Annotated in this window: 55 protein-coding genes, 1 tRNA gene and 1 pseudogene (1 of these 57 only partly in view); 17 read left to right on the top strand and 40 right to left on the bottom strand. The window is 64.1% G+C overall.

The features are described 5' to 3' along the window. The 5 genes and pseudogenes from BLW40_RS01275 to BLW40_RS01255 all read right to left on the bottom strand — a co-directional run. Positions 1–832, bottom strand: the beginning of a protein-coding gene (locus BLW40_RS01275; protein WP_074764726.1) for an efflux RND transporter permease subunit. The gene continues 2,345 nt to the left of window position 1, outside the view; the window shows 832 of its 3,177 coding nt (coding positions 1–832); it begins with the start codon at positions 830–832; its stop codon lies beyond the left edge, outside the window. A 12-nt stretch (positions 833–844) separates the two neighbouring features. Then, positions 845–2,008 (bottom strand): efflux RND transporter periplasmic adaptor subunit, encoded by a 1,164-nt coding sequence (locus BLW40_RS01270; protein ID WP_083386564.1) that lies wholly within the window; start codon positions 2,006–2,008, stop codon positions 845–847. Then, positions 2,005–3,231: a TolC family protein gene (locus tag BLW40_RS01265; protein ID WP_074764724.1), complete on the bottom strand. Its 1,227-nt coding sequence runs from the start codon at positions 3,229–3,231 to the stop codon at positions 2,005–2,007. Before BLW40_RS01265 ends, BLW40_RS01270 begins: the two co-directional genes overlap by 4 nt. Before the next feature lie 285 nt (positions 3,232–3,516). Continuing rightward, positions 3,517–3,759: pseudogene (locus BLW40_RS01260) on the bottom strand (transposase domain-containing protein); the annotation flags it as partial. A 220-nt stretch (positions 3,760–3,979) separates the two neighbouring features. After that, positions 3,980–4,585, bottom strand: a complete 606-nt coding sequence (locus BLW40_RS01255; RefSeq protein ID WP_074764722.1) for a LysE family translocator — start codon at positions 4,583–4,585, stop codon at positions 3,980–3,982. 266 nt (positions 4,586–4,851) lie between these two features. Here BLW40_RS01255 and BLW40_RS01250 point away from each other — a divergent pair, with 266 nt between their 5' ends. Further along, a complete protein-coding gene (locus tag BLW40_RS01250; RefSeq protein WP_074764720.1) occupies positions 4,852–5,043 on the top strand; it encodes a hypothetical protein in 192 nt (63 codons plus the stop codon). 58 nt (positions 5,044–5,101) lie between these two features. On the opposite strand, the gene BLW40_RS01245 is transcribed toward BLW40_RS01250, so the two are convergent. The 3 genes from BLW40_RS01245 to BLW40_RS17760 all read right to left on the bottom strand — a co-directional run bounded on the left by BLW40_RS01245 (position 5,102) and on the right by BLW40_RS17760 (position 7,697). After that, positions 5,102–5,419 carry a hypothetical protein gene (locus BLW40_RS01245; protein WP_139305445.1) on the bottom strand — a complete coding sequence of 106 codons (318 nt, stop codon included), beginning with the start codon at positions 5,417–5,419 and terminating at the stop codon, positions 5,102–5,104. Between the two features lie 310 nt (positions 5,420–5,729). Next, a complete protein-coding gene (locus tag BLW40_RS01240; RefSeq protein ID WP_074764716.1) occupies positions 5,730–7,379 on the bottom strand; it encodes an NRAMP family divalent metal transporter in 1,650 nt (549 codons plus the stop codon). A 132-nt stretch (positions 7,380–7,511) separates the two neighbouring features. Next, on the bottom strand, positions 7,512–7,697 hold the full coding sequence (locus tag BLW40_RS17760) for a hypothetical protein (RefSeq protein WP_211656694.1): 186 nt from the start codon (positions 7,695–7,697) through the stop codon (positions 7,512–7,514). Positions 7,698–8,866: 1,169 nt separating this feature from the next. Here BLW40_RS17760 and BLW40_RS01235 point away from each other — a divergent pair. The 11 genes from BLW40_RS01235 (at position 8,867) to BLW40_RS01185 (ending at position 20,506) form a co-directional block, all read left to right on the top strand. Beyond that, positions 8,867–10,795, top strand: a complete 1,929-nt coding sequence (locus BLW40_RS01235) for a methyl-accepting chemotaxis protein (protein ID WP_074764714.1) — start codon at positions 8,867–8,869, stop codon at positions 10,793–10,795. A gap of 33 nt (positions 10,796–10,828) precedes the next feature. Next, on the top strand, positions 10,829–12,430 hold the full coding sequence (locus tag BLW40_RS01230; RefSeq protein ID WP_074764712.1) for a chemotaxis protein CheW: 1,602 nt from the start codon (positions 10,829–10,831) through the stop codon (positions 12,428–12,430). A gap of 24 nt (positions 12,431–12,454) precedes the next feature. Then, positions 12,455–13,573, top strand: coding sequence for a chemotaxis-specific protein-glutamate methyltransferase CheB (gene cheB, locus BLW40_RS01225; RefSeq protein ID WP_074764710.1), 1,119 nt, complete (start codon positions 12,455–12,457; stop codon positions 13,571–13,573). Beyond that, positions 13,554–14,177 carry a HEAT repeat domain-containing protein gene (locus BLW40_RS01220; RefSeq protein ID WP_074764708.1) on the top strand — a complete coding sequence of 208 codons (624 nt, stop codon included), beginning with the start codon at positions 13,554–13,556 and terminating at the stop codon, positions 14,175–14,177. Before cheB ends, BLW40_RS01220 begins: the two co-directional genes overlap by 20 nt. 2 nt (positions 14,178–14,179) lie before the next feature. Further along, on the top strand, positions 14,180–15,043 hold the full coding sequence (locus tag BLW40_RS01215) for a CheR family methyltransferase (protein WP_170834503.1): 864 nt from the start codon (positions 14,180–14,182) through the stop codon (positions 15,041–15,043). Between the two features lie 5 nt (positions 15,044–15,048). After that, positions 15,049–15,456: a response regulator gene (locus BLW40_RS01210; RefSeq protein WP_074764704.1), complete on the top strand. Its 408-nt coding sequence runs from the start codon at positions 15,049–15,051 to the stop codon at positions 15,454–15,456. Continuing rightward, positions 15,453–17,735, top strand: a complete 2,283-nt coding sequence (locus BLW40_RS01205) for a chemotaxis protein CheA (RefSeq protein WP_074764702.1) — start codon at positions 15,453–15,455, stop codon at positions 17,733–17,735. The genes BLW40_RS01210 and BLW40_RS01205 overlap by 4 nt, the downstream gene beginning before the upstream one ends. 1 nt (position 17,736) lies before the next feature. After that, a complete protein-coding gene (locus BLW40_RS01200; protein WP_074764700.1) occupies positions 17,737–17,982 on the top strand; it encodes a hypothetical protein in 246 nt (81 codons plus the stop codon). Positions 17,983–18,106: 124 nt separating this feature from the next. Continuing rightward, positions 18,107–18,481, top strand: coding sequence for a response regulator (locus tag BLW40_RS01195; protein ID WP_074764698.1), 375 nt, complete (start codon positions 18,107–18,109; stop codon positions 18,479–18,481). An 11-nt stretch (positions 18,482–18,492) separates the two neighbouring features. Then, a complete protein-coding gene (locus BLW40_RS01190; protein ID WP_074764696.1) occupies positions 18,493–19,188 on the top strand; it encodes a hypothetical protein in 696 nt (231 codons plus the stop codon). Positions 19,189–19,585: 397 nt separating this feature from the next. Next, positions 19,586–20,506, top strand: a complete 921-nt coding sequence (locus BLW40_RS01185) for a methyl-accepting chemotaxis protein (protein ID WP_244511012.1) — start codon at positions 19,586–19,588, stop codon at positions 20,504–20,506. A gap of 62 nt (positions 20,507–20,568) precedes the next feature. Here the strand turns inward: BLW40_RS01185 and BLW40_RS01180 are convergent. From BLW40_RS01180 to BLW40_RS01150, 7 genes are all read right to left on the bottom strand, one after another. Then, a tRNA-Ser gene (locus BLW40_RS01180) sits at positions 20,569–20,658 on the bottom strand. A gap of 242 nt (positions 20,659–20,900) precedes the next feature. Continuing rightward, positions 20,901–21,545: a ribulose-phosphate 3-epimerase gene (gene rpe, locus BLW40_RS01175; RefSeq protein WP_074764693.1), complete on the bottom strand. Its 645-nt coding sequence runs from the start codon at positions 21,543–21,545 to the stop codon at positions 20,901–20,903. An 81-nt stretch (positions 21,546–21,626) separates the two neighbouring features. Further along, positions 21,627–22,691, bottom strand: a complete 1,065-nt coding sequence (gene fba, locus BLW40_RS01170) for a class II fructose-bisphosphate aldolase (protein ID WP_074764692.1) — start codon at positions 22,689–22,691, stop codon at positions 21,627–21,629. 41 nt (positions 22,692–22,732) lie between these two features. Beyond that, entirely contained in the window at positions 22,733–24,703 is a 1,971-nt protein-coding gene (tkt, locus tag BLW40_RS01165) for a transketolase (RefSeq protein ID WP_074764691.1), read from the bottom strand. Positions 24,704–24,761: 58 nt separating this feature from the next. After that, positions 24,762–25,736, bottom strand: coding sequence for a class II fructose-bisphosphatase (gene glpX, locus BLW40_RS01160; protein ID WP_074764690.1), 975 nt, complete (start codon positions 25,734–25,736; stop codon positions 24,762–24,764). A 161-nt stretch (positions 25,737–25,897) separates the two neighbouring features. Next, positions 25,898–26,137, bottom strand: a complete 240-nt coding sequence (locus BLW40_RS01155) for an Lrp/AsnC ligand binding domain-containing protein (RefSeq protein ID WP_074764689.1) — start codon at positions 26,135–26,137, stop codon at positions 25,898–25,900. 55 nt (positions 26,138–26,192) lie between these two features. Next, positions 26,193–27,788 (bottom strand): DEAD/DEAH box helicase, encoded by a 1,596-nt coding sequence (locus BLW40_RS01150; protein WP_083386582.1) that lies wholly within the window; start codon positions 27,786–27,788, stop codon positions 26,193–26,195. A 193-nt stretch (positions 27,789–27,981) separates the two neighbouring features. Here BLW40_RS01150 and BLW40_RS01145 point away from each other — a divergent pair, with 193 nt between their 5' ends. Beyond that, positions 27,982–28,524, top strand: a complete 543-nt coding sequence (locus tag BLW40_RS01145) for a hydrolase (protein ID WP_074764686.1) — start codon at positions 27,982–27,984, stop codon at positions 28,522–28,524. Between the two features lie 15 nt (positions 28,525–28,539). Next, positions 28,540–29,241: an alpha/beta fold hydrolase gene (locus tag BLW40_RS01140; protein ID WP_074764684.1), complete on the top strand. Its 702-nt coding sequence runs from the start codon at positions 28,540–28,542 to the stop codon at positions 29,239–29,241. 13 nt (positions 29,242–29,254) lie between these two features. Here BLW40_RS01140 and BLW40_RS01135 read toward each other — a convergent pair whose 3' ends face one another. The 21 genes from BLW40_RS01135 to BLW40_RS01035 all read right to left on the bottom strand — a co-directional run bounded on the left by BLW40_RS01135 (position 29,255) and on the right by BLW40_RS01035 (position 48,686). Further along, positions 29,255–29,965, bottom strand: coding sequence for a DUF6901 family protein (locus BLW40_RS01135; protein ID WP_074764682.1), 711 nt, complete (start codon positions 29,963–29,965; stop codon positions 29,255–29,257). Positions 29,966–30,040: 75 nt separating this feature from the next. Beyond that, a complete protein-coding gene (gene metC, locus BLW40_RS01130) occupies positions 30,041–31,210 on the bottom strand; it encodes a cystathionine beta-lyase (RefSeq protein ID WP_074764680.1) in 1,170 nt (389 codons plus the stop codon). Positions 31,211–31,355: 145 nt separating this feature from the next. Beyond that, the gene (locus tag BLW40_RS01125) at positions 31,356–32,372 is read right to left on the bottom strand and encodes an ABC transporter substrate-binding protein (RefSeq protein WP_074764678.1); all 1,017 of its coding nucleotides are present in this window, start codon (positions 32,370–32,372) and stop codon (positions 31,356–31,358) included. 24 nt (positions 32,373–32,396) lie between these two features. Beyond that, complete coding sequence (locus BLW40_RS01120) at positions 32,397–33,560, bottom strand: UxaA family hydrolase (RefSeq protein WP_074764676.1); 1,164 nt, start codon at positions 33,558–33,560, stop codon at positions 32,397–32,399. Positions 33,561–33,564: 4 nt separating this feature from the next. After that, positions 33,565–33,852 carry a UxaA family hydrolase gene (locus tag BLW40_RS01115; protein ID WP_074764674.1) on the bottom strand — a complete coding sequence of 96 codons (288 nt, stop codon included), beginning with the start codon at positions 33,850–33,852 and terminating at the stop codon, positions 33,565–33,567. Then, the gene (locus tag BLW40_RS01110; protein ID WP_074765063.1) at positions 33,849–34,688 is read right to left on the bottom strand and encodes an ABC transporter permease; all 840 of its coding nucleotides are present in this window, start codon (positions 34,686–34,688) and stop codon (positions 33,849–33,851) included. The genes BLW40_RS01115 and BLW40_RS01110 overlap by 4 nt, the downstream gene beginning before the upstream one ends. 14 nt (positions 34,689–34,702) lie before the next feature. Beyond that, entirely contained in the window at positions 34,703–35,953 is a 1,251-nt protein-coding gene (locus tag BLW40_RS01105) for a hydroxyacid-oxoacid transhydrogenase (protein ID WP_074764672.1), read from the bottom strand. Between the two features lie 76 nt (positions 35,954–36,029). Then, on the bottom strand, positions 36,030–36,695 hold the full coding sequence (locus BLW40_RS01100; protein WP_074764670.1) for a fumarate hydratase C-terminal domain-containing protein: 666 nt from the start codon (positions 36,693–36,695) through the stop codon (positions 36,030–36,032). Continuing rightward, on the bottom strand, positions 36,692–37,624 hold the full coding sequence (locus BLW40_RS01095) for a fumarate hydratase (protein WP_074764668.1): 933 nt from the start codon (positions 37,622–37,624) through the stop codon (positions 36,692–36,694). Before BLW40_RS01095 ends, BLW40_RS01100 begins: the two co-directional genes overlap by 4 nt. Next, complete coding sequence (locus BLW40_RS01090; protein ID WP_074764666.1) at positions 37,621–39,354, bottom strand: L-aspartate oxidase; 1,734 nt, start codon at positions 39,352–39,354, stop codon at positions 37,621–37,623. Before BLW40_RS01090 ends, BLW40_RS01095 begins: the two co-directional genes overlap by 4 nt. Continuing rightward, positions 39,348–39,617: a succinate dehydrogenase/fumarate reductase transmembrane subunit gene (locus BLW40_RS17280; RefSeq protein ID WP_074764664.1), complete on the bottom strand. Its 270-nt coding sequence runs from the start codon at positions 39,615–39,617 to the stop codon at positions 39,348–39,350. Before BLW40_RS17280 ends, BLW40_RS01090 begins: the two co-directional genes overlap by 7 nt. Beyond that, on the bottom strand, positions 39,617–39,934 hold the full coding sequence (locus tag BLW40_RS01080; RefSeq protein ID WP_074764663.1) for a succinate dehydrogenase/fumarate reductase transmembrane subunit: 318 nt from the start codon (positions 39,932–39,934) through the stop codon (positions 39,617–39,619). The genes BLW40_RS17280 and BLW40_RS01080 overlap by 1 nt, the downstream gene beginning before the upstream one ends. Continuing rightward, positions 39,931–40,662, bottom strand: coding sequence for a succinate dehydrogenase/fumarate reductase iron-sulfur subunit (locus tag BLW40_RS01075; RefSeq protein WP_074764662.1), 732 nt, complete (start codon positions 40,660–40,662; stop codon positions 39,931–39,933). The genes BLW40_RS01080 and BLW40_RS01075 overlap by 4 nt, the downstream gene beginning before the upstream one ends. Further along, entirely contained in the window at positions 40,662–41,459 is a 798-nt protein-coding gene (locus tag BLW40_RS01070) for an ABC transporter ATP-binding protein (RefSeq protein ID WP_074764661.1), read from the bottom strand. Before BLW40_RS01070 ends, BLW40_RS01075 begins: the two co-directional genes overlap by 1 nt. Continuing rightward, on the bottom strand, positions 41,456–42,499 hold the full coding sequence (locus BLW40_RS01065) for an Ldh family oxidoreductase (protein WP_074764660.1): 1,044 nt from the start codon (positions 42,497–42,499) through the stop codon (positions 41,456–41,458). The genes BLW40_RS01070 and BLW40_RS01065 overlap by 4 nt, the downstream gene beginning before the upstream one ends. Positions 42,500–42,630: 131 nt before the next feature. Beyond that, positions 42,631–44,001: a nitrogenase component 1 gene (locus tag BLW40_RS01060; protein WP_074764659.1), complete on the bottom strand. Its 1,371-nt coding sequence runs from the start codon at positions 43,999–44,001 to the stop codon at positions 42,631–42,633. A gap of 18 nt (positions 44,002–44,019) precedes the next feature. Then, positions 44,020–45,540 carry a nitrogenase component 1 gene (locus BLW40_RS01055; protein ID WP_074764657.1) on the bottom strand — a complete coding sequence of 507 codons (1,521 nt, stop codon included), beginning with the start codon at positions 45,538–45,540 and terminating at the stop codon, positions 44,020–44,022. 17 nt (positions 45,541–45,557) lie between these two features. Further along, entirely contained in the window at positions 45,558–46,454 is an 897-nt protein-coding gene (nifH, locus tag BLW40_RS01050; protein ID WP_074764655.1) for a nitrogenase iron protein, read from the bottom strand. Between the two features lie 46 nt (positions 46,455–46,500). After that, on the bottom strand, positions 46,501–47,472 hold the full coding sequence (locus tag BLW40_RS01045) for a radical SAM protein (protein ID WP_083386561.1): 972 nt from the start codon (positions 47,470–47,472) through the stop codon (positions 46,501–46,503). An 11-nt stretch (positions 47,473–47,483) separates the two neighbouring features. Then, the gene (locus BLW40_RS01040; protein WP_074764653.1) at positions 47,484–47,879 is read right to left on the bottom strand and encodes a NifB/NifX family molybdenum-iron cluster-binding protein; all 396 of its coding nucleotides are present in this window, start codon (positions 47,877–47,879) and stop codon (positions 47,484–47,486) included. Between the two features lie 147 nt (positions 47,880–48,026). Beyond that, positions 48,027–48,686, bottom strand: a complete 660-nt coding sequence (locus tag BLW40_RS01035) for a DUF1847 domain-containing protein (RefSeq protein ID WP_074764651.1) — start codon at positions 48,684–48,686, stop codon at positions 48,027–48,029. Positions 48,687–48,817: 131 nt separating this feature from the next. Between BLW40_RS01035 and BLW40_RS01030 the strand changes: the two genes are divergently transcribed. Genes BLW40_RS01030 through BLW40_RS01020 form a run of 3 tightly spaced genes read left to right on the top strand, consistent with a single transcriptional unit; the run spans position 48,818 to position 51,651 of the window. After that, positions 48,818–49,807, top strand: coding sequence for a class I SAM-dependent methyltransferase (locus tag BLW40_RS01030; RefSeq protein ID WP_074764649.1), 990 nt, complete (start codon positions 48,818–48,820; stop codon positions 49,805–49,807). After that, a complete protein-coding gene (locus tag BLW40_RS01025) occupies positions 49,804–50,427 on the top strand; it encodes a dimethylsulfonioproprionate lyase family protein (RefSeq protein ID WP_170834502.1) in 624 nt (207 codons plus the stop codon). The genes BLW40_RS01030 and BLW40_RS01025 overlap by 4 nt, the downstream gene beginning before the upstream one ends. A 24-nt stretch (positions 50,428–50,451) precedes the next feature. Next, positions 50,452–51,651 (top strand): PLP-dependent transferase, encoded by a 1,200-nt coding sequence (locus BLW40_RS01020; RefSeq protein ID WP_074764645.1) that lies wholly within the window; start codon positions 50,452–50,454, stop codon positions 51,649–51,651. Here BLW40_RS01020 and BLW40_RS01015 read toward each other — a convergent pair. The 4 genes from BLW40_RS01015 to BLW40_RS01000 all read right to left on the bottom strand — a co-directional run bounded on the left by BLW40_RS01015 (position 51,648) and on the right by BLW40_RS01000 (position 55,430). Then, on the bottom strand, positions 51,648–52,391 hold the full coding sequence (locus tag BLW40_RS01015) for an enoyl-CoA hydratase/isomerase family protein (protein ID WP_074764643.1): 744 nt from the start codon (positions 52,389–52,391) through the stop codon (positions 51,648–51,650). The two genes, BLW40_RS01020 and BLW40_RS01015, sit on opposite strands and share 4 nt — an antisense overlap. 123 nt (positions 52,392–52,514) lie before the next feature. Further along, positions 52,515–53,879: a phenylacetate--CoA ligase family protein gene (locus BLW40_RS01010; protein ID WP_074764641.1), complete on the bottom strand. Its 1,365-nt coding sequence runs from the start codon at positions 53,877–53,879 to the stop codon at positions 52,515–52,517. 4 nt (positions 53,880–53,883) lie between these two features. Continuing rightward, positions 53,884–54,618 carry a CoA-transferase gene (locus tag BLW40_RS01005; RefSeq protein ID WP_074764638.1) on the bottom strand — a complete coding sequence of 245 codons (735 nt, stop codon included), beginning with the start codon at positions 54,616–54,618 and terminating at the stop codon, positions 53,884–53,886. Continuing rightward, entirely contained in the window at positions 54,615–55,430 is an 816-nt protein-coding gene (locus tag BLW40_RS01000) for a CoA transferase subunit A (protein WP_074764636.1), read from the bottom strand. Before BLW40_RS01000 ends, BLW40_RS01005 begins: the two co-directional genes overlap by 4 nt. Positions 55,431–55,507: the final 77 nt, after the last annotated feature.

Here is a 55,507-nt window from a genome sequence, read left to right as displayed (position 1 = left end):
GGCGGACCTCGCCTCCGAAAAGAACCCGGGCGACATCGCGCACCCGCACGACGACGCCTTTGTCCTCCTTGATCGGCACGTTGGCGATATCGTCGAGCCCCTGATTGCCGCTGCGCATCATGCCGATGCCACGGATCACCAATTGCTCGGCGCCCTGGTCGAGAAACAGCCCTCCGGCATTGCGGTTGCTGGCCTCGATCGCATCGCGGATATCGTCGATCCGCACGCCATAGGACAATAATTTGCTCGGATCGACCCGGACCTGATACTGCCGCACTTCGCCGCCGAACGAGAGCACCTGGGTCACCCCGTCCACCGGCATCAGCAGAAGCTTGACGACCCAGTCGTTCAGCCCGCGCAGGGCCATCGCGTCGAAGTGCTGGGGGTCTTTGGTCCGCAGCACATATTGAAACACCTGACCGATCCCCGAGGTGTTGGGGCCGATCTGGGGCAATCCGGCCCCGCTCGGAATCTGGCTCTTGGCCGTTTGCAGCCGTTCGAACACCATCTGGCGGGCGAAATAGAGGTCGGTTCCCTCCTTGAATACCACTGTCACCACCGACAGGCCGGTTCGGGAAATCGAACGGACCTCTTCGACGTTCGGGGCGGCGTACATCACCGCTTCGATCGGGTAGGTGATCAGTTGCTCGACTTCCTCGGCGGCCAACCCGTTGGCTTCGGTGTTGACCACGACCTGAACGTTGGTGACGTCCGGGAAGGCGTCGAGATTGAGCTTGGGGAGCAGGACAGAAGCCGCCGCGATCAGGGCGAGCAGGCCAAGAACCACGATCTGGCGATTGACGATGCCAAGGTCGATCAGTCGATTGAGCATGTCTGACGCCTTCTACTGAGCAGAGCCGGTGACGTTTTTGTCGAGTTCCGACTGAAGAAAGAACGCGCCGCTGGTGACGATTCGCGACCCAGTGGTCAGCCCTTCCACCTGCGACTGACCGTTGGCGGTCTGCACCACCCTCACCGGGACCGGAGCCAGTCCGCCGTCCTTATCCTCGACGAACACCACCCAGCCGCCATTGGCATTGCGGATCACGGCATCGGTCGGCACGACGAGTCCGGCCGACGATTCCCCGGGCTCCAGATCGACCTGGACGAACTGCCCGGGATTGAGCGCGCGTGTCGGGTTCTCGGCTTCGAGGCGAACCCCCAACGTCCGGGTCCGCTCATCCAGGGACGGCAGGATCTGTTTGACGACGGCCTTGGTCCGGCCCGACGCAAGCCGGATTGAGGCCGAGGCGCCGGGGACCAGCGTTCCGGCCAGATCGGCATCGACGCGGGCCTCGATCCAAACCGTCGCGGTGTCGGCGACCTCGAACAGCGGTTTGCCCGCCTCGACCATTTCCCCGATCCGAAACGAATCCGAGGTGACGATCCCGGCTTGCGGAGCCGTCAGAGTGAAAATGCCGGGGGTCCGGTTGTGGCCGTCTCTGGCCAGGGCCTCGATCTGTGCCGAGGACAGGCCATAGGTCAAAAGGCGGGCGCGGGCCTGCTGACGTCCGACCTCGGCTTCGATCCAGCGTTTTCCGGCGACGATGTCGCGTCCCAAATCCTGAACCCGCCGCCACTCGCGCTCGGCCAGCACATAACCGGCTTGGGCGTCGGCGACCTCGACGCTGAATAGGGTGGCAAGCGGCTGCCCCTGTCGGACCGTCTGCCCCAGAACCGCGTGCCGGTTCTGGATTACGGCGGGAATGCGACTGGAGACGAGACTGGAGCGATAGCGGTTGGGTTGGACTTCGCCCGGAAACGACATCCCGCCGGACAGGGATTTGCGCTCGACCGTCCCGATCACGATCCCCGCGGCGTCCCGCTGCTGGGGTGACAGCACCAACCCTGCCGGAGCCGCCGCCGCAGGGACAACGGGGGCGGCGGTGTCCTGCTTCGGCGCGGGAGCAGGATCGCGAGACAGCGCCGCCCCCGCCATGGTCACGGCCGTCCCGATCAGGGACACGGCCAACACAGCGGTCATTGCACGGTGGGAAAAATGTTTCATGGCGCAAGTCCCATAAAGGTCTCGAAGCCGTTGGACGCCTTGAGGACAGTGGCGAGAGAGGTCCAGGCCGAAGTCTTGAGCTCGCTCCCCTGCTGGGCAACGCGGGCGGTTTCACGGATCTGGATGAAATAGTCGGTGGCGGTGATTTCCCCGCCCAGCCACATCCGCTCCATCAAGGCGGCCTGCTGCTCGATCGGAGCCATCGCCTGGTCCCGCCACATCCGCCAGCCACGATGCGCCTCGACATAGGAGGCGCGGGCCGCCGCCAGTTCCGTTGCGATCTCGCGCCGGGCGGTGGCCTCCGCCGCTTCCGCCGTCACCAGGCCGCGGCCCGAGGCCCGGACTTTGGCCGAGCCGGAATTCAGCACCGGAATCGGCACCGACACGCCGAAGGTGACGAGAGTCGCGTCACCCTCGCTCCCCCCGCCCAGCCGGAAGGTCGGGTCGGGAATTCGCTCTTCCTCCGACAGCCGCAGTTCCGACCGCGCCACCTCGACCCGCGCGCGCAAGCCGCGAAGGATGGGGTGGCGATCCAGGACGCGATCGATATCCTCTCCCACCACGGCGTCTTCGATCGGAAGCTGCGGCGGCAATGGGGCGATCTCGTCGGGAACGCAGGCGCAAAGACCACGGACTTCCTCGCGAGCACGGGCCAGATCGACCCGGGCGTCGGCGCGGAGGCGGGCGGTTTCCGCCAGGGCCAGCCGTGCCAGCGACAAGTCCGCCGCCGAACTGTCACCGGCCTTGCGTTGCCGTTCGGCCAACCTCACGAAACTGGCCATGGCCGCTTCTTGCCGCGCGGCCAGGGCTTCCTTGTCCTGGGCGCCCTGATAGCGGGCAAGGCGGGTCAGGGCTTCGGACACCAAGGCCAAACGCGCTTCCGCCTCTCCGGCATTGGCGACGTCAACCCCCTGGGTGCCGATTTCGCTCCGTCGCTGCTGTTTGGCGCCGAAATCGGTGGTCAGGGACACTTCGACGACACGGGTCCACGTCGTCTCTCCGGTGCCGCTGTCCGTCCCCGCTGGGGTTCGTTTGTGCTCGCCGCTGAAACCCAGTTCGGGGTTGTAGAGCGGCTGGGCCAGAACCTCGGCTTCGGCCCGCGCCCGTTCGACATCGCTGCGGGCCTGATGCGACCGGGGATGTTCGGCCAGAACCTTCTCCAGATACGGCGTTATCGCCGTGAGGGACGGTTCAATGGCTCGCGCGGCAGTCGGAAAGATCAATTGGCTCGCTGCTGCTCCAGCGGCGCAGATCAACGATAATCGAAAGGATTTCGAAGGCGGCAGAATCGTGATGGTCGGGAGAGGGGATATGGATTTCATGATGGCTTTCAACTCGGAACGACGATGTGAAGCCCAATGGACAGTGCGTATCCACAGACATCGACGTTCCATTGCCTAACATGAAAGATGTGACCCTGTTCTGAATGCTCCATTCACCTTTCGTTAATTTTAGAGCATGTGTAGCTATATATTAAGCCTCCGGTGGGAGCCGCAGCCGTGTAGGTCTCAGGCGGCGGCATCAGTCCCCGTGGCGACGCGTCTCCTGTTCCACGGCAGGAGTTCGTCGAGCCGGTTGACGGGATGCCCTGCGATGCAGGCCAAGATTTCGGCGAGCCAGGCCTGGGGATCGACATCGTTCATCTTGGCGGTGACGATCAGGCTGTACATGGCGGCGGCGCGCTGGCCACCGCGATCGGACCCGGCGAAGAGCCACGATTTTCTGCCGAGGGCAATTCCGCGCAGCCCTTGCGGTTCCGGACAACATCACAGCCGCAGATGCTCAGCGGATCAAAAGCTACTGTCTCGACCCATGGATCAAAAAAGTCATTTCATAGGACGGTCGGTATTATTCCAGCGCAAGCATCAAGATGCGTGCAATCTGCAACGAATGTCTTCTGTAGGTGTGGAGTCGTCGCGATTGGCCGGAAGGGGGGACTGGCCGAACACCCAGACTCGACTGGCGCCCTTCCTATCGCGTGTTTTCGCTGGCCAGTTTCAGTCCCAAAGCAACGAACGACGCAGCGAAGGCACGCCGGAGCCAGTTCATTGTCCGCTCGCTATCCAGTAAACGCTGGCGGCCGCTCGCAGCGATCACGACGTATCCCATGAACACGATAAAAGTCATGGCAGTGAATCCGAAGCCAAGCTCCATCAAATCGGCGACGCCACTCTCCGGGGGCATAAACTGCGGAATGAAGGCGAGAAAGAATAATGGAAGTTTTGGATTGAGGATATTCAGCAAAATTCCTCGACGGACGATCCTTATAGACGGTTCTGGCTTGCTAGGTCGCAGAGACAAAGCACCTTGATCTTTCAAGACCGCCCAGGCCATCCACATTAAATAGGCGACGCCCGCAAACTTTACGGCCTGGAACAATGCGGCACTGGCATGCAGAATGGTTGCAAGACCGGCCATGGCCACGGCCATATGAATGACCGTCGCAATGGTGCAGCCAAGAGAAGCCCAGAATCCTGCCCGCAGCCCGCCCCCAATTGTCGAAGAGAGGGCATATACAACACCTATCCCCGGTGCTGCGCAGACGATAAATGTCGTAAAGAGGTATTCTGGGCTCATTTGGCGGACTCGTTTGCGGGTGCCCGTGCGCCGAAGCGCATCTCCCGATAGACATGCCTGATTCGTCTGGTTTCTGTCGAGGAAATCCTGAAAATAGACAGGCCGTCGGTACAGAAATTTAGCACAAAGCTCGTTTTCGATAACCAGCGCTCTGGGCCGCTATTTCGACGTCTACAACGGCAGAAGGCCGCATTCGAGCTTTGGCGGCAGCATGATTTCCGCCGCACTCCGTCCGCGATCATGTCCGCGATACACTTCGCCGCGAGATGCCCGAGATCGATCCGCTGGTGGTGGCCGAGCCCTTTACTCTGGATACAGAGACAGAGGATGTCGCGGAAACCGTCCGGATCGCTGAAGGCACGGAAATCACCGCAGAGGAGATGACCCGCATCGAAACGGCCGTGCGCGAGGCCGTTTCAGCCCACCCCCTGGCCGACGACCTTCATGCCATTCCATAAAAAGTCCCATTGCCCAGTCCTTTATAAACCCGACCTATACGCAAAAACCGAGGGGATGCTATCGAGAGCGCTCGTCGTTTCCTCGTGACGGTTCTGTTGCGGGAGTGAAAACGCTGTCTTTGTGGAGTGAAAAACCGTCCGCACTCCCTCTCCTGGACTCGTCCGCGTCAGCCAAGCGCCGAAACAAGTCGGCCTCGGCTTTGCGGTAGCTTTTCAGGGCGTTGTACAGGGTCCGACGCGTGCGGGGGGTGTCGTCGCTCTTGGCGGCCCGTCTCAGATAATCGACGTGCTGGCGATGCGCCTGCCAGAGATGAAACGCCGCCTGTTCGAACGCGACCAGCGCTTGCTGGCTTTCTTCGTTTGTATTCTGAAGCATCACGATTTCCCGTTTGCTTAGCATTCGCCATGGGAGCGGAATACGAATAAATCAACCAAAAGGCGTATTCGGATGGTCAGGAGGTGGCGTGAGCGCAGGAAATTCGTCGTCATAACGCAATCCTCGGGGTGGCTCGGGCTGTTCGCACCGGGACCGCCCCACCACTCGTGGGGACAGCTTAGAGCGGCAGTCCGAATAAAACGGACGAAGCGAGGGGATGGGGTGCGGACGGCGCGGTCAGCCGACAGGCCTCGGCGCCGTCCGCGGGACTAGGGCAATCTTCCATTGGACTCCTCAAACCAAGGACAGGTCAGACCGGACCGGACAAGGCGAGTTGGACGATCCGGACCAGCACCAGGCCAGCGGCAAGCACCAGATAAGCCCGCAACACCCCCATCCACAGCCGGTTGAGACGGGACATCCGGGGCGGAGGCAACTCGGACAGCGGCGGCATTTGCCAAAACTCGGGCGGATTCTGGTCGGCTTCGGGAGCGGATGCCCGCCGCCGATGCCAGAACCAATTGGCCAACGCCACGACGATGCCAACGATGCTCCCACCGCCCAGGATGCCGAGGATCACATCCTCCCCGATGTCGGGAAACAGCACCGAGGACGTCAGAATGATCGACAGCATCACCAACACCGCGATGACTGCCCCGGTAAACCAGTTCAGACGGGTGGAATTAACCCACGGCCCCAGCACAGCGCGGTCGTTGCACAACAACAGCAGGAACACCGTAGCGCTGGGCAAGAGAATCCCGGCCAGGGTTTGCACCGCATTGGTCAGCAGGCCGAGCGGTGTGCCGGGCGTCAGCACCAGAAACGCCGCCACCAGGATCAGGCTGGCGAAGATGGCATAGAACCCCTTGGCATCGCTTGCCTTATGGTGGAGGGAGTGGCGGAGCGACAGCACGTCACCGATCGCATAGGCTGTTGATAGCGACACTGCGGCCGCGCCGATGATGCAGGCGTTGAGCAAGGCAAGCGCGAAGAGGACCCCCGGCACCGCTCCGGCATATTTTTCAAGCCCGGCCGCCACGGCACCGGCGTCGGTGAAGTTCCCGAATTCGGGCCGACCCACGAAGATCGCCGCCGTAAAGGACATCATCGCCACCGCGCCGATCACCACCATCAGAATGCCCAGCCACAGATCGACCCGCTCATAACGGATGAAGCGCGGGGTGATCCGCTTGTCGATCACATAGCTTTGTTGAAAGAACAGCTGCCAGGGGGCGACGGTGGTGCCGACGATCGCGATCACCAGCAGCATCACCTCGCTGAGTTTGCTGTCTGGCGGCATCTGCGGCGTCATGAAGTCGTGTGCGATCTGGTCGAGCGGCGGGTGCACCGCAAGGAATACCGGAACCAGCAGCAAGCTGCCGAAGGCCAGTACCATCGCGAAACGCTCGAACCGACGAAAGTTGCCGGTTCCGGCTGCCGCCATCACCAGAATCGCCGATATCCCCACGCCGATTTCGCGCGAAATGCCGAGATAATCGAGCGCCAGGGTGATGCCGATAAATTCAGTGACGATGGTCAGGGCGTTCAGAAGGAACAGGTCGATCACGCTGAAGGCGCCCCAAAACTTGCCGAACCGTTCGAGAATCAGCCGGGCATGGCCAACGCGGGTGACCGCCCCCAGGCGAAGGACCATCTCCTGGTTGACGTACAGAACGGGGATCAGCAGCAGCAAGGTCCACAGCAAGGCGGTGCCGTAAATCTGACCGGCCTGGGTGTAGGTGCCGAATGCACCAGCATCGTTATCTCCGACCATCACGATCACTCCCGGTCCCAGCACGGCCAGCAGGGTTCTGATCCGGGCGCGCCACGTCGTCCGTGGTCCGATATCGTCGTGGGAAATGGTCCCGAAGGCACCGTGGATGGACCCGAGATGAGCCTTGTCGAGAACGGCCGAGCGCCGGTTTGGACCGAGGCCAGCCTCCTTTTCGATCGCAGTCATGTACTTATCCTTTATTTCGGCAATAAGAATCCATGCGCAGAAACTACTGTCGTAGCCCTACGGCGTATCCGTGGTCATGGGGGGGGCGAGGGAGCGGGCGGACCCGCTGCCCTCTTTAGGGATGCGTTCCGGTCAAGACGGATCGGTGCCCGATTTCCAGGCGCAAACAAGCCGCCCTGAAGCCGGATCAAGCGTCCAGGGGCAAATCAGAACAGGGGGATGGGGCCGACCATCGCGGGCGGCGACATTGGTGCCGATGCCGGAGAGTGGGCCGAAAAAAGTGCGGAAAACAGGGATTTCTGCAAAGGTGGCAGCCATTTTCGCCTCCATTGCCTGGGGTTGACGGTGTCGTCCCAGGAGGCGTCCGCTCGGCTGCGAGGAGGACCTACCGGAGGGCGGTCTTCCTGGCCACAGGGCGATGTCTGCGGTCCTGGGTATGATCAGCGATGCTCACGATCGTCCCGAGACGACTAGGAGGCTCCGCCGGTGCGGTCTGAGATTGGGGTTTCATGGTTTTCTCAATTTGAAGATGCGATGGGCTGCGGGACTGGCCCGCCGATGTCGCAATTGCGGAAATACGCCTCAGCGAGCGATGGGTCAAGTCCTGAATCCAATAGAAAGGAAACTTCGTCTTGAAAGCGCGGATGGCTTTCATTCTCTCCCCGCCATGTCGGGTGAGAGGGTGGGGGATGACACGCGACGCCGGGTTATCCCCCGATCCTGTGGATAGAGTTGTGGGCGGGTTGAGGGTAACGTCGGGAATTCCGGACGAACCTGGGACCTTGTGGCCGATGCCGATATTTCAGGCAAACTGACCCATCGGCTCGATGAACTGCTTCCGTGGAGCTGAGAGCTGATGGGGTGGACGGCCCAACGACCGCCCCAATATGGGCATCGGCGGCATCACTCCCGCCCAGAAACTGAAATTGGCCGCCTGAATTCTATGTCCAACCCCTGCTTAAATTGGGGGGATTAGCCTCTGGCCGTAGCGGCGACAGCGGGATGCGGGCAATCGAGCGGGCCAGAGCATCGACGGGCACGCCATGTTGCAGGGCCGCCGAGATCACCACGCCGATCACCGGAGGATCGATCAGTCGTAGCGGCAACGCCTTTTAAATATATCTGAATATCCGTCCTGGTAAAAGGATGTTGCGGAGGGCTAAATTTGGCTTATATCCCTATAAATCTTAAATTTAGACCTGCTGCTCCTCTAATAAAAATAAAATTAACGCATAGAATCAGCGTCATAAATGGCTTTAATGCAGCTTTGTGATTTAATGACACATATATAAATCAAATGTAAAAGGTCTCGTCATGATTGATGTGGTGTCTATTTAATTTGCTATATGTAACGATATGGCAATATGGTGTGATGAACAGAAAATTCTGCTGCGATTCTAATATCCACACTATATCGGTCCATTCCCAGAATGGAATTAAATCGACATGTGATTACACAATCACAACAACTAAGTACGAGGAAAGTCATGGCTCTTATCAAGAAGAACCAGGTCGGCGGCTCGGTGGAATCTAAGGCTGTCGGAGGAGAGGATGTCGGCAGCGGTAGCCGACTGCTTGCCGAAGCCCAGAAACGCAAGGCTCGTACCTTCGCGAAGCAGCAGAAAGCGGCCGAGCGCATCGCCGCCGCCACCTCGCAACTGGCCAGTGGCATCGCCGAGGCCACCGCAGCCGCCGAGGAACTGAGAAAGACCTCGGAACAGATCGCGTCGGGGGCCGAAGAGGCGGCGGGGGCCGCCCAGCAATCGATGAAGGCGGTTTCTCATGGTGCCGGATTGATCATCAAGGCCACCGAAAGCGCCGACGCCGCTTTGACCAAGACCGAAGCGTTGCGGGGGCTGATCGCCAACGTCTCCATCCAGATCGGCAATTCAATCCAGGCCATCGGCCGCGCGGCCGAGCGTCAGACCGCTTCGGTGCAGATGGTCGAAGAGTTGGAGAGCCAGGCAGCGGCGATCTCGGAAGTGGTCAAGGCTGTGGCGCGCATCGCCGACCAGACCAACCTGTTGGCGCTCAACGCTGCGATCGAAGCGGCGCGGGCCGGTCAACACGGCAAGGGCTTCGCCGTCGTTGCCGACGAGGTGCGCACCCTGGCCGAAACCTCCGAGAAAAGTGCCCGGGAGATCCAGGATCTGATCGCCCAGATTCAAAGGGACGTGAAGGCCATTGCCGAGGGCATCACCAATTCCGCCACCAGCGCGCGGCAGGAAGTGGAGAAAGGCAAACAGATTACCATTCAACTCGACCAGATTCGCGGCGACATGGCCGAGGTTGCCAGCGGTTGTCGCGAGATCGTCAAGGCCAACGAGGAATCCGCCGTCGCCGTCAAGGAAGTGCAGAAGGGATCTGAGATCATCGCCGCCGCCGCCGAGGAGCAGAGTGCCGCCTGCGAGGAAACGCTGAAGACGGTCGATCAGCAGAACCTCGCCCTCGGCCAGTCGGAACAGGCGGCGCAGGAACTGTCGGAACTGGCCGACGAGTTGAAGAACTCTACCGACATTTCCAAGAGCAGCGAGGAGGTTGCCTCGGCCGCCGAGGAACTGTCGTCGGCGGTGGAAGAAATCAATCGCGCCGCCGCCCAGATCCAGGTGGCGCTCGACCAGATCCAGAAGGGTGCTCAGCAGCAGGGCGCCGCCACCCACCAAGCCTCGGCGGCTATCGCCCAGATCGAGAAGGGTGCCCAGATCTCCTCCAGCCGCGCCAGGGCCTCAGTGGAGAAAAGCGAGTCGACCGTCGCTCTGATCAGCACCAATAGCACCGCCATCGCCGAGTTGATCGAAGGCGTTTCCCAGTCGGTCGTCGCCAGCAAGCAGAGCCGCGAGCAGATGACGGCGCTGGAGCAGATCAGCCGTCGCATCGACAAGATCGTCGATGCCATCACCACCGTGTCGATCCAGACCAACATGCTGGCGGTCAACGGCTCGGTCGAGGCGGCCCGCGCGGGAGAATTCGGCAAGGGCTTTGCCGTGGTCTCCACCGACATCCGCAATCTTGCCCGCGATTCGGCCGAGAATGCCGACCGCATCAAGGATACCGTCAAGGCGATTCAGGACCAGATTGGCGCGGTGCGTCGCGACCTTGAAGATATCGCCGCCGCCGCCACCCTAGAGGTCGAGAAGAACAAAGCGATCGCCGCCGACCTGGACATTACCGCTCGCGACATCGAAATGGTCCTGGCCGGTAACCGGGGCATTCTGGACGGGGCGGAAGACATTGTCCGGGTGGTCAAGGAGGTCCAGACCGGGATCGAACAGATCGCCGCCGCCGCCCAGCAGACGACGCGGGCCACCACCGAGGCCAGCAGCGCCGCGCGGGAGCAATCCAAGGGGGCCGAGGAATTGGCCGCCGCCATCGAGGAAATCGCCTCTCTCGCCGACGAGTTGCAGGCCGGCGCCTGACACCCCTTTCCCTGATTTGTGAGGAGGACGTTGATGTCCGAAATCGCGGAAGCGGTGCAGGCCATCCCCCCGGTCAATGTCCCGCCGCCCAATGGCGACGGCATCACGGTCGAGGCCGATGGATCGGGCGGCGCCCGGCAATTCGTTATCTTCCTTGTCGATGACGAGATGTTCGCGGTGCCGTTGTCGCAAGTGCAGGAAATCATCCGTATGCCCGCCCTGGTCAGCGTGCCGCTGAGTCCGACGGCGCTGGAAGGGTTGGCCAATCTGCGGGGCGCGGTCCTGCCGGTGATCCGGCTGCGCCATGTCTTCGGCATGGGCAATATCGAGCATGACGATGCCACCCGGGTGGTGGTTCTTGACCAGGGCCGACCGGTGGGGCTGGTGGTGGATCGGGTCGCCAACGTCGTCACGGTCGGGGCCGACCGAATCGAAGATTCCGCGGCGATCCAGGGCACGGTCGATACCGAACTGCTGACCGGTATGATCAAGGGTGACGACGGCCGCTCGATGGTGATGATCCTCGATGCCGCCAAGGTGGTGGCGCGTGAGTTCAAGGCGATCGGATCAGCCCAGAAGCACCCCCTGGGCGAGACCAAGAACGGCGACGACGAGACACTCGGTCTTAAACGCGTTGAAAGCAGCGACGAGAGTCAGTTGGTGAGCTTCGAAGTCGCCGGGCAGGAATACGCCCTCGCGATCGAACGGGTGCAGGAGATCGTTCAAATTCCCGAACAGATCACCGAAGTGCCCAACATGCCGCCCCATGTCCTGGGGGTGATGACGCTACGCAACCGGTTGCTGCCGCTGGTGTCCCTGCGCGAGATGTTCGGTCTGCCGTCGCAGGACATGACCGAGGCCAACAAGATCGTCGTGGTGTCGCTTAACGACAGCAGCAGCGGCACCGGTGCCTCGGTCGGTGTGGTGATGGACAGCGTCAAGGAGGTGCTGCGCGTCGCCCGTTCGGTCATCGACCCGATGCCGCCCTTGCTGGCGAGAAGCGGCAATCTCGGTGAGGTCGAATCGATCTGCCGGTTGCAACAGGGCAAGCGGCTGGTTTCGATTTTATGCGCAGACAAAATGTTCAACCAAAGCGACATCCGCCAAGTGACGGCGGTTGCCAGCGAGGAGGCGGACGCCATGCCCGACGAGGAAACCCGCCTTGGCGTCACCGACGACGAGGAGCAGTTCGTCGCGTTCCGACTGCTGAACGAGGAATACGGCGTCCCGATCGATTCGGTCCAGGAAATCGTCCGCGTTCCCGAGGAATTGACCAAGGTTCCCAAGACTCCCGACTTCATCGAGGGCGTGGTCAATTTGCGCGGCGTGGTGCTCCCGGTGGTTGATCAGCGTCGCCGCTTCGGCTTACCGAGCATGGACCGCAACGACCGCCAACGGATCATGGTCTACACCATCCGGGGTGTCCGGACCGGCTTCATCGTCGATTCGGTGTCGGAGGTGATGCGGATCGCCGCCTCGGCCATCGGCCCGGCACCGGCATTGTCGGAGGAGCAGCAGCGCCTGATCCGCCGCGTCGCCAACCTTGAGGCGCAGAAGCGGATGATCCTGCTGCTTGATGTCGATCAACTCCTCGACGTCAAGGAACTAGCCGACGTCGGCAAAGCGACGAGCTGACGGCCCCGGCGCGAGGAAACAGGTATGACCAAGGTTCTGATCGTCGATGATTCGGCATTGATGCGCCGCCACCTGAAGGAAATCCTCGAAGCTCGTGCCGGCTTCGAGGTCGAGATGGCACGCAACGGCACCGAAGCCCTGGCTGCGCTGGAGAGTTTCGATCCCGATGTCATCACGCTTGATATCAACATGCCCGAAATGGACGGACTCACCTGTCTGTCCCGGATCATGGCGACACGCCCGAAGCCGGTGGTGATGGTGTCGTCGCTGACCGAGCAGGGGGCCGAGGTCACCTTCGAGGCGCTGGCACTGGGCGCGGTCGATTTCATCCACAAGCCGGATGGAACCATTTCGCTCAACATCGCGCGGGTCGAACAGGAGATTGTCGCCAAAGTGACCGCCGCCGCCCGGGCACGGGTCCGCCGCTCGATCGGGCTGTCCGGTCGGCTGCGGGCCACCAGTGGCCGGGTTGTCGAGGCCAAGCGCGAGGAGCGCCGTCACGCGGAGGCCGCGCTCACGCCGCTTGGGCCCAGCGAGATGGGGGTGGTGCTGATCGGGGTATCGACCGGCGGGCCGGGCACCCTCGAGGACGTGCTGCCCCGACTTCCCGCCGACTTCCCCTGGCCGGTGGTGGTGGCCCAGCACATGCCGGGCAGCTTCACCTCGGTCTTCGCCCGCCGTCTTAACGACATTTGCGCGCTGACCGTGATCGAAGCCTCGTCGCAGATGCCGCTCGAACCCGGCGTGATTTACATTGCCAAGGGCGACGCCGACGTGGTGATCGGCAAGCGCGCGACCCGGTATATCGTCAACCCGATGCCGGCTGGCGAGCAATATCTCTGGCACCCCAGCGTGGCACGGATGGTGGAAAGCGCACGGCACGCGCTGCCGCCTGAACGGATCATCGGCATCTTGCTGACCGGCATGGGCGATGACGGTGCCGCTGAAATGACCGAGGTGAAGCGGCGCGGCGGCCGCACCATCGCCCAGGACGAGGCAACCAGCATCATCTTTGGCATGCCGGGTGAACTGGTAAAGCGCGGCGGGGCCACGCTGGTGCTGCCTGCCGACCGGATCGCCGGTCAAGTGTCGAGCTGGCTCTCGGGAATGAAGGAGGCACGACATGGGACTGGTCAAAGGTAACGTCCCGGACGATGGCCTCGGTCGAGACCCGGCCGTTTGCCCGCTCCAGCCCAAGCTGCTGGCCGATCTGGCCTCGGACGATCCGGGGCCACGCCGGGCTGCCGCCCGCGCCCTTGCCGCCTATCCCGAAGCGGCGACGGCATTGTGCAACCGCCTGGAAATCGAGCCGGCCCCCAGCGTGCGGGCGATGATCCTGACCACCTTGATCAAAATACAGAATCCGGCAATTGCCGCCCGCCTCGCCGCTTTGTTGCGGAGCGACGACGTGCCCTTACGGACCGCCGTGATCGAAGCGTTGCAGGAAATGCCGGATTCCGCCGCTCTGCACCTGCGGACCCTGCTGAATGACCCCGACAGCGACGTCCGTATCTTTGCCGTCAACATCTTGGGCGCGCTCCGCCATGCCGATGTTCCGGGCTGGCTGGCCGAGTTGATCCGGGAGGAACCGCACATCAATGTCTGCGCCGCTGCCGTCGATGCGCTGGCGGAAATCGGCGATAGCGAGGCGCTGGCCGATCTCGACACACTTCGCGCCCGCTTTGCCTCAGAGACCTTCATGTCCTTCGCGATCGACACCGCGACCCGTCGAATCCGGGGGCAATGACGATGACTCATGCGCCGCGTGCGGTAATAAATCAAATAACGATAAGCAATGAAGAGTTCGCTAAATTTTGCGAATTTTTCTATCGCAAAACGGGCATTAACTATCATCAATCAAAAAAGTATTACGTCGATCGCCGTATCATCGACCGTATGAACAAGACGAATTCAGAAAACTTTCGGGACTATTTTACCTTCATTCGCTTCCAGGGGTCCGGTGAGGAGTTGCAGTTCCTGGTCAACGCGATGACCGTCAACGAAACCTACTTCTTCCGCGAGGACTACCAGTTCGAGGCGCTGGTCAAGAGCATGCTCCCCAACCTCGCCAGGACGAGACGGGCCACTAAACCGATCAAGATCTGGTCGGTGCCCTGTTCGTCGGGGGAGGAGCCTTATTCGATTGCGATCAACATTCTTGAGAAGTGGGATCAGGCCGACCAGTGGGATATCGAGATCTACGCCTCCGACATCGACAGCAAGATCCTCGCCGAGGCCCGTGCCGGGCTGTTCGGTGCCCGGTCGCTGGCCCGGGTTCCGCCCGCCCTGCTGTCACGATATTTCGTCAGCACCGGAGAGGGAAGTTATCGGATTTGTGATGAACTGCGCGGCTCCATTGATTTTTCCCTGATCAATATCGTTGATCCGATGCAGACCCGGAAATACACGGACATCGACATTATCTTCTGCCGCAACCTGTTGATCTATTTCGACGATATCGCCCGGCGCGAGGCGGTGGAGATGTTTTACGAAACCATGTCTCCCGGCGGGTATATCTGCCTCGGCCATTCCGAGAGCATGAGCCGGATGACCTCGCTGTTCGTGCCGCGCAAATTCGGTGACACCATCGTCTACCAAAAGCCCGAGGAATAAGCGCCATGACATTGTTCCTCAAGCCCCGGACCATCGCCACCGCCGCCCGAATCCTGGTGATCGACGACGGCATCACCATGCGGCTGTTCTACCGCACCGTTCTCGAAGCCGCTGGCTTCGTTGTCGAGGAGGCGACCAACGGCCTCGAGGGCTATGAGAAGGTGCTGGCCCGCCCCTTCGACCTCCTTATCGTCGATATCAACATGCCGAAGATGGACGGACTTTCCATGCTCCGCGCCATTCGCCGCGATGGTGCCACGATGGGGGTTCCGGCGGTGACGATCAGCACCGAATCGAAGGATTCAGACACGCTCAAGGCCTATCAGGCCGGGGCCAATTACTACCTCGTCAAGCCGGTGACGCCGGAAACGCTCGTCGAGGTGGCGCATTTGATGGCGGGAGTCCCGGCATGACGACCCCGCTGCTCGTCCGTTTTGTCTCCGAGGCCCGCGACCTGTTGCAGGCCGCCGCCACCTGCCTGTTGCGGCTTGAGAAGAGTCCGGACGACGAGGCGGCGATCAACGAGGTGTTCCGCGCCGTCCACACGCTCAAAGGCTCGGTCGGACTGTTCGACTTTCCTGCCTTCACCAAGCTGGTCCATGCTGGTGAGGATCTGCTGAGCGCAGTACGGGCCGGACAACTCGCGCTTTCGTCTGAACTGGTCGATCTGCTGCTCGACGCCCTCGATCAGGTCAGCGCCTGGGTTGATTCGATTGATGCCATTGGTGCCTTGCCCGATGGTGCCGATGGCGTCTCGCGCGATATCACCGCCAGACTCCGGACGGCCTTGCCCCAAGATTTAGAGGCGGGCGCGGCGGTGGTTCCGCTTCGGGCCGAAATCCTGTCTTCGATCGAGTGGCTTCCCGCCGTGCCTGCGGCAGAGCGTCTCGCCGCCCTCCGCGCCGCTTTGTCGGGGGCGGACATCCTGGCGCTGGAATACCTGCCCGCCGAGGATTGTTTCTTTAGCGGCGAAGACCCGGCCGCGCTGTTTCGCCAGGTGCCCGGCCTGTTGGCGCTCGCCATGGAGCCCCGCCGCGACTGGCCCGCCGCCGAGGCCCTCGATCCCTATTGCTGCCTGCTGCGCTTCCGGGCGCTCACCACCGCGTCGCGGGCAGAGATCGAGCACCTGTTTCGTTACGTCATCGAGCAGGTGGCGCTGACCGCAGTGGCTCCGCATCTGCTTGCTGTGGCCGAGACAGGGTTGTCCCCCGCCGTTGCGTCGATTCTCGACGGACAGCGGGTCATCTTGGAACTGCCTGCGGGCGACGATTTGCCAAGCCGTCTCACCTCGGTGGCTCGCACCGTGGAAAACGTCCTTCATGCCGCCGGGCAAGAAACAACGGATTGGCGCGAGGCGGTACGGGCGACAGAGACGAGCGGGGACACTGCTCCGCTCCTCGCCGTTCTCGCCCGTCTGCTTGATGCCCGACCCGAGGTGAAAGTGGACGCGGCTGCCAAAGGGCTTGCCGCCGCCGAGGGCTCGGTTCTGTCCTCTCCCGATCTGCGTCACGCGAGCCGGGTGCTCAAGGTCGATCAGGCCAAAATTGACTCCCTGATGAACCTGATCGGCGAATTGGTGGTGTCGAAGAACAGCCTTCCTTTCCTGGCCCGACGGGCCGAAGAGGTCTACGGCTCACGCGAGATGAGCCGCGAGATCAAGGATCTCTTCGCCGTGGTCGATCGGCTGGCTCAAGAGATGCAGGCGGCGATCATGGCGGTGCGGATGCTGCCGGTCTCCGAGGTGTTCGAACGCTTCCCCCGTCTGGTGCGCGACATCGCCCGCAAGCTGGGCAAACGGATCGATCTGGTGATCGAGGGCGAAGACACCGCCGCCGACAAAACTATCGTCGAAATGCTGGGCGACCCGTTGCTGCACATTATCCGGAACGCCCTCGACCACGGCATCGAGACCCCCGATGAACGGGAAGCCCAGGGCAAGCCGGTCGAAGCGCGGGTGCTGCTCAAGGCCTTCCAAGAAGGCGATCAGGTGGTGATCGAGGTCAGCGACGACGGACGTGGTATCGATCCGGTCAAGATCCGCGCCGCCGCCGTCGCCAAGGGCGTCATTGATGCCGAGCGGGCGGCGGGATTGACCGATCAGGACGCGGTGAATCTGGTGTTCCTGCCCGGTTTTTCCACCGCCGGTCAGGTGTCCGATCTGTCGGGACGCGGCGTCGGGATGGATGTGGTGGTGTCCACGGTGGAGAAGGCCAACGGCTCGGTCTCGCTTTCCTCGGTCAAAGGCGAAGGAACAACCGTCCGCCTCTCGCTGCCGCTCAGCATGGCGGTGACGCGGGTGATGATGGTCGAGGCCGGTGGCGGCATGCTGTTCGGGATTCCGATGGACCACATCGCCGAGACCGTTCGCATCCCGCGCGACAGCATCCGCCATATCAAACAGTCGGAAGCCTTCGTGCTGCGCGACACCATCGTGCCGCTGTTGCGGCTCGACACCCTGCTCGGTCTTGAACGCAATGTCTGGTTCGGCGACCCGACCGAAGAGGACGCCGTGCTGGTGGTCCGCATCGGCAACACTCTGACTGGTCTGGTGGTCGATCACTTCCGCGAAGGTATGGACATCATCCTAAAGCCGTTCGACGGCATCCTTGCCGGCCTGCCCAATTATTCCGGAACGGCGCTGTTGGGCGATGGACGGGTGTTGCTGGTGCTCAACCTCAAGGAGTTGCTTTGAGATGCCGATTCACGTCAGCAAGACCGAGGTCACCATCAAGGGCACTTGCACCGTCGAGGATGCCCTGCCGCTGCTCGAAGCGCTTCAGGCCACCCCCGCGGCGCGGGTGGCGCTGATGCACTGCACCCATATCCACACCGCTTCGCTCCAGGTGCTGCTGGCGCTCCAGCCATCCATCGTCTCCTGGCCAGAGGAGGCTTTCCTCGCCCGCTGGCTGACTCCGCTTCTGAACCAGGGGGGCCGGTGAGAGGAAATCCCGCCCGCTTCGCCGTCCGCCTCTGTTTGGGCTCGGCGGACCAATTTCGTTTTGCCGACGCGTAGCCGCCTCTGTGCTCCCTGCCGTCGCCGCTTTCTTAGTAAGGGGCTTCCGCATGACGACAACCATTTTTCTGATCGACGATTCCGCCACCGTGCTGATGAGCATGGAAGCAATCCTGCATAAGGCCGGATTCACCATCGCCACGGCCAAGAGCGGCGAGGATGCCCTCGCCCAATTGGAAAAGGGGCTGAAACCGGGGTTGCTTATCACCGACATCCATATGCCGGGAATCAGCGGCATCGACCTCATCCGCAAGGTTCGCACCATGGCCGGTTTCCAGTTCACCCCCATCCTGGTGGTCAGCACCGAATCGCAGCAATCGAAGCGCGACGAGGCCCGCGCCGCCAAGGCGACCGGCTGGTTGGTCAAGCCGGTACAGCCGGACGATCTGCTGAAGGTCGTAAAACAGATCCTTCCCAACGGGTGATTGTAGACAGCATGAACGAGGCGTTCAGCACCGCAAACACCGGAACCGCCGTCGCGATCGGCTGCCTCTGTGCGCTGATCCTTCACGCCTTGGGGTTTGCCGCACCGTTGCTCGGCGGTGCCACTGCCGCCGCTCTCTTCGCTGTCGGGTGCCGTCGCGGGGCCGAGGCGGTCAGGCGGCAGGCCCAGGCCAAATTGTTCCGTGTCGCCGACGAACTGGTGCAATACCGCGCCTTCACCCGCCTGCTGCGCGACCAGGGCGACCGCATCGCTGGCACCAGCGAGGAGGCCTCTCTGGCGATCGCCGCTGGCTTGGCCGAGATCGATCAGCGGATCGCTGCGCTGATGGCGGCCCATACGGGAACGGGCGGCCAGTCTGCCTCGTTCCACGCCGAGGCCGAGGCCATCGCCCAGCCGATCATCGGAATGCTGGGGCGGTTGCAGTTCCAAGACATCACCCAGCAACAGATCGCGTTTCTGGCGCGGTTATCGCTGTTGCTTGATGAACATATGGAAGAACTGGCCCGATTGCTGGGCGACCGCCGCTCGCTCGACCGCACGTCGCGCTTCAAGGACTTATTCGACCGGGCGCTCGACGACACCGTGATGACCTCGCAGCGCCACGACCACCATGCCGCCGCCGGAACCGCCCTGTTCGAGGCGTCCGGCCCAAAGATCGAGCTTTTCGGGGAGGATGAGCCGCGATGAGCCGCGCTCTCGTCACCGCCAGGACATTGGGAAGGAGCGTAGAATGAGACCGCCCCCGTACCGTGCCGGTGTGTCCGGTTCGTCCCTTCGGTGGGCCGGACCGGCTGTGGTCGTTCTCGCCGTTTTGTTGGGCGAGCTGGTTCTCTCTCTCCTGCCGCCGCTTCCGGGTCTGGGCGCCATCGCGATCCGTGTGACGGTGGCGATCCTGGTCCCGCTGGCGGCCCTGCTCAGTCTAAGGCGTCCCCCGTCGCTCGTCCTGGCTGCCGACGACCCTCCCCACAGTGCCGCGCCCCCTGTTCCCCGCGGGCCAGACCCGGGCGAGCCTCATTTCGATCCACTCCGGTGCAGCCAATGCCTCTCAGAGAAAGTGTCCTATTTCCCTAGAATCTCCAGAATCATGGAAACGGAAACCACCGAGGTCATCCATGAAACCGAAGTCAATGCCGTCAATCTCATGACGCAATTGCGGGAGGTTCAGAACGGTCTGGACGGACTCCTGACCTTTATCGCCGCGACCGGGTCGGGGGAGCGGATGGTGCAGATGGTCGAGCGGACCGAGACCCAGCTTGCCCGCAGTCAGGCGCTGATTTCCGAGTTCTCCACCGAGCGGGCCGAGGCTTCGGTCAAGGTCAAAGCCGGGATGGAAGACATCCGTCAAGTGGTGGCCGAACTCAGCAGCACCGTCAAGTTGGTGCGCGGCATCGCGCGGCAGACCCGGATGCTCGCCCTCAATGCGACGATCGAGGCGGTGCGGGCGGGCGAGGCCGGTAAGGGATTCGCTGTCGTCGCCGCCGAGGTCAAAGAACTGTCGCTGCAATCCGACCGCGCCGCCGTTGCCATCGGGGAGGGTATCACCCAGTTGGATCAGGCGGTCCAGACCAGCATGAACACTATCGTCGGCGACCGTGTCGCTAAGGAAGAGAGGGGGTTCGTCGTGATTTCCGACGCGGTCGGCGAATTGACCGAGACCTTGCAAATCCTGATCAAACAACAGCACGACACAATGACCCGGGTGCAGCAGGAAAACGAACGGTTATCGACGCCGATCATGCAGATGATTGGTTCGATCCAGTTCCAGGACGTCGTCAAGCGGCGCCTGGAGGCGCTGGTGTCCTGTTTCCAGCATATCTCGGCCGGTATCACGAGCACGCTGGACGAGATCGCTCAACACCCATCGGCCACCCCGGACGACATGAATATGCGGTTTCTGACCAAGCTGGAAGAAGTGGAATGCTACGCCTTGTCCCAGATTGCGAATAGCCACAGGCACGATTTAACCACGTCCAAGAATGATGTCTCCGCGATCGAGCTATTTTGATCTCCGGATGTGATGTTCAAAAACAAAAACGCCAAGCCATTATAATGGCTTGGCGTTTTTGATGGCGGAGGGGGTGGGATTCGAACCCACGATGAGCTTGCACCCATACCGGTTTTCGAGACCGGCGCATTCGACCACTCTGCCACCCCTCCGCAGGGATGTCGTCCCCTGGTCGGTGGGGAGGCGCGGAAAATAGCGCAACTCCCGCACCCTGGCAAACGCTTTCTTCGCTTTTCCTGCCGATTGCAAGACCGAGTCTAGAGGCGATTCCATTCAAATGGAATCGCCTCTAGGATTTTGCCTAAGGCCGCAGCCCCTCCGGGGCTAGCGTGGCTCAAGCACCGCTCGGGCTTGTCGCGCATGTCACTCTGACTTCGTTTGAGTGGAATGCGCTCTAGAGACCGCGCAAGGCCGCGATATTTCCGGCGTAATCGGGGGTCTTGAACACGGCGGAACCGGCGACGAAGGCGGTGGCCCCGGCCTTGATCAGGCGGGGTGCGATCTCGGCGGTGACGCCGCCATCGACTTCAAGCTCGATCGGACGGTCGCCGATCATCTGGCGGATGCGGGCGACTTTCTCGACCTGGGACTCGATGAAGCTCTGGCCGCCAAAGCCGGGATTGACGCTCATCACCAGGATCAGATCGAGCCGGTCAAGCACGTACTCCAGCACGCTTTCCGGGGTGGCCGGATTAAGCGACAGACCGGCCTTCTTGCCCAGCGAGCGGATCAGTTGCAGCGAGCGGTCGATATGGAGGTCGGCCTCGGCATGGACGGTGATGTAATCGGCTCCGGCCTTGGCGTAATCCTCGATGAAGGGCTGGGCCGGGTCGATCATCAGATGCACGTCGAACGGCCGGGCGGTGTGGGGGCGCAGTGCCTTGATCACCGCCGGTCCGATCGTCAGGTTGGGGACGAAGTGCCCATCCATCACGTCGATATGGATCCAATCGCCGCCAGCCTGATCGATGGCGCGGACTTCCTCGCCCAGGCGGGCGAAATCGGCGGAAAGGATGCTGGGGGCGATCTTGACGGTCATGACGGCGCAGGTCCAGGCCAGAGGGAAGAAACCGCCCCGTCGCGGGTCTGGCCGGACGGGGCGGGGATCGGTGGCGGACGATCAGGCGATCTTGGGAGCCAGTTCGCCCGAGGCATAGCGGGCGGTCATCGCTTCCAGCCCGATCACCTTGATCTTGCTGGCCTTGCCCGCCGCGCCGAAGGCTTCGTAGCGAGCCTGGCAGATGCCGCTCATGCTCTTGATCGTCAGCTTGAAGTAATCGCGCGGATCGAACTTCTTCGGCTCGTCATTGAAGAACTTGCGAATCGCGCCGGTCGAGGCCATCCGCAAATCGGTGTCGATATTGACCTTGCGGACGCCGTGCTTGATCGCCTCGACGATCTCTTCGACCGGCACGCCATAGGTCTCGCCCAGGTCGCCGCCATTGTCGTTGATGATCTTCAGCCAATCCTGCGGCACCGAGCTCGATCCGTGCATCACCAGATGGGTGTTGGGGATGCGGGCGTGGATTTCCTTGACCCGGCTGATCGCCAGCACGTCGCCCGTCGGCGGACGGGTGAACTTGTAGGCGCCGTGGCTGGTGCCGATCGCGATCGCCAGCGCATCGACCTGGGTCTGCTTGACGAAGTCGGCGGCCTCGTTGGGGTCGGTCAGCAGCTGCGAGTGGTCGAGCTTGCCGACCGCGCCGACGCCGTCTTCCTCGCCGGCGGTGCCGGTTTCGAGCGAGCCCAGGCAGCCCAGTTCGCCTTCGACCGAAACGCCGCAGGCATGGGCGATATCGACGACCTGACGGGTGACGCGGACGTTATAGTCCCAGTCGGACGGAGTCTTGCCGTCTTCCTTCAGGCTGCCATCCATCATCACCGAGGAGAAGCCGGACTGGATCGCGCGGACGTTGATCGACGGCGAGGTGCCGTGATCCTGATGCATGCAGACCGGAATCTGGGGATAGGCTTCGGTCGCGGCGAGGATCAGGTGGCGCAGGAACGCCTCGCCCGCATACTTGCGGGCCCCGGCCGAGGCCTGGAGGATCACCGGGCTGTCGGTGGCGGCCGCAGCCTCCATGATCGCCTTGACCTGCTCCATGTTGTTGACGTTGAAAGCGGGGATGCCATAGCCGTGCTCGGCGGCGTGATCGAGCAACTGGCGCAGCGAAACGAGCGACATAAAAGTCTCCTTCCTGGCGTTTTTTCGGTCGCGCCGACGGGTTACAGACGGGCCAGCGCGGCCTCGGCCACCGCACGCGCGGTAATGCCGAAATGGTTGTAAAGCGTATCGGCAGGGGCCGAGGCGCCAAAGCCGGTCATGCCGATCACGGCCCCGTTGTCGCCGACCCAGCGCTCCCAGCCGAACGTGCCAAGCGCTTCGACGGCGACCCGGACGGTTCCGTCCCCCAGCACGGCCGAACGATACTCCTTCGTCTGGCGCTCGAACAGTTCCCAGCAGGGCAGCGACACCACGGCGGTGCCGATTCCCTGGCTTTCCAGCAGGTCTTTGGCCTCCAGCGCCAGCGACACTTCCGAGCCGGTGGCGAGCAGGGTCACCTGACGGGATTCCAGATCGGATTCGGCCAGGATATAGCCGCCGCGCGCGGTCAGATTGTCGTCGGAATGGATCGTCCGCAGGGTGGGCAGATTCTGACGCGACAGCGCCAGCACGCTGGGGCCGGTCTCGTTATCAAGCGCCGCTTCATAGGCTTCCATCGTCTCGATCGGGTCGCAGGGACGGAACACCAGCACGTTGGGAGTGGCGCGCAGGGCGGTTACCGTCTCGATCGGCTGATGGGTCGGGCCGTCCTCGCCCAGACCGATCGAATCGTGGGTCAGGACATAGATCACCCGGCGGCCCATCATCGCGCTCATCCGCAGCGCGGGCCACAGGTAATTGGCGAAAATCAGGAAGGTGCCGCCATAGGGGATGAAGCCGCCATGCAGCGACAGGCCGTTCATGATCGCGGCCATTCCGTGCTCGCGGACGCCGTAATGGATGTAGCGGCCGGAGAAGTCGGTCGGGGTGATCGAGCGGGTGACCTTGGTGTGGGTCAGGTTGGAATGGGTGAGGTCGGCCGAGCCGCCGATCAGTTCGGGGATCACCGGGGTCAGGGCTTCCAGCGCTTCCTGGCTCGACTTGCGGGTGGCCCATTTCGGCTGCTCCGCCGTCGCCTTGCGCTTGAAGTCGAGCACGGTCTGGTGCCAGCCCTCGGGCAGGCGACCGGCGACGGTGCGCTCGAACTCGGCGCGCTCGGGATAGGCGGCAAGACGGGTTTCCCAGGCGGCGCGCTCGGTGGCGCCCCGGCGTCCGGCGGCGCGCCACGCCTCCAGGATCGGGGCGGGAATCTCGAACGGCGCATGCGACCAGCCCAGCTTGGCCCGGGCACCGGCGATCTCTTCGGCACCCAGCGGCGCGCCATGGACCTTTTCGGTGCCGCCCTTGGTCGGAGCGCCAAAGCCGATCACGGTGCGGCAGGCGATCAGGCTGGGGCGGTCGCTGGCCTTGGCCGCCTCGATCGCGGCGGCGATCGCCTCGGGATCGTGACCGTCAACGCGGGTGACGTCCCACTTGGCGGCGGTGAAGCGGCCCAACTGGTCTTCCGAGGTCGAGAGCGCGGTGTCGCCGTCGATACAGATATGGTTATCGTCCCACAGCAGGATCAGCTTCGACAATTGCCAATGCCCGGCCAGCGAGATCGCTTCCTGGCTGATCCCCTCCATCAGGCAGCCATCACCGGCGATGACATAGGTGTAGTGATCGACGATGCCGTCGCCGTGCCGCGCCGCCATCATCTTCTCACCCAGCGCCAGACCGACGGCGTTGGCCAGACCCTGGCCCAGCGGCCCGGTGGTGGTTTCGGCGATCGCGACATGGCCGAATTCGGGGTGACCGGCGGTGCGGGCGCCAAACTGGCGGAAATTGCGGATCTGCTCGATGTCGAGATCCTCGTACCCGGTCAGGTAGCCTAGCGCGTACAGCAGCATCGAGCCGTGACCGGCCGACAGGACAAAACGGTCGCGGTCGGCCCAGCGCGGCGCCTTCGCGTCGAATTTGAGGAAGCGGGTGAACAGCACGGTCGCGACGTCGGCCATGCCCATCGGCATGCCGGGATGGCCGGACTTGGCCGCCTCGACGGCATCCATGGACAAGAAACGGATGGCGTTGGCCATTTCGGCTGGGGAAGTCATCGTGCGGTCCTTATCGGCTGGGGGGCAGGGAAGAAGCGGGCAGGGGAACGGCGAGCGGTCAACTGCGTTTGTGCCAACTGGTCAGCATCTGGCGGTGTCCGGCCGGGCCGCCGATCATCAGGGTATGGGTCAATTCCTGGTCGCCCCGGCGTTCGACGCCGTCGAGCAACAGGCCGGTGGTGATCCCGGTGGCACAGAAGGCGACCTTGTCCGAGCGCACCAGTTCCTCCAGCCGATACCAGCGGGTGAGGTCCATGTCGGTCGCCTCGACCGCCTGCTGCTCGGTGGCGAGCTGGGGATCGACCCGGGCCATGAAATCGCCGCCCATGGCGCGGATCGCGATCGCCGACAACATTCCTTCGGGCACGCCGCCGGTGCCCATCAGCGCGTCGATGCCCGAGCCCGGCGTCACCGCCATCAGCGCTCCGGCGACGTCGCCCGCCGGATAGAGCGCAACACGGGCACCCGCCTCGTGGATTGCTTCGACCAGCGCCTTGTTGCGTGGCTTTTCAATCACATAGATGGTGAGGTCGAGAATCGGCTTTCCCAGCGCGCGCGACAATTGGCGCAGCCGCTCGGAAATCGGGGCGGCGGGATCGACCCGGCCCCGCGCGGCGGGGGGCACCGCCAGCTTCTCGACATAGCGGACGGGGTGAAGGTCGATCAGGCTGCCATAGGGGGCCAGTCCGACCACCGCCATCGCGTTGGTCATTCCCTTGGCGAGATAGCTGGTTCCTTCCAGCGGATCGACCACCAGATCCCATTGGGGGGGGCGTTCGGGATCGCCGAACCGTTGGCCGTGATAAAGCGAAGAGATTTCGTCGCGGGGGCCTTCGCCGATCCGCAGCACCGCATCAAGCGGCAATTGCGCCAAGCGGGCTTCCATCGCCCCGACCGCGGCATCGTCGGCCAGGGCGCGGTCGCCGCGCCCGATCCAGTCATAGGCGGCCCGGGCTGCCGATTCGGTCGCCCGACGCAGATCGTAAGGGCTGATGGGCAAGCCATCGGCACGCGTGTCGCGAGGGTCATGCATTCGCCGTCATCCTCTCCGCCATCCCCCCAGGATTTGAGGCGATATTTTTTTCGCTGAGTGTGGGGGGACGGGTCAAGAGATGGAACACCCGTTCGGAGTCGCCAACAAAAACTTGTGGATAGGACAGCCCCACTCCAGAGGGTGGGGCCGACCGGGCGACCTCAGGTGAAGGCCTTGAAGGCGATCAGGGTGAACGTATCGGTGACGCCGGGAAGAGTCTGGACGTTATCGACGACGAACTGGCCGAGGTCGATTCCATCGTCGAGATAGCATTTCATCATCAGATCGTACTGACCCGAAATCGAATGCACCTCGGACACGGCCTCGATCTCGACGGCATGGTCGGCGACTTGATAGGCCTGACCCGGCAGGCACTTCAGCATGACAAAAATGGTCTGCATCGGGGCTATCCTCCGGTTCGGCGTCAGGGGAGAAAGGCGGGCAGGGCCGCCCGGCTCACTCCTCGACGTCGGCCTCCACATCGATATCGTCCTCGGCTTCGTCGGCCAGATCGCGGGCCGACAGCTTGGTCGGCAACGGCACCGGGATCAGGATGAAGTCGGGGGGGTGATCACCAAATCCAACCACATCGTCGGCATGCAGCATCTCGCCGATGCCCAATTCGTCGATCCGGCCGCGGCGGCGGCCACGGTCGTCGCGGCCACGGCCGCGCTCTTCGCGGAAACGCGACCGGGGTTCGGCGGCGGCGGGGCGGATGTCGCGGGCTGGCGTTTCCTCGCGCGGCGGGGCAACGACCGGGCGGGACGGAGCGGCGGGCTCGATCGCGGCTTTGCTTGCCGGCACCGGCTCGCGGGCAGCCGGAGCGGCGGGCTCGCTGCGGGCAGGACGGCTGCTGCGGTCGCGTCCGGCGGGCTTGGCGGCGGTACGGCCACCGCGCCCCTTGCGGGCAGTCATGTCCAACTCCAGGGCAGGCACCCCCTCGACGGCGATGCGGGGAATGGTGTTGCCGATCAGCTTCTCGATCGCGGCGACAGCCTTGCCGTCTTCGGGGACGGCGATGGTGAAGGCGCGTCCGGCCATCCCGGCCCGGCCGGTGCGGCCGATGCGGTGGACGTAATCTTCGGCATGGATCGGGACATCGAAATTAAAGACGTGGCTGACCGCCGAGACATCGATGCCGCGGGCGGCGACGTCGGAGCAGACCATCAGGCGAATCTCGCCCTTCTTGAAGCTGTCGAGCGTATCGCCGCGGGCCGATTGCGCCATGTCGCCGTGAAGCTGGCAGACATCGAAATCATGCTTCTTCAGCGAGCGATAGAGGATATCGACGTCGCGCTTGCGATTACAGAAGATGAAGGCGTTCTTGACGTTCTCGGTCCGGATCAGGTGACGCAACGTCTCGCGTTTGTCGATTTCCTCGACGACGGCGATGTGCTGCTCGACCGTGGTGGCGGTCGAGGTGCCGGGCGAAACGGTAATTTCCTTGGGGTTCATCAGGAAGGCGTCGGCCAGCCGACGGATTTCCGGCCCCAGCGTCGCCGAGAAGAACAGGGTCTGGCGGATTTTCGGCAGCAGACCGACGATCCGCTCGACATCAGGGATGAAGCCCATGTCGAGCATCCGGTCGGCTTCGTCGATCACCAGCACCTTGACGTCGTTGAGCAGGATGCGGCCGCGCTCGAACATATCGAGCAGGCGGCCCGGCGTCGCGATCAGCACATCGACGCCGCGATCGAGCAGCGCGGTCTGGTCGCTCATCGACTCGCCGCCGATGATCAACGCCTTGGTCAGGCGGTGATATTTGCCGTAATTATCGAAATTCTCGGCGGCCTGGGCCGCCAACTCGCGGGTGGGGGCGAGGATCAGCGAGCGCGGCATCCGCGCTTTGGCCCGACCCGCCGCGAGGATCTCGATCATCGGCAAGGTGAAGGAGGCGGTTTTGCCGGTGCCGGTCTGAGCGCAGCCCAACACGTCCCTGCCCATCAAGACAACAGGGATCGCCTGCGCTTGAATGGGAGTAGGGCTGGTATAGCCAACTTCAGCCAGCGCTTTGAGAAGCTCGGGGCCGAGGCCCAGGTCCTCGAAAGTCATCGAGGGGTTTTCCGGGCCGTCCGAGCGGCCATGTTCGATAGGGGATGTCATACGCGGCGGAATAATAGGGCTTCTTTCGCCCAAGTCAATGTCGTAACTGCGAAAAGGCATCGGTGCGACAAGGATTGCGTCGATCCGATCCGCTCGATACCCTTTTCCCCGGCCATAACCGGATAAACAGGGGTTTTCCACCATGTTGATCGATGCCGAGCGTTCCTGCCTTCTGATCGTCGATGTCCAGGACTCGCTGGCTCCGGTGATGTTCGATCCGCGCCGGGTCTATCGCGGCTGCTCCCTTTTGATGCGGGCGGCGTCGCGGTTGGGTCTGCCGGTGGTGGTGACCGAGCAATATCCCAAGGGGCTGGGACGCACCGCTGGCGAGTTGCTGGCGCTGGCTCCCGAGGATGCGGTGATGGAAAAGCTGCATTTCTCCTGTGCTCACGATCCGGCGATCCGGGCCAGGATCGACGGGTTGGGGCGGCCCCGTATCGTCATCGCCGGAATCGAGTCGCATATCTGCGTGCTGCAAACCGCGTTGGGGTTCAAAGCCGCCGGGTACGAGCCGGTGGTGGTCGCCGACGCCTGCGCCTCGCGGACCGAGGCCAATTTCAACGCGGCGATGGCCCGTCTGGCCGATAATGGAATCGAGATTGCCACGGTCGAGATGGTGATCTTCGAGTGGCTCCACCGGGCGGGCACCCCGGAATTCAAGGAATTGTCCGCGCTGGTCAAATAAAAGGATACCGAAGCGATGTCCGAAACCCTGATCCTGCTGCCCGGCCTGCTGTGCAATTTCCGGCTGTGGACGCATCAAGCCGCGTTTCTGGCGCCCCAGGCCGAGGTCGTGGTGCCCGATCTGACCCAGGACGAGTCGCTGGGCGCGATGGCGGAGCGGGTGCTGGCTTTGGCCCCGCCGCGCTTCGCCCTGGGCGGGTTGTCGATGGGCGGCTATCTGGCGATGGAGATCATGCGCCGGGCTCCCGAACGGGTCGAGCGGCTGGCCCTGCTGTGCACCAACGCCTTGGCCGACCCGCCCGAGCAGCGGCAGCGTCGCCTGGATGCGATTGCCCTGGCTTCGACTCCCGTCGGGTTCGATCAGGTGGTGGCGGCGCAGGCGGCGGTGCTTCTCTCTCCCGCTTCGGCCGCCGATCCGGCCATCGCCGGTCAGTTCCGGGCGATGGCGCAGGCGGTCGGGCCCGAGGGCTTTGCCCGGCAGCAGCGGGCGATCATGGCCCGTCCCGATTCGCGTCCCGGTCTGGGCGCGATCGCCTGCCCGACCCTGGTCTTGTGCGGGGCACTCGATACCCTGACGCCGCCCGAACTGCATCGGACCCTGGCCGAAGCGATCTCTGGCGCTCGGCTGGAGATCGTGCCCGAATCTGGTCACCTCGCTCCGATCGAGCGGCCCGACCCGGTGTCGCTCGCGTTGTCATCCTGGTTGAAAATGACCTGAATATATTTAAAAATCAGTAGGTTGTCTGGTCTTCTTCGACCACATAAAGATCGGCGATATCCTCGAAATCACCGTCGATATTGACCGGGGCGATCTGGGCGAACAGGTCGAGGATCACCACCGCATTCAACGCGGCGTCGCGGTTGACGCTGTCACGGATGCGGTTCGACAAAGCGAGATTCATCGCCGACAGTTCGGCGTATTGGCGCTTCAGCCCTTCCAGCGAAAGCGCTTCGTCGCTGCCCCGCTGCTGGCGGGTGATGTAGCGGCCCAGCAGCCAGATCGCGAAGGACCGGGCCAGCGTTTCCTTCTCGTCGGCGAACGGGGTGTGATAGCGCGCCATCGGTCGCAGGAACCGGGTCAGCGGGCAGCCCGAGGTGGCGCAAACCAGCCCGATCAGTGCCGCCATCCCGGTCTGGAAGGTGGTGTTGGCGACAAAGGTGCGGACGGGAGTCTCGACCTCGATCACCGCTTTTTCGTGCGAAATCCGGTTGGCGAAAGCAGGCAGGAACATCGCGATTCCCAATGCCGAGGGGCAGTGGGCGGCACGATCGTCAAGCGGGCAATTGGGACAGCGGCGGTGGCTCAGCCGGGTCCAGTCGGGGCGCGGGCTATCCTCGGGCACGATCAGGCGAAACGTCTCGGGGTCGAACTGGAGGGCAACCGGGAGCGGATGATCGCTGTTGGCGAAGAAACGGTAGGAAATCAGGTAGGCATTCGACATCGGCAAGGGCTCCGACCGGAAGAAATACGCGCCTGCTGTCGCTGATGTGGGGAGGCGCGTCTCCGACCTCAACCGTCAGCCGATGGCGGTCAGTCGCTCGAAGCCGCGTTCCAGATCGGCGATCAGATCCTCGACCGCTTCGAGACCGGCATGGAAGCGCAGGCTCGGTCCGGCCGGCTGCCATCGGGTCGCGGTGCGGTGGATCGAGTGGCCGCCGGTGGGGATCACCAGACTTTCGAAGCCGCCCCACGAGAAGCCGAGCTTGAAATGCTCGTAGCCATCCAGCATCGCATCGACCGCCGCTTTGCTGGCCGGTTTCAGGATCACGCCGAACAGCCCGCAGGCCCCGCCGAAATCGCGCTTCCACAGGGCATGGCCGGGGTCGGATTCCAGCGCCGGATACAGCACCCGATCGACTTCGGGGCGGGCTTCGAGCCAGCGGGTCAGGGCCAGGGCGGTCGCGCCGTGATGGGCCAGCCGTACCGGCAAGGTCCGCAGGCCGCGCAGGCCAAGATACATCTCTTCGGTACCGGGGCTGTGGCCGAAGGCGGCAACGGAGCTCTTCACCTTCAGCCACAGCGCCTCGGTGGCGGTGGTGATGGTGCCCAGCATCGCGTCGGCATGGCCGACGATGTATTTGGTCGCGGCCTGGATCGAGATATCCGCGCCCTTCTCGAACGGCTGGAAATGCAGCACGCCCCAGGTGTTGTCGATCATCACGATCGCGCCTGCGGCATGGGCGGCGGCGGCGATGGCGGGAATGTCCTGGACCTCGAAGGTCAGCGAGCCGGGGCTTTCGGTGAACACGACCCGGGTGTTGGGCCGGATCAGGGCGGCGATGTCGCCGCCGATCAACGGGTCGTAATAGGTGGTCTCGATTCCCAGCCCGGCCAGCACTTCGTCGCAAAATTTGCGGGTGGGGGCATAGGCGGAATCCGTCATCAGCAGATGGTCGCCGCATTTGAGGAACGCCATCAGCGCCCCCGAAATCGCCGCCAGACCGGACGAGGTGGCGACGCAGCGGGCTCCGCCCTCCAGTTCGGCCACCGTGTCTTCCAGCGCGAAGGTGGTGGGGGTGCCGAAACGGCCGTAGCGGACGCCCTCGAACAGCGAGCGGCCGCCCGATTCCATCGCCGCGACCGAGGGCAGCAGAATCGTCGAGGCCCGAAAGACCGGGACGTTGACGGCACCGTGATAGCGCTCGGGGTGGCGTCCGGCGTGAAGGAGGCGAGTTTCTTTTTTCATGGGGACCGGCAGATGGGGGCGGGGGGAATGTGTAGCTTCCATCGTGCCCTGCCGCCGTCCGGGAGCCAAGCGGATTTCTCCATCGATTGGCCCTCTGACCGGGGGGGGCTTGTCGGGCCGCCCGGTCAGGGGGCAATCGCGCCGATCACGAACCGGGTTCGGCGTGGATGTCGGCGAAGAACAGATCCTTCCAACTGTCGGGCCGCGACTTGATCTGTCCGGTCCGGGCCAGGAAGTCGGCATACTTGGTGGTGTTCAGCGGGGCGATGGTGAATTTCGAGGCCGGGTCGGTGATGATCGACAGCACCAGCGCCTCGTCCGCCGTGCTCTTTTCCTCGATCAGGTGAATCTTCGCCGCCTCGGCCGGATTGGCCCGGATCAAGGCATTGGCCTCGTCGAGCGCGGCGATAAAGGCCGCAATCGCCTTCGGGTTGGCGTCGTGGAACGATTTCTTGGCCCAGGCGATATTGAAGCTGACCGGACCGTCCAGCGCTTCATAGGAATCGGTGATCTTGTGGCCGTTGGGCAGCGCCAGTTCCAATTGCTGGAAGGGCGGGCCGCCGAAATGGGCGGTGATCTCGGATTTGCCCGAGGCCAGCGCGGCATAGGCGTCGGGATGCTTGACAGAGACGGTGATCCCGTCGAGCTTCTCGTGGTGGCCTACGCCGAACGCCTTCTCGACGGCGATCTGCAAGGTCACCGCCTGGATCGAGGTCTTCACCGACGGCAGGGCGATGCGATCCTTGTCGGTAAAGTCGGCCAGGGTCTTTATCGCCGGGTTGGTGGTGACGAGGGCAATCGGCATCGCGCTGATCGCGGCGATGCCCTTGACGTCGAGATTGCCGCGGGTCTTGCCCCAGACGGTCAGGAACGGCCCGACGCCGCCGGTGCCGATGTCGATGCTGTCGGACAGCAGGGCGTCGTTGGTCGATGATCCGCCGCCCAGCGTCACGAAGCTGACCTTCAGATCATCAAGTCCGAGCGCCTTGGCGTGCTTTTCGAACAGCCCCTTGTTGCGGGCAATCTGAAGCGGCAGATAGCCGATGCCGAATTGCTGGCTGACGCGCAATTCCTTGACCTCGGCGGTGGCGGGGCCACCGGCCAGGATCAGGCCGGATAACAATGCAAGCGCGCCGAGGCGCAGACGATTGAGCGGACTCATGCCGTGTCTCCTGTGAGGTGGGGGTCAGGCGCTGCGATACAATTTGGTCAGGACGAATTCGCGATGGCCCAGCGCCTCGGCGGCGGTCAGGCGGCCATTGGCGGTGCGGAGCGTCAGGTCGAGCAACTGGTCGCCGGCCTGATCGAGGCTGAGTTCGCGCCGCAACAGCCCGCTGACGTCATGGTCGATATGCTCGGCCATGGTGCGGACGGTGCGGGGATTGGCGGTGATCTTGACCACCGGGACGATCGGGTTACCAATCACGTTGCCCTGGCCGGTGGGGAACAGATGGACGGCAAAGCCCGCCGCCGCCTGCAAGGTCACGCATTCCGCCGCCGCCGACGAGGTGTCCATGAAATAGAGCCCAGGCCCCTTCGCCGGGGGTTCGGCCGGTTCCAGCACGTCGATGAAGCGGGCGTTCTTGCCGATTTTCTGGAAATTGCCGAACGCCTTTTCCTCGATCGTCGACAGCCCGCCTTCGATATTGCCCTTGGTCGGCTGGCTCTCGGACAGATCGTCGGTCTTGTTGGCGAGGATGAAGTCGTTATAGGCCCCCCAGGTGGCGAGAAACTTCGCGGCAACCTCCGGGGTGGCGGCGCGGGTGGCGCAAACCTGCTCGGCCCCGGTCAGTTCCGACGTCTCGCCAAAGCAGGTGGTCGCGCCCAGCGCATCGACCTTGTCGAGGAAATCGCCGACGGTCGGATTGGCCGCCAATCCCGACGTGGTATCGGATTCGCCGCATTTGACCGAGACCCACAATTCCTCGATTCCGGTCTGCTCGCGCCGCTTTTCGCTCGCCCACTGGACGAAATCCTTGGCGGCACGCGATGCGGCGGCAATGGTGGCGATGTCGCCATTGCCCTCGATCGAGAAGCCCGCGACCGGCTTGCCGGTCTTGGCGATGCCATCGACGACCCGCTGGGTCCAGCCCGGCTCGATCCCGATCACCACCACGGCGGCGACGTTGGGATTGGCTCCGGTCCCGATCAGGGTGCGGAAATGCAGCGCCAGATCGGCCCCGAATTGCAGTCGGCCATAGGGGTGGGGCAGGGCCAGGGTGCCCTTGATGGCATGGGCGACCGCCTCGCTGGCGGCGTTCGACAGATCGTCAAGCGGCAGGATGATGACATGATTGCGCACGCCGACCCGGCCGTTCTCGCGGCGGTAGCCCCAGAAGCTCTTGCTCATTTTCCTACCACCGCTTGGTCTTGAGGTTATGGACATGGACGTGTCCGCCGCGTCGGACCGGCAGGACCGCCCGGCCGATGTCGTGGCCGTATTTCAGCACGGTGTCGTCCTCGGCGATGTCGGCCAGAGCGATCTTGTGGCCGAGCGGAATAGCGTCGAGCGCGGCGATGGTGACGGTCTGGTCGGTATCCATCACCCAGCCGGTCAGGGTCTGGCCAGGCTGAACGGTCTCGACCGTCACCACCCCGACCGAATCGGCGGCGTGGTGGACCAGGAAATCGGGTGTACTCATCGTTGCATTCCCCATTTGCGGATGGTGTGTCGCTCGATGACGCGAAACACCAGACTCTCGACCAGCAGGCCGATGATGATGACGGTGCCGAGACCGGCGAAAACCGAGGCGGTCTCCAGCCGGTTCTTGTTTTCGAAGATGAACCAGCCCAATCCGCCCGACCCCGAGGCGACCCCGAACACCAGTTCGGCGGCGATCAGGGTGCGCCAGGCAAAGGCCCAGCCGACTTTCAGCCCGGTCAGAATTGCCGGGAAGGCGGCGGGGATCAGGATCAGGGCGATATAGCGCCAGCCGGTCAGGCCGTAATTGCGCCCGGCCATCCGCAGCGTTTCCGGCACCGACGAGAACCCGGCCGAAGCGTTCAGCGCCAGCGGCCACAGCACGGCATGGACCAGCACGAACAGCAGCGAGGGAGTTCCCAGCCCGAACCACAGCAACGCCAGCGGCAGCAAGGCAATCGCGGGCAGTGGGTTGAACATCGCGGTCAGCGTTGCCAGTACGTCTTCGCCGATCCGGGTCGAGGCGGCCAGTCCGGCCAGAACCAGGGCGATCGCGCTGCCGATGCCATAGCCCATCAGCAGCACCTCAAGCGAGGTCTGCGACTTCTTCAGCAAGGTGCCGTGGACCAGGGCGTCGTAAAAGGCGACGGCTGTGTCGGTGAAGGTGGGAAACATCAGCGGGTTGTTGGCGAGGCGGCCATAGCCCTCCCAGACCAGGGCCAGCAGCACCAGGATCGTTCCCCGGCGAAAGGCGGTGATATTCCACAGGCGGGTCCAGGGCGACAGCGGACGGACCGCAATTGCCGAAGGATCGAACGCCAGGGTGCTGTCGGTCATCGGGGACTCCATCATCAGGACCAGTAACGCCGGGCGTCGGCCAGGATCGCGGCAAGGTCGGCGGCGGTGGGCGTCAGCGGGGCATTGTCGATCAGGCGACGTTGCGCCAGCGCTCCCTCGACCAGGGCCGGGTGGTGTTCGTCGCTGAGACCAATCGCGGTCAGCCCGTTCGGCAGTCCGGCGCGGCGCATCAGCGCGATCAGCGCATCGGCGACCGAGTCGGTGGCAAGGGCGCGGGCGACCGGGGCAAAGCGGTCGGGCAGCCGTCGTTCGAGGTGGCGGAACACGGCGGGCGCGGCCAGGGCGACGCTCAAACCGTGGGGCAGAAACGGATGGTCGTCGGGATAATCCGGGGCGGTCCAGCGATGGGCCAGGGTCGAGATCGGATAGGACAGCGCGTGGGGCAGATGGTTGCCCGACATCCCGAACACCGTTCCGGCCAGCAGCCCGGCCCGCATCAATTGTTCGCGGGACTCGATATCGGTCGGATCGTCGAGCGCCGGACCCAGCGCCCCCGCGACGAGGCGGATTGCTTCCCGGCAGCCCAGGCTGGCGAAGGGGTTGGCTCCCTGGGTCACCGGACGGCGAGCGGGATCGGCGGGGGCGGGGCGGGACTCGAAGGGGCGGGCGGTTTCGCTCTCGATCGCATGGGACAGCAGATCGAACGCATTGGCGGCCAGCACCATCGGCGGCAGGGTCAGCAGCGCGGTGGGGTCGAGCAGGCCGAGGCTGGGCCGCAACGGCGCTCCGGTCAGGGTGGTCTTGCCGCGCCCGTGATCGAGGGCAAAGGCCACGATTCCGGTGGTCTCGGCGGCGGTACCGAAGGTGGTCGGGCAAGCAATGTGGGGCAGCAGTGGACCCCCGCCCAGCGTTCGCCCGGCTCCCAGCGGCGGCGGCAGGAAATCGGCGATCCGTCCCCCGCGCGACACCAGCAGATTGGCCCCCTTGGCGGTATCGATGCTGGACCCGCCGCCGACCGAGATAAAGCCGTCGATGCCGTGTATCTGCCCGGCCGCTCCGGCGCGGTCGATCGCGGATTCGGTCGGCTCGATCGCAACGAAATCGTGGAGGATCACCTCGATCCCGGCATCCCGCAGCGCGGTTTCGACGCGGGTGACGGGGGCAAGCGGGCGGAGGGTGCGGTCGGTCACCAGCAGCACCCGGGTCAGCCCCAGGGCGCGGGCATGCTCACCGACTTCGGCGAGGGCACCCCGTCCGAAAACCAGATCGGGGACGTGAAGGGAGAAAGCGTGTTCGTGAGTCATTATCTACTTATCACAAAGCTAGTAGTTTGTAGATTATTCGGGCGCGGTGGTCCAGGGAAACCGCGCTGACCTCGGTTCAGACGATCTCTTTTCGGCGGTCGATCGCCTCGCCATAGCGGCCGAGGGCAGGGGGCTTCAACCCGGAATAGAGCGCCTCGACCCGTTCGGCGATGGCGCGGTCCATTCCGGCGAACAGGCTGGCTCCGCTCAGGTCGCATTCGACCAGGAACGGCCCGAACGCTTCGACTTCCAGCACCCAGATCGCCTGCGCCAGCCCCAGTTCGTCGTGCCAGTAGACGGCGGGTATCCGCTTGATCCCCCGCCCCAACAGAGCGCCGGTGCCATAGCCGATCGTGGTCAGATAGATCGCCCGGTTGGGAACGAAATGGTCGCGATAATCGCGCTCGCTCATTCCGCCCTTGCCGATCATCACCCGGCAGCCCGACAGAGCGAACCAGCTCTCCAGCCAGTGGGAAAAGCGAAAGCTGGCGGTGGCGGTCACCGCGCCGACCTGTGGCTCTCCACTCGGCGGCAAGGCGGCGGCGGGCGAGCAGTGGAAATTGGCGTTGGACAGGGTGCGCAGATCGACCGGCGGCGCGATCTTCTGGTCGAGTAGACGGCGGTATAGCCCTTCGCGCCCGGTATAGAGCACGCCGGACAGGGTGACGACATCGCCGACCCGCAGCGCCGCCAGGGCTTCGTCGCTGGCGGGCAGGGTCAAAGTGACATGGCGCAGACTCATTCTTCGCCCTCCCGCCGATGATAGGGGGTGAACCAGTCGGGATCGGTGCGGTATTCCACCCGTCCGTCATCGTAAAGCCGCGCCACCGCCCGACGCGACGACAGGCAAAAGGCATGGACGCTGACCGGCATTCCGCCAGTGTGGGTGTGGGCGATCTCGATATGGCAATCGATCGCCATCGAACTGCCGACAAAGCCCATCGGTCCGATCCCGCTGGCATTGGCCAGCGCCAGCAACTCGTCTTCCAGCCCGGCCACCGCCGGATCGGGATGGCGGCTGCCGACCACCCGCAGGCACGCCGCCTGTTTGCCGATCGTCATGCAGGTGTCTTTCGAGCCGCCGATTCCCACCCCCAGAATCGCCGGTTGGCAGGCCAGCCCGCGCCGTCCGAACTGGAGCAGGCAATCGAGGAAGAACCGTTTGATGCCGTCGATACCGTCGCCGGGAAACAGCATCCGCCAATCGGTGCCGAACAACCCGCCTTTATGCACCGCGATCAGATCGACCCAATCGGCCGCGGGTTCGACGCTGTAGTCGATTTCGGGGGCCAGGATGCCGACATTGCTGTTGGAATCCTGGCGGGTCAGCGGATGAACCCGGTTGGGGCGAAGCGGAATGGTCTCGGTCGCCGAAGCGGTGGCGCGGCGCAGCGCCCGTTCCAGCGCGACGCAGCCGCCTTCGATCCGTGCCTCGTTGCCGAGCTTGACGTACCAGCGCGGTAGGCCGGTATCGGCGCACATCGCCCGACGATCCTGTTCCGCCGCCTGCCAATTCTCCAGCAGCGCCTCCAGCACGAAGCGTGACAGCGGCTCGGCCTCCGTCTGCGCCATCCGGGCGATTCCGGCGCGGACATCGTCGGGAATGTCGATGGCGGCGCGCCGCATCAATTCGGCGGCGACAGGCTCGATTCGGTCGATCGCGATACTCATGCCCGGCCCTCTGTCACCAGCGTCTGTCCGGGACGGACCCGGGAGAAGGCAACCGGGCGGGTCGAGACGGTCAGGCTTTTGCCGTCCAGCCGGACCAGGGTGTGAGCGCTGTGCTCCAGCGTTCCGGGCTCGGGGTGATCGGCGCGGAAATGAGCTCCGCGCGAATTTTCGCGGGCGAGTGCAGCGGCGGTAATCGCCCGCGACACCAGGATCTGGTTCTCGATATTGATCCGGTCCTGCCAGGTCTGATTGAAGTGAGTACCGCCGAGCAGGCCGATCTCGGCAATCTCGGCGGCGAAATCGTCCAATTCGCTCAACGCCTGCTCCAGCCCGGTGCGGTCGCGGACGATTCCGACCTTGTCCCACATCAGGTCAAGCAGACGGTCACGCAGGCCGTAGAGGTCTCCCGGCAGGCTTTCCAGCGGGCGAAGGGCGGCGGAAATAGCCGCCTCCAGCACGCTGCGATCCAGGTCGGGCGGGGGCTGCGACGGCTTGACCTCACGGGCGATGGTGTCGCCCGCGATGCCACCGAACACCGTCGAATTGGCAACGCCGTTGCCGCCCAGTCGGTTGGCACCGTGAACGCCGCCGGTATCCTCTCCGGCGGCGTAGAGGCCAGGGAATTCGGTCGAGCCGTCGGGGCGGAAGGTCACGCCGCCCATCAGATAATGCGCGGTCGGTGTCACCTCGACCCGGCCCCCGACCAGATCGAAGCCGAGATCGGCGCAGCGATCGACCATTCCCCTAAAGTCGCGCCGCACCATCTCTGGATCGAGATGGGCCATCGACAGGAACAGCCCACCCTGGGGGCCGGTGTTGCCCCGGCGCATTTCCGCTTCCATCGCCCGGCTGACGATATCGCGGGTGGCCCGCTCGGCGCGGGGATCGTATTCGGCCATGAAGCGGGACCCATCGGCCCGCAGCAGGTGGCCGCCCGTGCCGCGCAAGCCCTCTTCGATGATCGTGCCGGTGGCGCGGGTGTGGGCGCCCAGCGCCAGCCCGGTCGGGTGGAACTGGACCATCTCCATGTCGCGCAGGGGCAAGCCCAGCCGGAGCGCCATCGCCAGCCCGTCGGTGCTCTTATCGCCCGAGGGGGTGTGATAGCGGTACATCGACGGCCCGGCCCCGGTGGCGAGCAGCACGGCCTGGGCCCGGACCAGCCGGAACACGCCCTGGCGGATATCGAGCAGCAGGGCTCCGGCGATCCCCTCGCCCCCGGCGGCGGGCAGCAGGGCCAGGGCGCGATGCTCCTCCAGCCGCTGGATCGGCCGCGCCCACACCTGTTCGGCCAAGCGATTGACGATCTCGATCCCGGTCAGGCTGCCCTTGTGAACGGTGCGGTCGAAGCTCTGACCGGCAAAGGCTTTTTGATGGACCCGCCCGTCGGCGGTGCGGTCGAAGAAGCAGCCCCAGCGGTTTTCCAACTCGCGGACCCGCTCAATCGCCCCGGTGACCAGGGTCCAGGCCAGGTCCTGGTCGTTGAGCCACTGCCCGCCCTCGATCGTATCCATGAAATGGCGTTCGACCGAATCCGCCGGATCGAGCGCGACGTTATAGCCGCCCTGAACCATCCGGGTGCAGCCGCTTTTGCCCAGCAGCCCCTTGACCGCAATCGCGATCTTCAACTCCGGGGCTCCATCGTGGCAATGAAGCGCGGCCAACAGACCAGCCCCGCCCGCGCCCAAAATCAGCACATCGACCGACAGGGTCTCGACGGGCGCTCTCACCATGGCCAGACCTCGCGCAGCAGCAATCGTGCCCCACCGATCAGGTGGGCGATCAGGGCGACAACCAAAACAATTTCGGTGACCCGCACCAGCGGGGCGTGGGTCCAATCGAGAAAGTCGTCGAGCATGGCGGCGTCGAGTGCCAGCCCGAGAGCGAGGAAATGCAGCGGTAGAAACAGAGCAATGACCAAGCCCGACAGGCGGTGAAGCAGATAGGCCCACCAGCCGGGATGATCCCGATGCGATCGCAAAGGACGGTTCGACATCAGGCGATCCCCCACACCGCGCGCAGGCCAAGCCCGGTCAGAGCCAGCCACAGCGCCATCACCCAGATATCGCGCCGCCACCCCAGCCATTCGCGGGCGATGGTCCGCAGCCCAATCGCGGCATGGGTCGCGGCGGCCAGAACGAACACGCCATAGAAAATCGGCCACAGCGCCGAGGCGCGGGTCCGGGCCAGAATGTCAGCGGCGGAGAGCGGGGCCTCGGTTGCCGACAGGATCGTTCCGAGATGGACCAGCCCCAGCCCGAGCAGCAAGGCAGCGGTCACGCGCTGGATCAGGTAGAGGCGAAACTCGGTCATAATTTCCCCTTCAGCGCGGCGGTCAGACTCTTGCGCTTCAGTCCGGCAATCGATCGGGTCAGATCGCGTCCGACCGGGCAAACCCGGCGGCAACTTCCCTGCGAATGGCAGGTATGGGCGCCGCCATTCTGGACCGCTGCCCGCAGATGGGCGCGGCGATCGTCGCGGCTGTCATTGTGCGCGGCCCAGGCCCGGTTGAGCGCGGCCGGTCCCAGATAATCGGGATTGGCTCCCACCGTGTCGCAGGCGGCAAAGCAGATGCCGCAGCCGATGCATTCGATCGCCGCGTCGGCGGCGCGCCGGTCGGGATCGTCGGGAGCAATCCGGGCGAAATCAGTGGCTTCGGGACCGCTCGGACCGAAGCGGCCGAACGCCCGCTGCCAGCGCTCGAAAAAGGCTTCGACATCGGCGACCAGATCGCGGATCACCGGGAAATGGCGCAACGGCCTGATCTCGATCCGGTTGTCACGGGCCACCGCTTCGGCGCGGGTGCGGCAGGCCCAGCGGGGCAGGCCGTTGATCGTCAGCGCGCACGATCCGCACATTCCCACCCGGCAGGCGAAGCGATAGGCGAGGCCGGGCTCGGCGGTGCGCTGGACCCAGGTCAGCACGTCCAGGATCGTCTGACCCGGACGGTTGGGAACGCGATAGGAGACAAGGCTGCCTTTGCGCGCGTCGCCGCGCCAGATCGCGACGGTCAAAGGTGGTGAGGCCGCATCGTCTGCCATCAGATGCCACCGCCGTTTTCAAAGCGTTGCGAGAACAGCATCGTGCTGATTTCCTCGTTCAGGGCGCGGGCGGCGGCCTCGCCCAGAATCTCGCCCGCGGCGGTGCGGGCATCAAGCACGGCGCGGACCCGGCCGGGATGGGGCGACAGCACGACGATCCGGCTGCCGACGATGATCGCTTCTTCGATCGAGTGGGTGACGAACAACATGGTGAAGCGGGTGTCGGCCCACAGTGCCAGCAACTCGTCTTGCATCCGCCGTCGCGTCAGCGCATCGAGCGAGGCGAACGGCTCGTCCATCAGCAGGATTTCCGGCTCCATCGCCATGGCGCGGGCGATGGCGACCCGCTGCTTCATCCCTCCCGACAGATGATGGGGGAAGTGGTCGGCGAAGTGGGACAGACCGACCTTGTCGATCAGCCGTTGCGCCCGGTCGTGCACGGCCGAGGCGCTCAGGCCGTTCTTGACCTGACGCAAAGGGAATTCGATGTTTTGGCGCACCGTTTTCCACGGCAGCAATTGGTCGAATTCCTGGAACACCACCATCCGGTCCGGGCCGGGAGCGGTGACCTCGCGCCCGGCCAGGGTGACGCGGCCCTCGACCGGGGCGATGAAGCCGCCGACGCATTTCAGCAAGGTCGATTTGCCGCAGCCCGACGGGCCGAGCAGGACCAGACGCTCGCCTCGCCGCGCCTCGAAATCGACCCGCCACGTCGCGGTGACCAGTTCGGCAGTGGTCTGGTATTGCAGGGTTACGCCTTCGACCCGCAGCAGCGGGGGGGCCGTGTCAGTCGTCATGAGAGGTTCGTTCCTGACGGGAGGGGAAGTCCGAACGTCGCGCCCAGATTGGCCAGTTCGTCCCGGATGGAGGGAGGCAATGTCACGAGGTCGGCGGGGTCGCCCCGCCCGGGCAGTCGGCCGTTCGAGCCGACGGCAGCGCGATAGCGGTTGGTCCAGCGCTCGATGTGAGTGTCAAAGGCGGCGCGCCCGACCAGACGGTCGGGATCGATGACAAGTCCGAACGCGCCGACCTCGATCGCAACCCCCTTGCTGACGCCGCTGTGAGGCTCGGTGCCGGTCAGGCTGCCTGCCAGAACCTGAACCAGCATCGCCAGGGCCAGACCCTTGTGATCGCCCATCGGCAGCATCGCGCCCAGCAGAGCCTCGGCCGGGTCGGTGGTGGGGGTCCCGTCGCGCCCGATTGCCCAATCTTCGGGGATCGGACTTCCAGTGCGGGCGGCGAGAAAGACGTTGCCGCGCGCAACCCGGCTGCACGACAGATCGATGACCAGCGGCGGGCCGTCCTGCATCGGCGCGGCGAGCGCGATCGGATTGTTACCGATGGCCGGGGCCAAAGACCCTGGCGGGGCCATGATCGGTTGCGACACCTGGGCCAGCAGGGCGACCTTTCCGGCCAGAGCGGCGCGGCGGACGTAAAAGCCGAGCGCGCCCAGATGTCCGGAGCGCCTTAACAGAAAAATCTGTGCCGCCTTGCCGTCCAGGTGGGACAGCGCAGCATCAATGCTGCGGACCCCCACCGCTAGCCCCAGCCCAAGGTCGCCATCTATCGACAGCACACCGGCCTGATCGGTGATGGCGAGGCGGGGGGTGGGGTTGATTTCTCCGCTTTGCAACCGGGTCACATAGGCATCGAGCCGGGCGATGCCGTGGGTGGCATAGCCGCGCCGGTCGGCATCGATCAGCCCCGCCGCCGCCAGCGCGGCGTCTTCGTCCGAGAGGCCGACGCGGCTCAGAATGCCCTGGGTCCATCGTTCCAGCGTGCCCGCAGGTAGGGTGAGAGCGGCGGGCGGGGGAGAAATCGGCGATGTGTGGCTCATACGTGATGCCTCAGTGATGAGGCCGCGGAGATTAATCCACACTAATATGGTTAGTAAATAGATTTAATGGGTTTATGGGGAATCCCCCGTTTCTCCGCCCAGTCGGGATTAGAGACACGGGGGAATCGCGATCAGGCCGAGGCGCTGACGATGGTGGTGTAGATCTTCTCCAGCAGGGTCAGTGCGCCGCGATAGCCGACATGAGAGCGCGACAGCACCACTTCATAGGTGGTGGGAAAGGTGACCTCGACAATCGGGGCCTTCAGTCCCTTGGCGACGTCGCGTTCCCAGGTCGTGCCAAAGATGATCGGCGGTTTGTGGCCGAAATCGGTCCGCAGCAGTTTCTGATGGATGATGTAGCTGTCTTCCTCGAACTCGACCTCGGTCGAGACATCCTCGGCGATGGTGCGGTATTCGGCCTCAATCGCCGGACGAAACTCTTCCGGCGGATTGTCGGTGATGATCTGAAGCGCCGGGATCAGCCCCAACTGGTTGACCAGGAACTTGGTCAGGGCAAGATTGTAGGTGCTGTCGGACAGCACCGCGAATTTGGCCGGCAATCCCCACCAATATTCGGCGTAGAAGGTGGTGAAGTCTTCGAGGTAGCTGTAATAGATGCGCTCCTCGGCGGCGATGAACGCCTCGGCCGGGGCGGGGTCCAGCCCGGCAAACGCGACCACCCTGCGGATCAGGTCGGCACAGGCTTTTGCTCCGATCGGCAGAACCGGAACGTGCAGGAACGGCTGGCCGTAGGTGCGTTCAAGGTGACGGGCGACATCAAGGCCCAGCCAGGGCGACAGCACCAGATTGAACTGGGCCTGGGGAATTGTCTTCCACTCCGCGACACCACCGGAATGCTGTCCGAACAAGATGTTGACGGTCAGACCCGCCCCTTCGAGGATGCGCTTGATCTCGGCCAGATCGCCCCGCCAGAACGGATTGTGATAGGGCAGCAGCGACCAGACATTGACCAGCCCGGCTTGCTTCGGCCCGTCATAGGGGCCGACATATTGGTCGATGATGGCGCGGGCGACCAATTCGTGGCCGGTGAAATTGTTGCCCTTAAAGCCGCCGGTTTCGGCAAAGGTCACCGGTGTTTCGGCATCGCGGAACTCGCGCACCACCGAGCCGACATCGTCGCCGACCAGATCGGAGATGCAGCCGGTCAGCACCACGAACAGATCGGCGTCGAGAATATTCTGAGTCGCGCCAATCAGTTCGCGCAGACGGTCGGCCCCGCCGAACACCACTTCGCGTTCGGAAGCGTTGGTGCTGGGCACCACCGCGCCGCCGCCATAGCCGCCGCCCTGCCAGGCATTGTACATCGCCAGATTGACGAATTGTTTGTCGGCGCAGCCCGGCCCGCAATGGGTGATCGGGATGACGCGGGGAATCGCCGACACCGAATGCATTGCCGCGATCGAACAAGGATAGCGGACCTGCTCGATCGAGTTGGTCTTGACCAACGGCGGCAATGGTTTGTCATTGAGATCAATGGTCATGGTCGCTGTCTTCTTTCTCTATTCGACGCGCTTCGCCAGGGCAAAGGGATCCTTCTGTTCCAGCCACCATTTCTTGTAAGGAAGCTTGGTGTGAGCGGCGAGGTCGAGATGAAACTTGCGATGGGCCAGGATGTTCAGGACAGACTCGCCGATATTCAAGATGCCCTGGTAGCCGACCGCATGATGTTCGTCGCCCAGCGGAATGGCTGGAATTCCCAACCGCGAGGCCAGCGGAGCCAGACCGTTGTGGCGGATCAGGATGAAATCGGGTTTGACCCGCTGGAGCAGCGCATAGAATTGGTATTGCTGGCGGTTGCCGACGCTGAAATGCGGCACGTCGCCATAGGTGTCGATCAGGTGGGTCAGGGTGTCCTGGCGCGGGTCCTGGCTGTCGTAGACCGGGTCATGGTGGAACACCAGCGATCCGTTGACCTCGATTCCCAACTCGCGCAGCACGCAGATCAGGCCATGCGAATAGGCCGACCCGGTTGCGACATAGCCTTTGCGTCCCTCCAGGCGGCGGCGCAGATCGGCCAGCCGGGGGGCGATGCGGGCATGCTCGGCGGCGATGAAGGCTTCGGCCTTGTCCTCGCGATGGGTGACCCGGCCGATCTCACGCAGCCAGGCATCGGTCCCGGCAATGCCATAGGGCATCGGGGCCTTGATTTCGGGGACGCCGAATTCCTGTTCCAGCCCGGCCGCCAGATAGGAGGACAGAGTGTAGCAGAACCCGACCGTAGCCGCCGCTTCCGACATCTGGGCCAGATCCTCGATACTGGCCAGATCGACGACGTAATTCACCCGTAGGCCGAGATTGGCCAGCATCGGCGAGAACACGTCCGAACCCCACAGATTGATGACGTTGACGAGATCGTCTTGCTTGCGGGTCGGGTTCTTGCGGACGATCTGCCGCAGGATGCCGTGCTGGGCGGCGTCGAATCCGGTGCTCCAATGCTTCGATTTGAAGCCTTCGCAATGAAGCGGGATCACCGGAATACCAAGCTCGGCCTCGAAGGCGCTGGCGACCCCATCGACATCGTCGCCGATGATGCCGGTGGCGCAGGAGGTGCCGATAAAGATCGCCTTGGGGTGGTGACGCTCCCAGGCATCGCGCACCGATTGCTCCAGTTTAGCCACCCCGCCGAACACCATGTCGCGCTCGGTCAGGTTGGTGCAGATCTGATGGATGTTCTGCACCGGCTTGTGGCGGGCGGCGAGGCCGTTGCGAAAGCGCAGGTTATAGGACACCTGACCGGCGCCGCAGCCGATCGGGGCGTGCTGAATCAGCACCGCGTCGAGGATATGACCGGCCTGATTTTCCACCATCATCTCGGAGCAGACCGAGCCCTGGGTGAACGGTCCTTCCAGTTCGCAAATCCGCCGCGCCTTCTGGCCGCAGCCCTTGCCCTCGCCGCTGCCGCAGCCACGGGCATAGGCAGATTGCCGGGCCAACTCCGAAGCGGAGCCGTCCCAGCCGACGATGGTGCCAAGACGCTGTTCGCGGCTTTCCACCACGGGGGTTTTCAGATTGATTGGCATCTCTGATTCTCCTCGACTCAGGAGGCAAGGGCGGCGGCGCGGCGCGGACGGGCCTTGCGGCGCGGGCGGGTTTCCTCTTCGATCAGGCGACGGCCCCAATCCGATGACCAGTCGCGCAATTCCTGGGAATCCAGCGGGCTTGGCACCTTCGATTCCGTGTGGGCGATGATGTTGCGGGCCAGTTGACGATAAATCTGGGCCTGCTCCGAGGTTGGGGCTGCCTCGATGGTGGTTTTGCCCTGCAATTCCGACTGGGTCACCGTCAGCGACCGTGGCACATATTCGATCACCTGGGTCTGCGTCTTCTCGACGAAATCGTCGATGATCGCGCGCTGGAAATCGGTGTTGATCGAATTGGCGATCACCCCGCCCAGCAAGGCCCCGCCTTTGTCGGAATAGGTCTTGATGCCCTTGAACAGGTTGTTGGCAGCGTAAATCGCCATGAAATCAGACGAGGAGATGGTAAAGACGTGGTTGGCGATCCCTTCGCGCACCGGCACGGCAAAGCCACCGCACACCACGTCGCCCAGGACGTCGAAAATCACGATATCGAGGTCGAGTTCCTCGAAAATCTCTTGCTGTTTAAGCAATTGGAAGGCGCTGATGATACCGCGTCCGGCACAACCCACTCCCGGCTGGGGGCCACCCGCTTCGACGCAATAGCTCCCGGCAAAGCCTTCGAACACCGCTTTATGGGCATCGACCCGGGCGTTTTCCCGCAGCAGGTCGAGCACCGACGGAATGTAATCGCCGCCGCGCAGGGTATTGGTCGAGTCGCTTTTGGGATCGCAGCCGAACTGCATCACTTTGTATCCGGCCTCGGCCAGCGCGGCCGTGATGTTCGACGTGGTGGTCGATTTGCCGATCCCGCCCTTACCGTAGATGGCGATCTGCTTGATGACCTTCGTGCCCATGGCCGTATCTTTCCTTCTGACCGAGAGACCTTTTTAGGAACTGGCGTTATCCGTGCGAGAACGTCGCGGCGGAGTTCACACCGGTGTCGCCGTAAAGCACGGCGGAGACGTCGCTTTGACCGGGAATGCCGCAGGCATCGGCGCGGCAGCGATGGCAATGGCTGAAAACGGTCAGATGAGCCCCGGCCGCCGCCTGCGCCTTGGCCAATTGCGCCGCGCTCGGGGCGGGCCGGTCGGCGAAATCGAAGGCAGGTAGCAGCGGGATCAGATTGATCATTGCCGCTCCGGCTGCGGCGACCGTCCGTGCCACCGCCTCGACATGAGAATCGTTGAGGCCGGGGATCAAAACGGTATTGACCTTGACCACGCCTCCCAAGGCGGTGATGCGACGAATCCCCTCGATCTGGTTGAGGATCAGTCGTGCGGCGGCGGCGGTGCCGGTCAGGCGCTGGCCGCGATAGGTAATGGTCGGGCTGATCGCGGCCTCGATCGTCGGATCGACGGCATTGACCGTGACCGTCACCGTTTTGATTCCGGCGGCGACAATCGCCTCGGCCTTTTCTGCCAGCCGCAGACCGTTGGTCGAGAGGCAGTTGATCAGATCGGGAAAGGCGGTGTGAATGGCGGTAAAGGCGCGCAGGGCGTGATCGGTGCACAGCGTGTCGCCCGGCCCGGCGATGCCGACGACCGCCAGGGACGGGCACAGATCAAGGGCGCGGCGAACGACGTCAACCGCCTGATCGGGGGAGACCAGGGCGCGGGCGACACCGGGGCGATGGTCGGTGTCGTTGAAGGCGCGGTGGCAGAAGCGACAGGTGATGTTGCAGGCGGGACTGACCGGCAGATGCAGGCGGGCGGCTTGGGAATGGCCCTCCGGCGTCAGGCTGAAACAGGGGTGGCGGCCTTCCAGGTGGGGAAAGGGCGAGTCTGCCGCGGCGGGATTGCGGTGACCGGCGCAGCGTTGCGCCGCACCGCCAGATTGTGCGGAGCAGGGGGACAGTGGGGGGAGTGAAGTCATCGGCCCGGGGCTCACTCGGCCAGCCAGCGCCGACCGCCGCCACCGGGGCCGGGCGGCTGGTCGAGCAGACCGCTGGCCGACAGGCGGCGCAGCGCCCGCTCGATGAAATCGGGGATCATGAAGGCGTCGATCCCCTGGGCCTCCAGCCGCCGCTGTGCGCCCAAACCGATCCGGGCCACCACCACGGCGCGGCAATCGGCGATCAGATCAATCGTCTGCTGAATGCGGTCTTCGTCGTGACCGGGTTCGCCATCGACATCGCCCCCGCACGATGGCTGGTTCGCCCGCCGTTCGATCACCCGGATCGTCGGTCCGTCCAGGTCACAGATCACGAACTGAGTGGCTTGGCCGAAATGCTGATGAACGGTTTTGCCATCTTGGCTGGCCACGGCAACTCTGATCGACATGTCCCCTCCCGCCTGGGCTTTATCGTCCCGTTTGCGGCAACGGGACGATCACAGCTATCGGGATTGAACGCGCTCGGTGCTGCCTCTGTCAATATAATCTATATATCTACCATATTAATAATCTATCATGGCAGGTGTGCGCGACGATCACAGATCGCGCAGACGCTCCTCGTCCAGCATCCGGCTGCTATAGGATTTGACGGTATAAAGCCCCGCCACCGGGTTGTGTCCCAGCACCCGATCCTTGACCACCAGGGTCGTGGCCGGGGCTTCGGAATGGCGGAAGAACAGCGAATCGTGGCCGACGCACAAGCCCATGATGACGTTAAGGCCGGTCTTTTCGCGATTGAGCAGGCGGGCCTGAAGGATCGGATTGCAGCAGGCTTCGAACCCGCACTTGATCTTTAACTCTTCGGCGATGCCGATCTCGGACTTATCGACCGAACCGACCTTGCACAGCGCCGCCACCGTTTCAAACCCGGCTAGACGAAGGATTTTGACCAGGATTTTGGTTTCTTCGATCAGCCCAAGGCAGGTGGCGATGCCGATTTTTTCCGCCCCGATGCGGCGGGCGAAAGCGACGGTTTCCTCGACCCGGTTCAGCTTGCAGTAATAAAGCCCTTCGACCTCGGCGGCAGCGCGGGCGATCCGGGCGTCGATATCGTCACCGCGATAAAGTTCGACCAGATCGGCCCGTTCGGCCGGATCGAGATCGACGGTGGCGCAGAAATCGGGATAGCGCTTGTCGTGCCGATAGCAATGGAGCTGGGCGCATTCGGAGCAGGTGGCGGACTCGGGCTTGGTCATCGGTGGAAGGGTCCTGTGTCGGGGAGGGGAGGTATCATAGCCGCGTGGCGGGCAGGGCTGCTATATAAAAACATATTAACTACTAGACTGATGGCGTGTTATCGTCGCGCCCTCACGACAGAGAGTATTTCATGACCGCCCAGTCCCACGAGACCCATCTTGAGGTCGAAACCAGCGTCTATCTCGATATCGCCGCCCCCCGCCATATCAGCGACCGCCTTGATCTCATCGTCGCCGCGCGGGCCTTTCGGCCCCAGATCGACGATCTGCAAAGCGATTGGGTCGCCACCGTCGCCGCCCCCGCCTTCAAAATCCTGCATGGCCGTCGCGGTGCCGCCGCCTGCCGTTCGTTCTGCGCCATCGGCACCGGGGTCGGGCTCGATGCCCTAGCCGCAATCGAATTGCTGGGGGTCGAGCGGGTCGGCCTGACCGATTTGTTTGACGAGGTCGTCCAATCCGCCGCCGCCAATGTTCGCCGCAATCTGCGGCCGGGGCGGGCGGTGACGATTGAGTTCGGGGCGGGTGATCTGTTGCGGCCGTTGCAGCCATCGGGCGCGAAATTCGACCTGATTCTAGAGAATTTGCCCAATTTGCCGCTAGCCGAGGGCCAGGATCTGGGCAGGGAACGGACCAGTGCCTCGTTCGTGCCGGAACGGACCGAGGCGGTGCCGCCTTTTGTCCGCGACTGGCTGTTGGTGCTGCATTACCTTGCCTTGGTTCAGGCCCGCGAGATGCTGACCGAGGGCGGCGCGGTCGTCGCCACCCTGGGGGCGCGGCTGCCGCTCGCGATCCTGAAACGGATGGCCGAGGCGGCCGGATATCAGCCGACGATCCTGACCTATGGCTGGAAGGTTCAGGGCGTGGCCGAAGAGGTGATCGGTGCCTATGCCGCGTGGGAGCGCAAGGGCTTTGGTCCTTTCAGCTTCTATCCTGTCGCGGTGCTGGAAGATGCCTTTGCCGGTCTCGATCCGGCCGTGGCCGGGGAGCGGGCCGAGGCGATCGAGCGCGACCTCGCCCCGCACCGGCTGGATTCGGTCGCGGCCTGGGAGGCACTGACCCGGGGCGAGCGGATCGGTCATACCGTCGCCGTTCTCTATGCGACATGGCGGGCGGCGGAATGAGCGAAACCGCTTCCGGCCCGGCGTTGGCCGACCTGCTGCGGCTGCTGCGCTCTCGTTTCGAGACTGCCCGCGATCGTTCCGATGCGGTCGGTGCGGAAATCGGCACGGTGCTGGCCGGTCTCGACCAGATCGGCTCAACCCCGCTCGATTGGACTCCGACCCACCATCCGCTGATCCGCTTTCTCCCAGAGGCCGTGGACCGTCTGGCCCCGCTGGCTCCCGAGATCGCGGACGTGCTGCGCCGGATCGGGGCCGATCTGCCCTGGCGCTATGGCTATGTCGCCCGTCCCGACCAGCCGGGGCTGGAAGCGGCGATGGGCTGGGCCGAGATCGTCGGACCGGTGGCGCCGTTTCCGAGTGACCGCGTCTGTTTCGGCCTGACCCTGATCGGTCCCGACACCCATTACCTGCCGCATCGTCATCCGGCGGTCGAACTGTACCATGTTCTGAGCGGGACCGCCGCCTGGAGCGCCGAGGGCGAGACCGCCCCGCAGCCGCCGGATTCGTTCATCCTTCATCCCGCCAATCTCGTCCATGCGATGCGGACCGGGTCCGAACCGCTGCTGGCGCTGTATTCCTGGACCGGCGACGTGATTTCGCCGTCGGTGTGGGCCGATTAAGTCTTTCGATCCCGAGGAGCCGCGATGACCGTCCTCTCCCCACCTGCCCGTCACTTGGAAACCCTGGCGCTGCATGGCGGTTCGTTTCGTGCCGATCCGACCACCGGCTCGGTCGCGCCGCCGATTCATCTCACCACCTCGTTCCAGTTCCGCGATACCGAACATGCCCGCCGTCTGTTCGGGCTGGAGGAGGTCGGCTACACCTACACCCGGACGATCAATCCGTCGCGAGAGGTGCTGGAACGGCGTCTGGCGGCGCTCGAAGGCGGCGTGGCCGCCTTGGCCGTCGCCAGCGGGACCGCCGCGACCCTGTATGCGTTGCTGAGTCTGGCCGCGACCGGCGATAATCTGGTCGTCAGTGCTGACCTTGCCACCGGACGCAATGCCGGGCTGCTGCTGACCTTGCGCCGCTTCGCGATCGAGGTCCGGCTGGCCGATCCCACCGATCCCGCCGCCTTTGCCCGCGCCAGCGATGACCGCACCCGCGCCTGGTTCGCCGAAAGCTTAGGCTGGCCCGGTCTGCGCCCGTTTCCCATCGCGGCGGTGGCAGCGCTGGCCCACGAGGCCGGGATTCCCCTCCTGATCGAAAACAGCGCGACCCCGCTGTCGCTCCGTCCGCTGGCGTTGGGGGCGGCGGTGACGATCTATTCCGCCAGTGAGTTCATCGGCGGTCATGGTGTCGCGATCGGCGGACTCATCATTGATGGCGGCGGCTTCGATTGGGAGGCGGCGGGGGCGCGTCTGCCCACCCTCAACACGCCCGACCCGTCTTATCACGGCATTGTGTGGTCAGAGGTGGTCAAGCAATGGAAGGCGTCGCCGCTGATCGCCCGCGCCAGGGGCGGGCTGTTGCGCGATTTTGGCGGCGCGATCAGTCCGTTGATCGTCTTCCAACTGATCCAGGGGCTGGAGACGCTGCCGTTGCGGATTCGCCACCACGTCGCCCATGCCGAGCAAATCGCGGCGCGTCTGGCCGCCCATCCCAAGGTCTCGAACCTGCAAGGCGGGATCGGCGGGCTGATCGCCTTCGATCTGCCCGGCTCAGCCGAGGCGGCGCGTTTTATCGATGCGCTAGCACTGTTGGGGCGGTCCAGTTCCTTTGGCGATGCCCGCAGCGCGGTGGTTCTGCCCGCTCTGGCCCCGGCTCGGATTGTGCTGTCGATCGGCCTCGAACATCTAGACGATATCGAGGCCGACCTTACCCAGGCATTGGACCGGGTCTAACGCCCGGCGAAGACGGGCGGCCGCTTGGCCTTGAAGGCGGCCAGCCCTTCCTCGATATCCGCGCTGAAGGTGACGGCATCGACCTCGCGCCGGGCCAGCCCGGCCAGTTCTGATGGCCCCTTGGGCAGGGTGCGGCCGACAAAGCGCTTCAATTGCGCCAGCACCAGGGGGGCGTTGGCGGCCAGCTTGCGGGCATATTCAAGCGCGGCGTCAAGCTGCTGTCCGGCCGGAACCACCTTGTTGACCAGACCGATCTCGTAGGCCCGCTGGGCCTCGAGTGGGTCGCCGACCAGCACCAGTTCCATCACCGCCTTGTGCGGCACCCGCGCTGCCAGCGAGGCGATCAGCCCGCCGCTGAAGCCGACCTTCGCCTCGGGATAGACGAACTTGGTGTCGTCGGCGGCGACCGCCAGATCGGCATATTGAACGAACAGCAGACCGCCGCCGACCACCCATCCCGACACCGCCGCGATCACCGGCTTGCTCACTTCGACTCCGATGCCGGGTACCGCCCGCCACAGATCGTGGGGAATGTCGTCAAGATCGGCCCCGGCAGTAAAGGCGCGGTCGCCGTTGGCGGTGATGATCGCGACGCGGTCGTCACTGGCTTCAAAGGCGCGCCACGCCGCGTTCAAGTGCTCGACCACCTCTTTGGTCAGCGCATTGCGCTTGTCGGGGCGGTTCAAGGTAATGATGAAGACCCGGTCCTCGGACCGGGTCAGCACAACGGGTTCGCTCATCGGTTTACTGCTCCTCCAGGGCTTGCAGGGATGTCGTCTTGGATATCGGCCGGGGGCTGCGTCAGGGAGCGGCATCGCCCGAACGGCATCGGATTGATGCTCCTGACGATGGGAGAAAATGGATCACGATTGCGCCGGAACGATCTCGACCAGCTTGGTTTTCTGGTTCGAGCGCGGCAACGTCCCGAACGGCACCACCGTCACGGCGGGACGCAGCGCCAGGATGTCGCGGCTGCGCTGCTCGATGGCGCGGGCCAGCCCGTCCCATTCGTCGGCGGGCATCGTTTCGGCGGCTTCGACCACTACTTTCAGCGGCGGATTGACCCGGGGCGGCGGCCCATCGAGGCGAATCCGCAACTGGCCCGAGACATGGGGCAGGAAGCCGGTGACGATGTCCTGAAGCGCCGAGGGATAGACCTTCACCCCCTTGACGTTCAGCATGTCGTCGGCCCGCCCGATGATCTCGATCCGCGATCCGAACTGGCCGCAGCTGGGGCATTCGCCGACATGCAGGCGCAAGATGTCGCCGGTCGCATTGCGGAAGGCCGGCGCCGCTTCGTAGTCCAGCGCGGTGTGCAGGGCTTCGCCGACCGCGCCGTCTTTCAACTCGATCGGAGCGCGGGTGACGGGATCGACCAGATCGTAGCGGAAGCAATAATCCTCGGCGAGGTGATGCATCCCGTGCCAGCCGGTGCCGCAGGAAATGGTCCCGTTGTGCCACGCGCCGCCGGTCACGTCGAAAATGCGGGCGCCATAGGCTTCGGTCACTCGGTCGCGGAAGGCGGGCAGGCCGACCCCCGGCTCGCCCGAGCAGAACAGGATTTCGATGCCAAGGGCACCGACCGGCTTGCCGATCTCGTCCGGGGCGCGCTCGATCAATTGCGCGACCAGCGACGGCGTCGCGAACAGGGCGCGCGGCCGGGTCATCTCGATATAACGCAGGATTTTGGAAATGCCCCCCTCGGCCCCGACCGCGACGGGACGGGCACCATAGGCTTCGAGCGCCTGCATGAAGGTGATTCCGGCCAGCCACAGCGACAGGCCAAAGGCGTGAAAGGTGGTGTCGCCCGGCCGGACCCCGGCGACCGCGAACAAGCGGGCCAGGATCTCGTTGGTGATCGCCTGATCCTTGCGGGTGAAGGCGTACCAGGTCGGCTGTCCGGTGGTGCCTGAGGTCGCCGCCAGATGAATCACGTCCTTTAAGGGCGCAGTCAGATGCAGCCCGAACGGATGGCCGTAGCGGGCCAGAGACTCTTCCTGCGAGGCGCGGTGGCTGGCCTTATCCATGAACGGGGGCAGGGCACGGAAATCGTCAAAGCTGCGGATATCGTCGGGCGAGGTCACCCCGGCAGCGATGAAGCGAGGGCGGAAATAGTCTTCATTTCCCCACAGATAGGCGATCTGCCGCTTCAGTTTTTCAAAGCGGCGGCTGTTCAGTTCGGCGAGATATTCTCCGGGGTCGCGGGTCGGAACATTGAAGTGATGCATGGACTTAGACCGTTTTCAGGAAGCGTTGGACGAAGTTGGGATAAAGCTCGGTCAGCCCTGCCGCGACCGGCCCGCGCAGCAGCACCAAAGCGGCGGCGTCAGGCGGCGGCGTCTCGCCGACCGAAGGGTCGGTGTCGAAGGCAAAGCCGGTCTCGGCCCGGATCGAGTCGATTGTCTCGCCGGGATGAACCGACAGCAGGGTGAAGCCGCCCCGGTCGTGGTCGAAGCGGAACAAGGCGCGTCCGGTCAGCAGATGGGACGGCCCGCCCGGGCGGTAGGTTCCGGTCGGGCCGCGTCCCGCCGCGCTGATGAAATCGACCTGGGGCACCAGGACGCGGGGGCTGTGCTCCTCGCGAAACAGCACCAGATTGGGCACCAGCGAGGCGAGATAGGCCGAGCCGTAACAACCGGGAAAGCGGACCCGACTGGTGGGATAGCCGCCGATTCCAACCAGATTGACGTTTCCGGCTCCATCGATCTGGCCGCCACCAAGGATGAAGCTGTCCAATCGCCCCTGGGCGGCGAAATCGAACAATTCGACTCCGCCGCTGGTGAACGGATTGGTGCGGGACGAGCCGAGCAGCGATACCGTCATCGGCTGGCGCGCCGCCAGATTGGCCAGCACGGCGGCGGCGGCGGGGATCGGCGAAGACGTCCCCACCGCGACGGTTCGCGACCCGGCCAGCAGGCGGGCGAGGGTGGCGGCCAGAAATTCGGCCGAGGAAAACCGGCCGGTCATGCCAGCCACTCGGCGAGAAGGGCGGCAAAGCCGTCCTGGCTGCGGCTGGCCTCGGCATAGCGCTCCAGGGCCGCATCGTCGGCGGGGGTGTGGCCGTCATAGGCCAGCGGTTTTGTCCCGCCCGGGACCAGCGCGACCTGTTCGATATACAGATGCGGGATCGTTCCGGCGGCGCGGAGCGGATCGGCCAGCAAATCGCCGTCATAGATCGCTTCGACCGTCACCAGGGTGCGGCGCGCCGCCTGGGCCAGGGTCAGCAACTCGCGGCGCACTCCCACCCAGACATTGCCGAAACGGTCGGCCAGCGCGGCATGAAACAGGGCCACGTCGGGGTGAATGGCGGGAACGAGGACGATCGGATCGCTGTCCTCGGTCAGGGGGTTCTGGATCACTGTCCAGTCGGGACGGTGGCGCAACAGGTCGCTGCCGAGGATGCCGCGCAGGGGCAGGAAGGGAACTCCCTTGGCGGCGGCCTGGAATCCGGCATGAAGCGCGGGACAGGTCGCGTCCTTGATCTTCAGCGTACCCGCGCTGATCGCGGCGCGGAAGCGATGGGCCATCCCGTGTTCGCCCAAGGCCACACCGGCCGTTTCGATTTCGGCAACGGCCCCGGCTCCGATCAGCAGATCGGCCTGAAGCCCGGAGGTCGGCGCGGTCACCAGACGCAGATCACGGACGCCCCGGCGCAGCAGAGCCAGGCTGGCGGCAATCGCCGGTCCACCGTAATCGGCGGGAATCGCCAGCAAGGATCGGCTGGGAATGGCGGCGGCCAGATCGTCGAGACCAACCCGTTTATCGGGGCGGGGACTCATGTCGGGCAGGAACGGGGTGGTGCGATTCCGAGGGTGACGGCACGGGGCACCGCAAATCTCCTTTAAAACTTCAATCT

The sequence above is a fragment of the Magnetospirillum fulvum genome (genome assembly GCF_900108475.1).
GTDB lineage: Bacteria > Pseudomonadota > Alphaproteobacteria > Rhodospirillales > Magnetospirillaceae > Phaeospirillum > Phaeospirillum fulvum_A.
The sequence above is the reverse complement of the archived record's forward strand: the minus strand, read 5'-3'. Positions and strand labels throughout refer to the sequence as shown.

Excerpts from the sequence above, each read along its gene's own strand:
- BLW40_RS01025 (WP_170834502.1), top strand. The coding sequence starts at position 49,804 with ATGAGCGAAACCGCTTCCGGCCCGGCGTTGGCCGACCTGCTGCGGCTG.
- BLW40_RS01100 (WP_074764670.1), bottom strand. The coding sequence starts at position 36,695 with ATGAGTCTGCGCCATGTCACTTTGACCCTGCCCGCCAGCGACGAAGCC.
- BLW40_RS01155 (WP_074764689.1), bottom strand. The coding sequence starts at position 26,137 with ATGCAGACCATTTTTGTCATGCTGAAGTGCCTGCCGGGTCAGGCCTAT.
- nifH (WP_074764655.1), bottom strand. The coding sequence starts at position 46,454 with ATGGGCACGAAGGTCATCAAGCAGATCGCCATCTACGGTAAGGGCGGG.
- BLW40_RS01060 (WP_074764659.1), bottom strand. The coding sequence starts at position 44,001 with ATGACCATTGATCTCAATGACAAACCATTGCCGCCGTTGGTCAAGACC.
- BLW40_RS01255 (WP_074764722.1), bottom strand. The coding sequence starts at position 4,585 with ATGAGCCCAGAATACCTCTTTACGACATTTATCGTCTGCGCAGCACCG.
- BLW40_RS01030 (WP_074764649.1), top strand. The coding sequence starts at position 48,818 with ATGACCGCCCAGTCCCACGAGACCCATCTTGAGGTCGAAACCAGCGTC.
- BLW40_RS01015 (WP_074764643.1), bottom strand. The coding sequence starts at position 52,391 with ATGAGCGAACCCGTTGTGCTGACCCGGTCCGAGGACCGGGTCTTCATC.
- BLW40_RS01185 (WP_244511012.1), top strand. The coding sequence starts at position 19,586 with ATGGAAACGGAAACCACCGAGGTCATCCATGAAACCGAAGTCAATGCC.
- BLW40_RS01095 (WP_074764668.1), bottom strand. The coding sequence starts at position 37,624 with ATGAGTATCGCGATCGACCGAATCGAGCCTGTCGCCGCCGAATTGATG.
- BLW40_RS01010 (WP_074764641.1), bottom strand. The coding sequence starts at position 53,879 with ATGCATCACTTCAATGTTCCGACCCGCGACCCCGGAGAATATCTCGCC.
- BLW40_RS01250 (WP_074764720.1), top strand. The coding sequence starts at position 4,852 with ATGCCCGAGATCGATCCGCTGGTGGTGGCCGAGCCCTTTACTCTGGAT.
- BLW40_RS01145 (WP_074764686.1), top strand. The coding sequence starts at position 27,982 with ATGTTGATCGATGCCGAGCGTTCCTGCCTTCTGATCGTCGATGTCCAG.
- BLW40_RS01240 (WP_074764716.1), bottom strand. The coding sequence starts at position 7,379 with ATGACTGCGATCGAAAAGGAGGCTGGCCTCGGTCCAAACCGGCGCTCG.
- BLW40_RS01195 (WP_074764698.1), top strand. The coding sequence starts at position 18,107 with ATGACGACAACCATTTTTCTGATCGACGATTCCGCCACCGTGCTGATG.
- BLW40_RS01200 (WP_074764700.1), top strand. The coding sequence starts at position 17,737 with ATGCCGATTCACGTCAGCAAGACCGAGGTCACCATCAAGGGCACTTGC.
- tkt (WP_074764691.1), bottom strand. The coding sequence starts at position 24,703 with ATGACTTCCCCAGCCGAAATGGCCAACGCCATCCGTTTCTTGTCCATG.
- metC (WP_074764680.1), bottom strand. The coding sequence starts at position 31,210 with ATGAAAAAAGAAACTCGCCTCCTTCACGCCGGACGCCACCCCGAGCGC.
- glpX (WP_074764690.1), bottom strand. The coding sequence starts at position 25,736 with ATGCATGACCCTCGCGACACGCGTGCCGATGGCTTGCCCATCAGCCCT.
- BLW40_RS01090 (WP_074764666.1), bottom strand. The coding sequence starts at position 39,354 with ATGGTGAGAGCGCCCGTCGAGACCCTGTCGGTCGATGTGCTGATTTTG.
- BLW40_RS01115 (WP_074764674.1), bottom strand. The coding sequence starts at position 33,852 with ATGAGTACACCCGATTTCCTGGTCCACCACGCCGCCGATTCGGTCGGG.
- BLW40_RS01235 (WP_074764714.1), top strand. The coding sequence starts at position 8,867 with ATGGCTCTTATCAAGAAGAACCAGGTCGGCGGCTCGGTGGAATCTAAG.
- BLW40_RS01135 (WP_074764682.1), bottom strand. The coding sequence starts at position 29,965 with ATGTCGAATGCCTACCTGATTTCCTACCGTTTCTTCGCCAACAGCGAT.
- cheB (WP_074764710.1), top strand. The coding sequence starts at position 12,455 with ATGACCAAGGTTCTGATCGTCGATGATTCGGCATTGATGCGCCGCCAC.
- BLW40_RS17760 (WP_211656694.1), bottom strand. The coding sequence starts at position 7,697 with ATGGCTGCCACCTTTGCAGAAATCCCTGTTTTCCGCACTTTTTTCGGC.
- BLW40_RS01205 (WP_074764702.1), top strand. The coding sequence starts at position 15,453 with ATGACGACCCCGCTGCTCGTCCGTTTTGTCTCCGAGGCCCGCGACCTG.
- BLW40_RS01215 (WP_170834503.1), top strand. The coding sequence starts at position 14,180 with ATGACTCATGCGCCGCGTGCGGTAATAAATCAAATAACGATAAGCAAT.
- BLW40_RS01245 (WP_139305445.1), bottom strand. The coding sequence starts at position 5,419 with ATGCTTCAGAATACAAACGAAGAAAGCCAGCAAGCGCTGGTCGCGTTC.
- BLW40_RS01005 (WP_074764638.1), bottom strand. The coding sequence starts at position 54,618 with ATGACCGGCCGGTTTTCCTCGGCCGAATTTCTGGCCGCCACCCTCGCC.
- BLW40_RS01140 (WP_074764684.1), top strand. The coding sequence starts at position 28,540 with ATGTCCGAAACCCTGATCCTGCTGCCCGGCCTGCTGTGCAATTTCCGG.
- BLW40_RS01230 (WP_074764712.1), top strand. The coding sequence starts at position 10,829 with ATGTCCGAAATCGCGGAAGCGGTGCAGGCCATCCCCCCGGTCAATGTC.
- BLW40_RS01080 (WP_074764663.1), bottom strand. The coding sequence starts at position 39,934 with ATGACCGAGTTTCGCCTCTACCTGATCCAGCGCGTGACCGCTGCCTTG.
- BLW40_RS01020 (WP_074764645.1), top strand. The coding sequence starts at position 50,452 with ATGACCGTCCTCTCCCCACCTGCCCGTCACTTGGAAACCCTGGCGCTG.
- BLW40_RS01035 (WP_074764651.1), bottom strand. The coding sequence starts at position 48,686 with ATGACCAAGCCCGAGTCCGCCACCTGCTCCGAATGCGCCCAGCTCCAT.
- BLW40_RS01040 (WP_074764653.1), bottom strand. The coding sequence starts at position 47,879 with ATGTCGATCAGAGTTGCCGTGGCCAGCCAAGATGGCAAAACCGTTCAT.
- BLW40_RS01220 (WP_074764708.1), top strand. The coding sequence starts at position 13,554 with ATGGGACTGGTCAAAGGTAACGTCCCGGACGATGGCCTCGGTCGAGAC.
- BLW40_RS01190 (WP_074764696.1), top strand. The coding sequence starts at position 18,493 with ATGAACGAGGCGTTCAGCACCGCAAACACCGGAACCGCCGTCGCGATC.
- BLW40_RS01270 (WP_083386564.1), bottom strand. The coding sequence starts at position 2,008 with ATGAAACATTTTTCCCACCGTGCAATGACCGCTGTGTTGGCCGTGTCC.
- BLW40_RS01150 (WP_083386582.1), bottom strand. The coding sequence starts at position 27,788 with ATGACTTTCGAGGACCTGGGCCTCGGCCCCGAGCTTCTCAAAGCGCTG.
- BLW40_RS01055 (WP_074764657.1), bottom strand. The coding sequence starts at position 45,540 with ATGCCAATCAATCTGAAAACCCCCGTGGTGGAAAGCCGCGAACAGCGT.
- BLW40_RS01065 (WP_074764660.1), bottom strand. The coding sequence starts at position 42,499 with ATGAGCCACACATCGCCGATTTCTCCCCCGCCCGCCGCTCTCACCCTA.
- BLW40_RS01110 (WP_074765063.1), bottom strand. The coding sequence starts at position 34,688 with ATGACCGACAGCACCCTGGCGTTCGATCCTTCGGCAATTGCGGTCCGT.
- BLW40_RS01075 (WP_074764662.1), bottom strand. The coding sequence starts at position 40,662 with ATGGCAGACGATGCGGCCTCACCACCTTTGACCGTCGCGATCTGGCGC.
- BLW40_RS01125 (WP_074764678.1), bottom strand. The coding sequence starts at position 32,372 with ATGAGTCCGCTCAATCGTCTGCGCCTCGGCGCGCTTGCATTGTTATCC.
- BLW40_RS17280 (WP_074764664.1), bottom strand. The coding sequence starts at position 39,617 with ATGTCGAACCGTCCTTTGCGATCGCATCGGGATCATCCCGGCTGGTGG.
- BLW40_RS01120 (WP_074764676.1), bottom strand. The coding sequence starts at position 33,560 with ATGAGCAAGAGCTTCTGGGGCTACCGCCGCGAGAACGGCCGGGTCGGC.
- fba (WP_074764692.1), bottom strand. The coding sequence starts at position 22,691 with ATGTCGCTCGTTTCGCTGCGCCAGTTGCTCGATCACGCCGCCGAGCAC.
- BLW40_RS01000 (WP_074764636.1), bottom strand. The coding sequence starts at position 55,430 with ATGAGTCCCCGCCCCGATAAACGGGTTGGTCTCGACGATCTGGCCGCC.
- BLW40_RS01105 (WP_074764672.1), bottom strand. The coding sequence starts at position 35,953 with ATGACTCACGAACACGCTTTCTCCCTTCACGTCCCCGATCTGGTTTTC.
- rpe (WP_074764693.1), bottom strand. The coding sequence starts at position 21,545 with ATGACCGTCAAGATCGCCCCCAGCATCCTTTCCGCCGATTTCGCCCGC.
- BLW40_RS01210 (WP_074764704.1), top strand. The coding sequence starts at position 15,049 with ATGACATTGTTCCTCAAGCCCCGGACCATCGCCACCGCCGCCCGAATC.
- BLW40_RS01045 (WP_083386561.1), bottom strand. The coding sequence starts at position 47,472 with ATGACTTCACTCCCCCCACTGTCCCCCTGCTCCGCACAATCTGGCGGT.
- BLW40_RS01070 (WP_074764661.1), bottom strand. The coding sequence starts at position 41,459 with ATGACGACTGACACGGCCCCCCCGCTGCTGCGGGTCGAAGGCGTAACC.